Raw genomic sequence first — 57,671 nt, forward strand, 5'->3', positions numbered from 1 at the left:
GACCGCCACACCGTCGTCCGCGCTCGTGGCCGAGACGACCCACGCGTACGAGGTGGCGGGCTGGAGGCCGCTCCAGGTCACCGAGGCGGTGCCGTTGGCGGTCACCTGGTCGGTGCCGATCACGCCGCACGGCACGTACGCGGCGAGCGAGTCGGTCTTGAACGACGTCTGCCGGGTAGTGAGGTCGACGGGGAGGGTGAGGTTGTCCTCCGCGCCGTTGTACCTCGGCCGGGTCTGGCTGCCGTCGGCGCGGATGTCGTACTCGGTGGCGCCGAAGTTTTGCAGGAGCGGCGAGTACGTGTCGATGTGCACCTCGGAACGGTCCACATCGAACTGGAGCAGCCGCAGGAAGCTCGCGCCGAACTGGAGCCGGTCGGTGGACTTGTGGTCCACCTTGCCGTCGGCGTTCAGATCGATGTTGCCGCTCGCGTCGACAAGCTCGGGCCACAGCTCACCCGCGGACACCGTGTAGAACTGGTAGTCCGCCAGCAGCTCGACCACGTCGTGCGCGACGGTGACCCCGACGTTCGACTTCACGTTGGTGCCCACGCCGTGCTCGTGGCCGGCGAGTACCAGGAAGACGTTCGGGTTGTTCTCCACGACCAGCTTGTAGAGCGGCGAGCCGTCCGGCGCGGAGAAGGCGGCGCCACGGCCGTCGGGGCTCGTCGACGGGCGCAGGTAGTCGTGGGAGAGCAGGATCCCGTTGCGGTCCTTGTAGCGCTTGAAGACCGAGTCGGCCCAGTTGGCCTCTTGCGGCGTGACGCCGTAGGAGAGGCCGACCGCCACGAAGTCGAGCCCGCCGGCGGAGAAGAGGACGTAGTTGTTCTGGTTGTCCTTGCCGGGCGTGACCGTGCCGTCGGCGTTGGTCGCCTCGTCCCACGCGTGGTACTCGGCGCCCGCCGGCCAGGCGCCGGCCACCTGGTAGTACCGGTCCGCGCCGAAGACCTTGCTGAACCGCGAGTCCGGACCTGTCTCGGCGCCCAGCTGGTTGTCGTGGTTACCGGCGATGACCTGGTTGACCACGCCCTTGTCGTCGAGCACCTTCTGGTAGCCGGAGGCGCGCTCGAACTCCCGGTCCACCTGCTCGTTCAGGCCGGGCCGCTGGAGCGAGCCGTCCGGGTTCTTGGCGAGCGGGTCGTAGTAGTCGTTCTCGATGATGTCGCCGGTGTGCGCGGTGTACGCGATCTTCCGCCCAGCCGCGTTGTCGGCGATCCACTGTGTCTGCTCGCGGTACGCCGCCGCGAAGATGGCCTGCTCCTCCGCGACCTGGATGTCGGAGGGCTCCTGCCGCCCGTCGAAGTCGTCGTACGTGCCGCCGGCCGCACCCTCGCTCAGGTACTGCGTGTCGGTGAAGTGGGCGAGCGAGAAGTCGTACGAGGCGGGGTCCTCGAAGCGGTCCTTGTCGTTCTGGGCCGAGGAGTCGCGCGGGGACAGGTCGTCGGCGAACGGGTCCTCGCCGGTGACCAGCACGTGCACCGTCGCGCCGTCCCGGTACGCGTCGGTGAGCGGCGCGGTGAGGACGGTGCTCTGCCCGGCCTTGCCGCGCGAGCTGGTCAGCACGTCCCACTTCCGGCCGGCCGGGTCCCACACCCGCAGCGCCACGACCCGGGCCGGGTCGATGGTGCCTTCCCAGCGCAGCGTCGGCGCCTGCTGGCTCGCGGCGAGCGGCACGTCGTACCGCTGGAACACCACGTCACGGCTGGACGGGGTGTCGACCGTCCGGCCGTCGAGCGGACGCAGCGAGCCGACGTCCACGCCGCCCTCGTGCTGGACGTCCAATGTGGTCGGTACGGCCGACGCGACGCCCTGGTACCCGGAGATGGGCGCCACGACGTCGGCCTTGGTGAAGGTGGCGGTGAGCGGTACCCCGTCCTCGCCGGGGATCTTCGCGGAGAGTGTGGCCTTCGGCGCGTTCGTGCCGCTGACGGCCGTGTCCAGCGCGGTCGGCACGTCCGGGATGCTGGCGCTGGTGAAGCGCACCTCGCGGGTGGCCGTGTTGCCGAGCGTGTCGGTCGCGGTGACGGCGAGCGTGTGCGCGCCGGCCGGCAGGCCATGGCCGATCTGGTCGCCCTGCTTCACCGGCTTGCCGTCGAGCGTGATGGTCGGCGTACCGGCGACGCCCGTCGCGTCCTTGACCTTGACGTTGAGCGCGACCGTGGCGGTGAGCCGCTGTCCCTCGGCCGGCACGCTGCTCTCCACGACCGGCGCGGTGTTGTCCACAGTGAACGTACGCGTGGCGGTCTTGTCACCGCTCGTCGCCGTCACGCTGTGCTGGCCGTCGGTCAGCGCCGCGGTGTCCACGTCGGCCCGCAGCCCCTTGCCGGGCTGGCCGGCGTCGACCTCGAAGAGGATCTCCTTGCGCAGCGCGTTGTTGTACGTGCTGCCACACGTCCCGTCCCCGATGAACGTGGTGACCTGCGTCCCCGCCGGGTACGACGCCGAACCGATCGTCACGGTCGTCTGCGCGACCTCGCGGGTCAGCTGGACGGCCTGGGGGCCGCCGGCCGGGAAGAGCTGGAAGTCGCGCATCGTGAAGTCGTCGAAGTTGCCGCCGGGGCAGTCCGGCGCGATCGTCGTGGGGTTGATGCCCGCGACGAAGTCGAGCACGTTGACGCCCGGTACGAGCCACTCGTTCGGGAACGACAGCTCGGCGATCTCCTTCTCCCAGATGCCGAGGTTCAACGGGATGCCGTTGATGTGCACCTGGTTCTGGTAGCCGCCGTCGGTGCCGTTGCCGCCGATGAAGAGGCGCAGCCGAGCGTCCCCGCCGCTGCCCAGCGTGGCGACCGTACGGGTGGTCTGGGCGTCCGAGACCGTGAAGGCGAACTCGACGTCCTTGTTGGTGCCGCAGGTCCCGTCGCCGAGTGCGAGGGTGGCGTCGGCGGTCGCGGTCCGGGTGCCGCCGCTGAGGTAGTACACATTGGACAGCGCGGCCGTACCGGTGCTCACCGCGAGACCGACCGTCGAACGGGTGATCCGGAAGTCGTCGTGGTTGGCGCAGAGGCTCGCGCCGCTGCCGGAGTTGTAGTCGCCGGTGAGCACCTGGACGGTGTTCTCACCGGGGCGCAGGAAGCGGTTCGGCAGCTTGACGGAGACCGCCTCCGCTCCCCCGGCGCCGTAGTCGCCGCCGAGGCCCAGGCGGTTGCCGTTCACCATCAGGTAGTTGTGGTAGCGCGCCTCGGCCGAGTTGCCGGCCGCGATCGTGAAGGTGAGCGTGGAGGTGCCGGGCGCGAGCGTCTCCGCGTTCTGGGCGGGCGCGCCGTCGAGCGCGATCGCGTCGACGCCGGTGTCGCCCTCGCGCGGTGCCGCCGCGATGACCGGCTGAGTGCCGCGCACGAGCGCGCCCTCGGCCGGGGTCACCTTCGCCGAGCCGGCCGGTGGGTTGTTCACGCCGACGTTGACGCTCGTGGTGGCGCCGGAGGCGGTGATCGCCTTGATGGTGTGCGTACCGTTCGGCAGCGACCGCGTGTCGAGGTCGAGGCGCAGGCCCGAGGTGCTGCCCGGCTCGCCGGACAGGACGAACGTCAGCGCCTGGGTCAGCCGCGGCGTCGAGGTGCCGCAGGTACCGTCGCCGAAGCTGTAGCTGAACAGGTTCTGCTCACCGTCGATGACCACACCGAGCAGGCTCAGGCTGATGCTGCTGAGCGGGAAGTCGTCGAAGTTGGGGCAGCGCCCGCCCTCGCCGTTCGGCAGCTGCTCGTACCCGATCGCGGCCGTGTTGGTGCTGTCGACCCAGTTGGCTCCGGCGTGGACGGTGATGGTGTTGACGCCGGACCGCAGCCACTCACCCGGGAAGTCGAGCACCCCGGCGTTGCCACCCGGGATGTCCGGGAAGAAGACGCGGTCTGCCTCGGCCGTGTGGTCGTTCACGGTGATGTAGTTGTGGTAGCGCGCCTCGGTGCCGTTGCCGCCCATGTCGAAGGCGAAGTGCGCGGTACCGGCGGTCCGCACCCCGTCGACCGTATGGTCGTCGATGGCGATGTCCACAACGGAGTCGTTCTCGGCGGTGGGCTCGGCCTTGACGGTGAAGGTGCCGTCCAGCGCCTGGCCGTCCCGCAGGTTGAGCGTGGGCGCGCCGGCGACGACCGGCGGCGCCTCCTCGGCCCCGGCGCTGGTCGGGGCTATCACGGCCGCGGCCGCGACGGCGACCAGGGTCCACAGCGCACGCGTGCGCTTCATGACTCTCCTTAGGGGACGGTGGCGAGTTGGATCGCGGCGACGGCGGTCAGGCCGGCGCCGAAGAGCGTGATGCCGGCCGCTGCGACGACCGGCGCCACGCGGGTGGCGAGGCGGAGGGTGGCGTGCGTGCGCGCGCCACGGAGGACGGCGGTGCTGCCGCCGATCGCGAGCAGGCCGACGCCGAAGAGCACGACGGCCATCCCGACGCCGAACGTCAGGACCAGCAGCAGCGCGAAGCCGGCCCGCCCGATGAACAGTCCGGTGACGAGCACGAGGAACGCGGCCGGCGACGGCGTGAGCCCACCCGAGGCGCCGAGCAGCAGCAGGCCCGGCCGCCTGTCGTGGTCGTGATGGTGGTCATGGTCGTGGCCGTGATGGTGGTGATGCTGCCGGCGCCGCAGCAGCCACACTCCCGTACCCAGCACGAGGAACCCGGCGGCGAGCTGGAGCCACGTGGTCAGCTCCTCCATCCGGATCGCGTCCGAAAGGGACAGAAACGTCCACGCCAGACCGATCACCAGCACGGAGAGCGTGTGCATCACGGCGACCGAGCCGCCGAGCCAGGCCGCGTCCCGGATCCGGCCGCGCGAGCCCACGAGGTACGCGGCGGCCAGGCTCTTGCCGTGCCCCGGCGTGACCGCGTGGCCGGCCCCGGCGACGAACGCGAGCGCGAACGCCACCGGCGGCACCCCCGGCGACTGGATCGCGCTCTGGAGCTGGTCGGCGAGCGTGATCATGCGGCGACACGCCGCCTTCTGCCCACGACCACGGCCCCACCCGCTATGAGCACCAGGCCAACGACCACCGCGGTGATCTGGAGGGCGGCGCTGCGACCGGTGCCCGCCGCCGGCACCGCGTCACCCAGGGTCCACTCATGGGTGTACGCGTCGGATGTGTACACCGCCCGGGCACCACCCGGTCCGGTGGCGAGGGTCTGGTACGCCGGGTCGAGATCGGTGAGCGTACGCACGGCGACGGCGACCACCCCGACCGCGGCCGGGCAGGTGAAGTCGGCCGTGGCGCCGGTGCGGGCCAGGTCGGTGGGGGGCGCGACGGTACCGGCGCACTCCCGCCCGTCGCTGGTGACCGTGATCCGCTCGCGCAGGTACGCCGCGAACCGCGGGGACGGGCCGACCGCCGCGGCGTCCGAGTCCTGGTAGAACACCGCCCCGTCGAGCATCACCCGGTCCCGCGGCAGCACCCCGAGCGCGACGCCGAGCACGGTGAGGTCGTCGAGCCCGCCGACCTTCCACCGCACCCGTACGACCTCGGGACGCGCCTGGTCGAGCGAGATTGCCACGGTCTGCGGGTCGCCGAACGGATGCGCCCGCGCCGGCGCGGGCGCATCGAACACGGTGGCGACCAGGCATGCGCAAACCGCGAGGACACGCGCCAGTCCGCGGGGCTGCAAGGACAACACTCCAGGTCGAGAGGGGTTGGCCTGAGTCTCTGCCAGCCCTTTGAAACTAACGGGCTCAGCACAGTGATCAACAGAAGATGTCAACGTGAACACTTAGTTGATCATCATCGGTGCAGCGCCTTGACATCGACTGCTATAGCTGCTTTTCTGTGACACACATCGATCCCCGCGCCTCCGGGCGGCGCGCCGTTTCTCTCCGGAAGGGAAACCGCGAATGCCCGATCGCTCCCATCGCCGGCGCCTCACGCTGTCCGCCGGCGCCCTCGTGATCGCCGTCCTCGTCGGTCTTCTCGGCGGCGGTGCGTACGCCGGCGAGCAGGCCGACCCCAGCCTGCCGGCCAACGACGCCGCACGCGGCATGGTCTACAGCGGACTGCTCGCCGCCAAGGACGGGCCGTGCGCCGGGATGTTCCAGGTCAAGGGCGTCACGCCGGCCATGTGCACGCACGGCCCGGACCCCGCGCCGGCCGGCCTCTCGGTCAAGCGCTCCGTCCAGCCCATCGCCGCCGCGGCCGCCGGCGCCAGCGCGCTCGCGGTCTGCGAGGGCGACGGCACCTCGGGGCGGCGGGTCGAGGTGCTGTACATCCACGGCTCGACCAGCCGTTACAACCAGTACCTGGAGACCTTCCGCTCCCTCGCCGAGGGCGTCGACGTCATCTTCAACGAGAGCGCCCGGGAGACCGGCGGCGAGCGTCACGTGCGGTACGTGACCGAGAACGTCAACGGCGCCTGCCGCCCGGTCGTACGGGACGTGCAGATCGCTGACTCGGCGCTCAACGCGAACGACTGGGCCCCGCTGCTCAACGCGGTCCGGGCCGCCGGCTACACGCGTACCGACCGCAAGTACCTCCAGTTCGTCGACGCCAATGTCTACTGTGGAATCGGCGGGTTCGCCGGCGACACCCGCAAGACCGACGCCAACCGCTCCAACGCAGGTCCCGAGTACGCGCGGGCCGACAACGGCTGCTGGAGCGCCGGCGTGGCGGCACATGAACTCGGCCACACGCTCGGCGCCGTCAACAACAACGCACCCAACGCGTCCGGCGCGGCGCACTGCGTCGACGAGTGGGATGTCATGTGCTACAAGGACGGGCCGAACGTCGTCATCCAGACCAAGTGCCCGGACCGCGCGCACGACCAGCGGCTGGACTGCAACCACGACGACTACTACCACACCAACCCGGCGTCCGGCTCGTACCTGGCGACCAACTTCAACGTCGCCGACAACCTCTTCCTCATCAAGGGCACCGGCGGCGGACCCGGCCCGCAGCCCAGCCAGAACCGCGCGCTCACCGCGACGGCGTCCGCGTCGTACACATCGTCGTGGGAGAGCGTGGCCGCCATCAACGACGGCGCCGAGCCCGCCACGTCGAACGACACCGTCAACCCGCGCTGGGGCACCTGGCCCAACACCGGTGAGCAGTGGGCGCTGCTGACCTGGGCGTCGGCGCAGACGCTGACCTCCGCCGAGGTGTACTTCTTCGACGACAACGGCGGCGTCCGCGTCCCGGCGTCGTGGCGGCTCCAGTCGTGGAACGGCAGCGCGTACGTCGACGTGCCCGGCGCGAGCGGGTACCCGGTCGCGCTCAACGGGTACAACCGGGTGACGTTCGGCAGCGTGAGCACGACCCGGCTACGGGTGCTGCTCCAGAGCGGCGCCGGTTCGGTCGGGCTGCTGGAAGTCAAGGCGTTCGGACCCTGATGACCCTCGCACACGCCGGCGCCGTCCTCACTGTCCACTCGGACGGCGCCGGCTCGGTCTGGATCACCGCGCGGTGGATCGACGGGCACCCGGTGACGGGGCCGGCGAGCGCGATCCTGACCGCGACAGCGGCCGGCCACCGGGTGGGGCCGGCCCCGTTGCGGGCGATCGGTGACGGCGCCGGCACGCTGACGTACGCGGGCCAGCTGCCGCCCGGTAACTGGACGGTGACCGCCGAGCTGGCCATGCCGGCCGTCGCCCGCTGCGACGCCAGCTTCGAGGTGGGCACCGCGGCCGCACCCGCCACCGTGACCTGCGACTCCGCGCCCGAGCAGGTACCTCCCGCCGCGTCCGTCCCCTGGCCCACCGTGATCCTGGCCGGTGCCGTCGTCGCCGTACTCCTGGCGGTGTTCCTCGTCGCCCGCAGGCGGCTGTGGTGAGGTGGGCCCATGCGTCTACACGTGGGGTGTGCGATGTGGACGCTCAAGTCGTGGCAGGGGCGGCTCGTACCGCACCCACTCCCCCCGCACGAGCGGCTGCGGCACTACGCCAGCCTGTGCGACGCGGTCGAGGGAAACACCACGTTCTACGCCACGCCCACGCGGGAGACGGTGGCGTCGTGGGCGGAGCAGACCGACCCCGACTTCCGGTTCGTGGTCAAGCTGCCCAAGACCGTCACGCATGAGCGCCGCCTCGCCGACGCCGACGAGCCGCTGCGCGCCTTCCTGGACGCGGTCGAGCCGCTCGGGCCGCGGGCGCACGCGCTCTGGGTCCAGCTGCCCGGGTCGTTCGCGCCCGGCGACGTACCGGTGCTCGCCCGCTTCCTGCGCCGGCTGCCGGCCGCCCACCGGTACGCGGTCGAGGTCCGCCACCCCGCCTTCTTTGCCGACCCGCGCGCGGCGGCCCAGCTCGAAGAGGTGCTCACCGCGATCGACGCCGAGTGGGTCCCGTTCGACACCACGGCGTTCTTCAGGAGCCCGCCCACCAGCGACGCCGAGCGGGAGGCGTGGACGAAGAAGCCGCGCGTGCCGCTGCGCACCCGCGCGCTGACCGCCCGGCCGATCGTCCGGTACCTCGGCCGCGACGACACCGAACACACCGTGGCGGGCTGGCAGCGCTGGGTCGAGGTCGCCGCCGGGTGGCTGCGCGAAGGGCGCTCACCCACGATCTTCATCCACACGCCGGACAACGCGGACGCGCCGGCGCTCGCCCGCCGCTTCCACGACGAGGTACGCGCCCGGGTACCCGACCTCGCGCCACTCCCCCAGCCGATACCGGCCGAGCCGCTCACCCTGTTCTGACAGACTCATTCGCCCGGCTAAGTTGTCCCCCGTGTGGAACTCACTGCGCACCGACGCGCCCGCCGGACTCGTCGCCGGCGTCACCGCGTACCAAGCCGGCGACGGCGACCTCGTCCACGCCTACGTCGCCCGCCCGGAGGGCCCCGGCCCCTTCCCCGGCGTCGTGCTCGCCCATCACATGCCGGGCTGGGACGAGCTCTACCGGGAGTTCGCCCGCCGGTTCGCCGACCACGGGTACACGGCGATCTGCCCCGACCTCTACTGCCGCACCGGGCACGGCGAGCCCGACGACGTGGCCGCCGCGGCCCGCGCGGCCGGCGGCCTCGTTGACGACACGGTGGTGGCCGACCTCGTCGCGGCCCGCGACCTGCTGCGCGCCCTGCCGACCGCGAACGGCAAGGTCGGCGTCTTCGGCACCTGCTCCGGCGGCCGGCACGCCCTGCTCGCGGCGAGCAAGGCCGGCGGCTTCGACGCGGTCGCGGACCTGTGGGGTGGCGGCGTGGTGGCCTCGCCCGAGGACCTCGTCCCGCAGCGCCCGGTCTCCGTGCTCGACTACACCGCCGACCTCGACGCGCCGCTGCTCGGCCTCTTCGGCGACGAGGACCAGTTTCCGACGCCCGAGCTGGTCGACCGGCACGAGGAGGAGCTGAAGAAGCACGGCAAGGAGTACGAGTTCCACCGGTACGCCGACGCCGGCCACGGCTTCTTCTACTACCACCGGTCGGCGTACCGCGCCGACTCCGCGATGGACGGCTGGGCGAAGGTCTTCGACTTCTTCGGCCGTCACCTCTCCACGGGGAGCTAGCCATGTGCACGAACATCTCCGAGACGGTCCCGGCCGCCGGTGCCGCCAAGGGTGGCGCCGGCTGGTTCCCGGTGACCGCCGCGAACGTCGGCTTCGACCACGCGGTGGGCTCCCGCTTCGACCACGCCCTGCTGCTCGACTTCGTCGACCCGGCGCGCGGCCCGTCCGCCCGCATCGCGGTCGAGCTGGACCTCGAGACGGGACGCGCGCTGGTGGCCGCGCTCCAGTCGGTCATCGAGGCGGCCGAGCGCAGCGGCGCCCCGGTCTAGCCGGCCGTGTTCGGCGCTTCCGAGCCGCGCCTGGGCCGGCTGCCCGCGGCTGACCTGGGCGCTCTACGAAGCCGGGTGGACGCCGCCCGGTTGCGGATGGACGTGGAGCGCCTCGACGAGCCCCGCGGCCGCCTCCACGCGCCCGAGGCGATGGACCGCGCCGAGCGGTACGTGATCGACCAGCTGGAACGGGCCGGCTGGTCGGTGCGGCGGCGCCCGTACACCGAGGGGGTCGCCGGCGTGAACCTGCTGGCGACCGCCCCCGGCCCCGGTGGCCCGGCCCGCCTGATCGTCGGCGCCCACCTCGACACCGTGCCGGGCAGCCCGGGCGCGGACGACAACGCGTCCGGGGTGGCGGGGCTGCTGGAGCTGGCCAGGATCGTCCCGCCCGCCCCGGACCTCATGCTCGTGGTCTTCGACCAGGAGGAGGCCGGCATGCACGGCTCCCGCGCGCTGGCCCGGGAGCTGGCGGCCGCCGGGCGCGAGCCGGCCGGCGTGATCGTCTACGAGTGCATCGGGTACACGGCCAGGACCCCGGCGAGCCAGACCCTGCCGCCCGGCCTGAGCCTGCTCTACCGGGGCCAGGTCAAGCGCATGCGCGCCCGCGAGTTCCGCGGCGAGTGGACCCTGTTCATCTACCGCGCGTCCGCCCAGGAGCTGGCGGCCCGGCTCGGCGGCGCGCTGGCCCACCTCGCCGGGGCGCCCTCGGTCATGTTCGCCCGCGACCCGCTCGACCTCCCGCTGCTGGGGCCACTGCTCGACCGGGTGGCCCCGCTCGTGCGGGACTTCGCCCGCAGCGACCACAAACCCTTCTGGGACGTGGGCATACCGGCCATCCAGGTCACCGACACGGCGAACTTCCGCAACCCGCACTACCACCAGCCCACCGACACCCCGGAGACCCTCGACTACGAGCGGATCGCGGACATCGTCGCCGCCACGGCCGCGGTCGTCACCTCCCGCGAGTGAGACGAATCGAGCTACCGCGACGCCCGTCGTGGTCCAGACCGTCGCTCCCGCGGCCTCACCCTCCGCGGTCGGCAAGCTCACCCCCGGGCCGTGGCCGGCCGATCCCGACCCTTCGCGCAGCCCACGCCCAACCGCGCCCTCCCTGCGCGGTTGTGCGCCTACGGACCTTCCAGGGTCAAGGTCTCAGCCCGCAGCGGTGAGATCTAGGGGAGTTTGGGTTGCTATGACGCGCTAACTCCCCTAGATCTCGAAGTCTAGATGGGACAGCTAGGCGCCGCCTCCGCCCATCCTGGGCGCATCGATGCGCCCAGGATCTAGGACCTTCCAGGGTCAAGGTCCGGACAGATCGGCGGACGAGGCCTTGATCGATGGGTGGCCAGGTCGTCCGTGTCGAGAAATGGCCCCTGGAGGGGCGCCCTTTCGCCACGGACGCACGGAAGGCACCCCGCGACCAGCCGATCAAGGGAAACACCAGGTCCGAGCGATCTGTTGGTTATCGCCGAGCCGACGGCACGGGCCTGTTTTTTGTAGGGAGCGGAGCAAATGCGACCAAACACGCCGCTCTCTCGCCACTCGCCCGCCAACGATCCACGCTGCCTAGAACTATCGCGGTCTACTGAGACCTACACGCGCAAGCCAAGGGTCTGGGGCTGCGGTTGGGCGCGGCCGCGCGCCCAACTCGACAGGTCGCGAAAGGGAGGGGTCCCGGGGGTTGGGCTTGGACCGCGGAGCCGGCAGTGCGGGTCGGGGGTTTCGGCGAGCGCCAGCGAGCCGCCGACCTGCGCGGTGCCCGCGGGAGCATGCGGTCCGCAAGTGACGCGGACCGGGGAAAATATCGGCCCCAAGGATCTCTATACCCGGCGCAGAACCGACACGACCTTGCCCAGCACGACCGCGCGGTCGCCGTCGATCACGTCGTAGGCCGGGTTGCGGGGTTCGAGCAGGACGTGGCCGCCTCGCCGGCGGTACACCTTGACGGTCGCCTCGTCGTCGATCATCGCGGCCACGATCTCGCCGTTGTAGGCCTCGTTCTGCTGCCGCACCACGACGATGTCGCCGTCGCAGATGGCCGCGTCGATCATCGAGTCGCCCTGGACCCGCAGGCAGAAGAGGTTGCCCCGGCCGACCAGGTCACGGGGCAGGGTGAGCGTTTCCTCGGACGTCTCCTCGGCGAGGATCGGCGTCCCGGCGGCGATGGTGCCGACCAGCGGTACCCCGACGGTCGCCGGGTCGCTGTGCTCCGCGGCGCCGGCCATGCCGAGGAACAGGCGCACGTCGACCGGGCGGGTGGCCGTACGGCCCCGGCGCAGGAACCCGAGGTCCTCCAGCACGCGCAGGTGGCGGCTGACCGACGAGGTCGACGCGAGCCCGACCGCGTCGCCGATCTCCCGAGTCGAGGGTGGATAGCCGTACCGGATCACCCAGTCCCGGATTACGGTGAGAATGTCACGCTGCCGTGAGGTCAGCGTCGAAGTGTCGAGATCCTCGGCCAGTGCCACGCCCAGATCTTGACCCACCGCAGGCCAGGACGGCGCCAGGCACGCCGGACGGCCGTCTAGCACAGCGCGGCGGGCCGGATTTCGGCGAAGCTGGTAGGGTCTGCGCGGTCGTAGGGCCGCGAACATTTTACTGGGGGCGCCATGAAGTTGTCGATCTTGATGCCGGTCTACAACGAGGCACGGACGATCGAGGTTGCCGTCAAGCGGGTGCTCGGCGTGACCTACCCCGTGGACTTCGAGCTCGTCATCGTCAACGACGGCAGTAGCGACGGCACCGCGGAGGCGCTGGCCGCCATCGACGACGTCCGGGCGCGCGTGATCACGCACGAGCGCAACCGTGGAAAGGGCGCGGCGATCCGCACGGCCGCCGAATCCGCGTCCGGCGACTACATGATCATATGCGACGCCGACCTGGAGTACTCGCCGGAGGAGATCCCCGGCCTGCTCGCTCCGGTGATCGCCGGCGAGGCCGAGGTCGTCTACGGCACCCGGACGTTCGGCAGCCACTCCTCGTTCTCGTTCTGGTACGTGATGGGCAACAAGTTCGTGACCACGTTCGCGAACGTGCTCTTCAACTGCTACATCAGCGACCTGGAGACCTGCTTCAAGCTGATGCCGCTCGAGCTGTACCGCCGGCTGGACATCAAGTCCGCCGGGTTCGGTATGGAGGCCGAGGCGACGGGCAAGCTGCTGCGCATGGGCTACCGGCCGTACGAGATCCCGATCTCGTACCGCGCCCGTGGGCGGGAGCAGGGCAAGAAGATCACCGCTTGGGACGGCATCGAGGCGCTGTGGATCATCCTGCGCATGCGGGTGGGTCGCCGCCCCGCCGCGCTGACCAAGTAGCGCCCGGCCCTCGATGACCACTGCCTCCGCCACCCAGACCGCGGACCCGGAGCCACCAGCGGCGGAGCGCACCCGGTGGCCAGCCCGCGCGCGAGCCACCGCCCGCCGGTTCTACGTCGACGCCGCGGCCGGGACGCTGGCGGTCGTGCTGCTGTTCGCCCTGCACAACATCTACGTGATGATGAAGGCGAACTACTGGCTGGACGAGGCCTGGGTGGCCGCCTCCGTGCGGCTGCCGCTGTCCGACCTGCCCTTGGCCACCTCGTCCACCCCCCTCGGCTGGACGTTCCTGCTGCGCCTCGTGCCGGACGTCGACTACCTGCGGCTCCTCCCGCTCGCCTTCCTGGTGGCCGCGATCCTCATCGCGTATGCCCTGGGGCGCTCGCTTGGCTTTCCGTACCGCTGGGAGGGTGTCCTCGCCGGGCTGGCCGCGGCGACCGGCGTGATCCTGCTCCCGGCCTCGCAGATACGGCACGACCTCAAGCAGTACACGGCCGACGCCGCCGTGGCGCTGGCGCTGATCACGCTCGTGTCGCTCACCGAGCGCAACTGGTCCCGCCGGCATCTCGGTGCGATCGCCGCCCTCAGCACGGTCGGCATGCTGATCAGCCACCCCACCGCGATCATCGCGCTCTGCGCGAGCGCCGGACTCGTCGTCACCACGCTGGCCCGGCGGCAGTGGCGCCGGCTCGTGGAGTCGCTGGTCACCGGGGCGGTGTCCGGCGCGGCGGTGCTGCTGGTGTACCTCGGTGTCACCACCCGCGGCCGTAACGAGTCGCTACAGACCTACTGGGAGGGTTACTTCCCCAACCTCGACCAGTTCTGGGAAAACGTCAACCTGCGCCTGAACGAGCTTCAGCCGTCCCTCGGGATGCCCTGGTGGCTGCTGCTCAGCCTGGCCGGCGCCGGCGCCCTCGTGGTCGCGTTCACCGGCCGCCCGGCGACCGCCATCGCCGTCGTGCTGGTGCCGGTGGTCATGGCCGTGCTCGGCCTCAACAAGGCCTACCCGCTGCTCGACCTGCGCACGTCCCACTTCTTCCTGGTGCTCTGCGCGGCGCTGGCCGGGCTGGCCGTGGCCGGCGTCCCGATCGGCGTCGTACGGCTGGCCGCCTGGGCGGCGGGACGGTCGGGCCAGTGGACGACGGCGGTGGCCGCCGTCGTGGCGGTCACGATGTTCGTCATCTTCGTGAACAACAACCAGGACTGGCTGCGGCTCAACGACGCCGAGAGGGTGAATCCGGCCAACGGGACGGAACAGGGCGACATGCGCTACGGCGTCCAGGTCCTCGAGTCCCAATGGAAGCCCGGCGACGTCATCGTGGTCAACTCGCTCGGCAGCTTCGCCTTCGCGCTCTACTGGCCACGCGAGCCGGCCCCGCGGCGAAACACCCACCTCGCGGTCGGTTGGCTGCCGACGTACCCCGACGACGCCCGGGTCGTGGTCGTCGAGGACCGCACCTACGAGGCCATCGAGGCCAGCCTCGCCCGCGCCCGACAGCTCGCCGCCGCGCCCGGCGCCACCGGGCGGATCTGGCTGATGCGGACCCACGTCATACCCGCCGAGCAGAAGATGTGGCGGGTCGCCCTCACGCCGTGGGTGGTCGCCAACAAGCCGAAGACGGGCGGCGTGGTGGTGGTGATCCGGCCGCCGTCCTGAGGCCCGCCGTCCTGAGGCTGGCCGGACCGATCCCGGCCCGGCCAGCCATTCCCCAGGAACCGGTCTACCCCGCCGCGTCCGGGGTGGGGTCGAGGATGACCTGCGTCGTACCCGTCTGGGGCGGCGTGCCCGGATCGCTCGGCGCGTCCGTGTACTCCGCGATGAAGACCGCGAAGAGGTTGTCGCCGTCACCGTGCCCAGGGGTCGTGGTGCTGATCGTCCCCGAGCACCCGGTCGCGGTGCTGATCGGGTGGCCGTGCTCGTCGTGGCCGAGGATGTACCGCACCGTGACGCGCGAGCAGTCGATCGGCTCGTCGTCGAGGACGCTGACCTCGAACGCGACCTGCTGCCCGAACTCGAACGGCTGCCCCTCGACCGGGGTCACGAAGCTGACCACCGGCGCGATCGGGCCGACGAAGAACGGCAGCTCGGCCGAGGCGGAGCGACCCGTGCTGTCGGTGACCTTCAGCGTCGGGCGGTACGAGCCGTTCTCCTGGTACGTGTACGTCGGGTTCGGCGCGGTCGAGTCCACCTTGCCGTCCGCGTCGAAGTCCCAGGCGTACCTGAGCGCGTCGCCGTCGGGGTCGGTCGTGCCCGCGCTGGAGAACGTGACCGTCAGCGGGGCCAGCCCGGCCAGCGGCGAGGCACTGATCTTCGGGGTGGGTGTGCGGTTGCCGCGGACGAAGTCGATCCGCGCGAGCTGGGCGTCCGGGTTCTCCGAGAAGAAGCCGTCGCCGTACTCGAGTACGTAGAGCGCGCCGTCCGGGCCGAACTCCATGTCCATCGGGTTGTCGAAGACGAACGACGGCAGCACCGGCTCGATGCCGCTCACCTCGCCGCGGCGGTCCAGCGTGAACGCCTTGACGTAGTCGCGGGTCCACTCGTAGAACAGCGGCTTGCCGTCGTAGTACTCCGGCCACTTGACCTGCGAGCGGCCGCGCTTGTCGTAGTCGTACGCCGGCCCGGCCATCGGACCGATGCCGCCCTCGCCGAGCTGCGGGAAGTCGGCCGAGAGGTCGTAGGAGTACTTGACCTCCGGCTCGGCGACCGCGGGCAGGCGGGTGAGGCCGGTGTTGTGCGGCGACTCGTTGACCGGCCGGGCGCAGTCGAACGGCGCACCCGACTCGCCGGTGGCGAAGTCGTAGTCCACATAGGGCAGATCCGGCGCGGCGCAGTACGGCCACCCGTAGTTGGCCGGGCGGTCGATGAGCATCCAGCGGCCCTGGCCGGCCGGACCCCGGCCCGGGTCCGCGTCGCCCGCGTCGGGCGAGTAGTCCGCCATGTACACCCGGTTCGTCTTCGGGTCCACGTCGAAGCGGAACGGGTTGCGCAGTCCCATCGCGTAGATTTCCGGCCGGGTCTTCGCCGTACCCGGACGGAAGAGGTTGCCCGACGGGATGGTGTATCCGCCGCTCGGCTTGACCCGGATGCGCAGCAGCTTGCCGCGCAGGTCGTTGGTGTTGGCGGAGGTGCGCTGCGCGTCGAACGCCGGATGGCGGTTTGCCCGCTCGTCGATCGGCGCGTACCCGTCGGACTCGAACGGGTTGGTGTCGTCCCCTGTGGACAGGTAGAGGTTTCCCTTGCCGTCGAAGCCGATCTGGCCGCCGACGTGGCAGCAGATGCCGCGGTCCACGGGTACGTCGATGATCCGCTGCTCGGTGTCGAGCCGCAGTGTATTGCCGGACAGCTTGAAGCGGGACAGCCGGAGCGCGCCCTTGAACGGCGCCCAGTCGGCCTCCGTACCCTCGAACGGCGCGTCACCCTCGTTCACGTCCGGCGTGGCCGGGTCGTCGACCGGGGTGTTGAGCGGCGGCGAGTAGTACAGGTAGACCCACTTGTTGTGGGCGAAGTCCGGGTCGATGGCGATGCCCTGGAGGCCCTCCTCGTCGTGCTCGTACACCGGCACGTCCGCGGCCAGCACGTTCAGGCCGGTCTTCGGGTCGTGGATGCGGACCTCGCCGGTCCGCGCGGTGTGCAGCACCCGGTTGTCGGGCAGTACGGCGAGGCTGATCGGTTCGCCCGGGAAGTCGTTCAGGGTGACCTTCTGGAAGCCGCTGTCCGCCGGCGGCGCGCTGCTGCCGGCCACGGCCGGGGTGGCGGTGGCGCCGCTGACGACAAGCGCCATACCTGCCACGACTGCGAGCCTCTTCACGCCCATCACCTCAGAACCGCATGGACGCTAGGTAGTCGTAGCCGACGTCGGCGGTGCTGATGGCGTCAGCCGGGTTGCGGGGCGGGGTGCCGGCGTCGTCGCGCTCCACGATGAACTCGTCGATGCCCGCCTCCCGTCCGTACCGGAAGACGCGCGCGAAGTCGATGAGGCCCTTGCCGGCGTCCTCGAAGCCGCCGTCCGCGTTCATGTCCTTGACGTGGAACTGGCGGATGCGGCCGCGGTTGCGCTGGATGACGTCGACCGGGTCGTGCGCGCCGCGGGTCACCCAGAAGAGGTCCACCTCGAGGTGCACCAGGTCGGGGTCGGTCTCGTCGGCGAGCACCTCGAAGCCGGTGCGCGAGCCGCCGTCCTGGCGGAAGAACTCGAAGTGGTGGTTGTGGTAGCCGAACTTGAGGCCCGACCTCTTCGCCATCTGCCCGGCCTTGTTGAGGTCGCGGGCGAACGCCTTGTACACGGCGGAGCTGCGGATCGGGCCGTTGGCGTCGACGCCGAAGAACGGGTGCACGATGTACCGCTGCCCGATCGTGCGGGCGTCGTTCAGCGTGGCCTGCCAGGCCGCCGCGTCGAACGGCTGCGGGATGCCGGAGTGGCCGGACGTGGCGCGCAGGCCGGCCTTGTCGAGCGCCGCCTTGAACTGGGCCGCGGTGCGGCCGACGAAGCCGGCGTGCTCGACGCGGGTGTAGCCGATCCGGCGCAGCGCCGCGAGCGTGCCGTCGAGGTCGATCGCGAGCTGGTCGCGCAGCGTGTAGAGCTGGACGCTGATGTGGTCGAGCGGCACCCGGCGGGACCCACCGTGGTTACCGCCTGAGGCCTCGGCGGGCCCGGCCGCGGCCAGCACTCCCGCCGCGCCGACGGTAGCGGCCGTGGCCGCTTTCAGTACACCCCGACGGCTGAGCGCCGGGACGTCGGGCGCGGCTGCGGTGCTGGACTGTTCGTGGGAAATGCACATGGAGACGCCTCCTGGTGAGGGTGGACATGAGTCACCCCGACCGGACAGCGCCAGAAGCTCGTATCGCCGACTTCGGAGCACGACGCGAAACGGCCGGCCATTGGGGTGACCGGGCGTTCGTCGAGCGGTGCCACACGCCGACGACCGATGACTCGCGAGGGCCCGCGACACGCCGGAACCAGGCTGCCGAACCCTTGCCATCGGGTCCCTGCCACCGGCGGCGAAGCCGTCGCGCACGTCCAGATACAACATCAACTCATCTGAACGTTTGGATCATAGGCACGGCACGCCGCCCGTAGCAAGGCGAATCGGACGACTCGACTCCTGCTCACGTTTTGGTGATGATTTGCTGACGCAGCGTCCTTGATCGATCTCTTCGGTGATCTTTAGTGTCCAACCGGGCCACTGGCGAGAACCGCGCGGCGGCCCTTCACTAGGGGAGGCAACATCGATGTTGAGATCGACACGCCGACTACGACTTGCCAGATCGCTGCTGAGCGCGGGCGCGGCGCTTGTCGTCGTCGCGACGAGCCTGGCCGCGACCGGCTCGGGCGCGCAGGCGGCGCCCGGCGACAAGATCCGCCCGGACCTGACCCAGCGGTTCGAGGCCAAGGGTGAGTCCGACTTCTGGATCCGCTTCGCCCCCAAGGCCGACCTGAGCAAGGCCAGCGCCATCAAGGACTGGAACGAGCGGGGCACTGCCGTGGCCACCGCTCTACAGCAGACCGCCGAGGAGAGCCAGGCGAAGGTCCGGGCCGACCTCGACGCGGCGGGCGTGAAGTACGAAAGCTTCTGGGCGACAAACGCCATCAAGGTCAGCAGCGCCTCGCGGAGCATGGCGCAGGACATCGCCGGCCGCGGCGAGGTCGAGGGCCTCTACGCCCCGATGGCCTACGAGATGCCCAAGCTCACCCCCGGTACGAACGAGAAGACGGTGAACGCCCTCGAGTGGGGTATCGCGAACATCAACGCCGACGACGTGTGGTCGCGGTACGGCGTCAAGGGCGCCGGCATCACGATCGCGAACATCGACACCGGCGTGCAGTTCAACCACCCGGCGCTGGTCAACTCCTACCGCGGCAACAACGGCGACGGGACGTTCAACCACAACTACAACTGGTTCAACGCGGCCGGAACCTGTGCCACGCCGTGCGACAACAACGGCCACGGCACGCACACCATGGGTACGATGGCCGGCCGCGACGGTGCCAACGAGATCGGCGTGGCGCCCGAGGTGAAGTGGATCGCGGCGAACGGCTGCTGCCCGAGCGACGCCGCCCTGATCAACTCCGGCCAGTGGATGCTCCAGCCGCGGGACCTGAACGGCCAGAACCCGGACGCGAGCAAGCGGCCGAACATCATCAACAACTCCTGGGGCTCCGAGCTGCCCTCCAACGACCCGTTCATGGAGGACGTGACGCTGGCCTGGGAGGCGTCCGGCATCTTCGGCGCCTGGTCCAACGGCAACGAGGGCCCGGGCTGCCAGACCAGCGGCTCCCCGGTAGCCGCATCGCCAACTACTCCGTCGGCGCGTACGACATCAACAACAACATCGCCAGCTTCTCCAGCCGTGGCGCTGGGCAGGACGGCGAGATCAAGCCCAACATCTCGGCGCCCGGCGTGAACGTGCGGTCCAGCCTGCCCGGCAACGCGTACGGTACCGCCAACGGCACCTCGATGGCCGCGCCGCACCTGGCCGGCGCCATCGCGCTGCTCTGGTCGGCGGCGCCCAGCCTGGTCGGCCAGATCACGGCCACGCGCTCGCTGCTGAACGACACCGCGACGGACAAGCTCGACACCGCGTGCGGTGGCACGGCGGACGACAACAACGTGTACGGCGAGGGCCGGCTGGACGCGCTCGCGCTCCTCGACGCCGCCCCGATCGGTAACGTCGGCACGTTGGCCGGCACCGTGACGGACTCGGCCACCGGCGGCCCGCTCGCCGGCGCGACCGTCGCCCTGACCGGCGCCGCCGAGCGTCAGGTGACCACCGGCAGCGACGGCAAGTTCTCCTCGCAGGTGCCCAGCGGTGACTACCAGGTCGCCGTGACGCTCTTCGGGTACGGCACCAAGACCGTGCCGGCCACGGTGACCACCGGTAACACGACGACGCTCAACGTGGCGCTCGACCCGGTACCGAAGGTCACGCTCAGCGGCGCGGTGACCGACGGCTCCGGGCACGGCTGGCCGCTGTACGCCAAGGTGACGGTCGCGGGTCCCTCGGGCGCCGCCGACTACACCAACCCCGTCAACGGCCGCTACAGCCTCTCCCTGCCGGCGGGCGCCACGTACACGCTGACGTTCGTCCCGCAGTACCCGGGCTACGAGACCGTCACCAAGGAGGTCGTGGTCGGTTCGCGCAACGTCGTCCACAACGTCGCGGTACCGGTCGCGGTCACCTCCTGCGCCACCGCACCGGGGTACGAGTACGGCTCGGACGGCGAGTACGAGACCTTCGACAGCGGGACGACGCCGGCCGGCTGGACGGTCGTCGACCACATCGGCACCGGTCAGGTCTGGAAGTTCACGGACGACGGCAACCGGGGCAACCTGACCGGCGGTACCGGCGGCTTCGCCATGCTCGACAGCGACAACTACGGCAGCGGCAACCGGCAGGACAGCTCGCTGGTCAGCCCGGTCGTCGACCTGACCGGCGTCGCCGCTCCGGTGATCCGGTTCAACCAGGACTTCCGCTGGTTGGGCAGTGACCGGGCCGACGTCGACCTCAGCCTCGACGGCGGTGCCACCTGGACGAACGTGCTCCGGCAAGCGGCCAGCTTCCGCGGACCCCGGGTCACCGAGATCCCGATCCCGCAGGCCGCCGGCAAGGACCAGGTCCAGGTGCGGTTCCACTACTACGACGCCTCGTTCGAGTGGTGGTGGGAGGTCGACAACGTCCTGATCGGCAGCCAGGTCACCTGCGTGCCGACCAACGGCGGCCTCGTCGTCGGCCACGTCCGCGACGCGAACGACAACGGTTACGTCAACGGCGCCACCGTCGTCAGCGGCGCCAAGCCGACGGAGCGGGCCACCACCGCGGCGACCCCGGACGACACCGGGCTGGCCGACGGCTTCTTCTGGCTGTTCTCGTCGCTGACCGGCACGCGCCCGTTCACGGCCACGGCGGGCAACTACGTCGGCCAGAGCAAGGACGTCGACGTCGAGGCGGACTGGACCACCTCGACGAGCTTCCAGCTCGCGGCCGGCAAGCTCACGGTGCAGCCGGGCGCGCTGAGCGGCAAGGCGCGGATGCCCAGCGGCAAGGTCACCAAGACGTTCACCGTGACCAACAACGGCGGCGCGCCGGTGGAAGTCAACTTCGGTGAGCGGGACGGTGGCTTCGAGCTCCTGCGCGCCGACGGCTCGCGGATGACCCGGGACCAGATCCTGGCCTCGTCCGGCGCGCCTTTGCAGCAGATCAACGCGCCGACGTCGTTCGCGGCGAAGGCGACGATGGGCACCAACGCGGTGCCGGCGACCGCCCCGCAGGCGGCGCCGTGGACCGACATCACCGACTACCCGGCGAACGTGATGGACAACCGGGTGGTCAGCCTCGACGGCAAGGTCTACTCGATCGCCGGCGGAAACGGTTCGGCCTCCACGACGAAGAACTTCGTCTACGACCCGGTCGCGCAGACCTGGTCGGCGATCGCGGACCTGCCCGGAGCGCGCAACGCTCTGACGGTAGGCGTCGTCGGTGGGAAGATCATCGCCACCGGTGGCTGGGCGGCCGCGGGGCCGGACAGCACCACTTGGTCGTACGACCCGGCGGCGAACACCTGGACCGAGAAGGCCGACAACCCGGCGCCGCGCTCGGCGGCGGGCCAGGCGGTCGTGGACGGCAAGCTGTACGCGGTCGGTGGCTGCACCACCGCCGGCTGCACGCCGATGTCCAACGACGTGGTCCGGTACGACCCGGCCACCGACACGTGGGAGACGCTCCCCGATTACCCGAAGTCGGTCGCGTTCGCCTCGTGCGGCGGCATCGAGGGCGTCGTCTACTGCACCGGCGGCAACGACGGCGCGGCGGCGCAGAAGGCCAGCTACGCGTTCGACCCGGGTGCCAACACCTGGACCCCGATCGCGGACGCGCCGGCCGACAACTGGGCCAGCTCGTTCGCGGTGGCCAACGGCAAGCTGCTGGTCGTCGGCGGCTCGCAGGCCGGTGTGATCACCAACGCCGGCTTCGCGTACGACCCGGCCGCCAACACCTGGTCGAGCCTGCCGAACGCCAACACCGCCCGGTACCGTGGCGGCGCGGCGTGCGGCTTCTACAAGGTCGGTGGCTCCTCGGGCCAGTTCAACGCCACGCCCGACAGCGAGGCGCTGCCCGGCTTCGAGGAGTGCGCCGAGGGTGCCGCCGACGTCAGCTGGTTCTCGATCGACAAGACCGAGGCGACGCTGGCGCCGGGTGCGAGCGTCACGGTCACCGTCGTGATGACGGCGAACGTGGACCAGCCGGGCACCTACACCGGCTCGGTCGCGATCGGTGAGAACACCCCCTACACCGTGCCGCCGGTCCAGCTCACCTTCGAGGTGCAGCAGCCGACGACCTGGGGCAAGCTGATGGGTACCGTCACCGGCAAGGGCTGCGACGGCGTGACCGCGCCGATCGCGGGCGCGGTCGTACAGGTGGACTCGTGGGCGATGTCCTGGACGTTCGCCACCGACACCCAGGGCAAGTACGCCTACTGGCTCGACCGCCGCAACAACCCGCTCACGTTGATCGTCGCGAAGGACACCTGGAAGCCGCAGACGCGCCAGACGAGGATCAACACCAGCACGCCGACGGTGGAGGACTTCACGCTCTCCCCCATCAAGTGCTGACGCCGCCTACTGATTGATTCGGGCCCCGCCCGGCTTCGGCCGGGCGGGGCCTCTGTCTTTCGTATCGTCAGGCCGCGGTCAGCCCTCGTATGGTCAGGCCGCGACCAGCCTTCGTACTGTCAGGCCGCGGTCAGCCGGAAGCCGACGCCGCGTACAGAGTGGATCGTCGCGGCCGCCTCCAGCTCGGCGAGCTTGCGGCGCACCCGGCGCACGACGGAGTGGATGTCCGAGCCGCGGCCGAGGTGCTGGTTGCCCCAGACCTCCAGGTGCAGCCGCTCGTACGTGAAGACCTGCCCCGGCGCGTCGAGCAGCCGGTGCAGGAAGTCGTGCTCCAGGCGGGTCAGCTCGACCTCGCGGTCCAGCCACCGCAGGACCCGGCGGTCGGAGTCGACGCTCAGGTCCAGCGGGCGGCCCGCCTCCTCCTCGCTCACGGCCGGTCCTCCGGTCGCCGAGGAGGCTTGCGTGATGGTGCGTTGCACGGCCGCGTCCAGAAACTCCCGTGCCTGCTCAACAGTCGCGACGATGAGGAACGCCTCGGTCCCGCCGAGTTGCTGTGCGAGCTGCCGGCGCGCGGCCGCCGACGGGGCGATCCCGATGATCAGTGGCACGGCAAGGTCTTCGCTCATCCCCAACCCCTTCCCCCGCATGTCGATCATTGGCTCCGCACCCTAGCGGCGGCTTATCACAACCGAGTTAAATATTTAGATCACACCCCTTCGACTCGTATTGACACGTTTAACTCTGGTTTGCAGTAGTCCGATCCGCCGGTGGGATAGACGTAAGGATGCGGCTCTATGTGTAACGGTGGGGCTACAACCAGTGTCTTGAATGCGCCATGGCGCATGTCCGACAGCATGATGCCCTCTTGCGGACCGTCCGGCAGGATCGTGCCATGAGCGTGACGGCCCGGCTGCTGGTCCTGGTGCTGCTGTCGCTGACCGCGTGCTCGTCGTCCGCGGGCTCGTCCTCCCCGGAGCCCGGCTCGGCCGACGTCACGATCGAGCTCGCCGACCGCCCCTTCAGCCTGCACGTGCCCAGCGGCTACGACCCGGCGACCAAGGCCCCGCTCGTGGTGGTCCTGCACGGGTACACGTCCAGCGGTGCCGAGCAGGAGGAGTACTTCCAGCTCAAGGGCGAGTCCGACCGCCGCGGCTTCCTCTACGCGATGCCGGACGGCACCGTCAACCACGAGAAACACCACTTCTGGAACGCGACGCCGGCCTGCTGCGACTTCTTCGACTCCGGGGTGGACGACTCCGGATACCTGATCAAGCTCGTCGACGCGGTCGCCGCGAAGTACGCCGTCGACCCCGCCCGGGTCTACTTCGTCGGCCACTCCAACGGCGGCTTCATGGCCCTCCGGATGGCCTGCGAGCACGCCGACCGGGTCGCCGCGGTCGCTTCCCTGGCCGGCGCGGCCACCGCCGACCCGGCCAAGTGCACGCCGGCGAGGCCGGTCAGCGTGCTTCAGATCCACGGCACGTCCGACCGCACGATCCTCTACGCGGGCGGCCCGTCCACCCGCCCGTACCCGTCCGCGGAGGGCACGGTCAAGCTGTGGCGCGGCCTGGACGGCTGCGCCGACAAGGCGGACACCTCCGCGCAGCCCATCGACCTCGACGCGGGGCTCGCGGACGCGGAGACCACGGTGACGGCCTATCACGAAGGCTGCCGGGGCGGCACGCGGGCCGAGCTGTGGACCATCCAGGACGGTGGCCACATACCCGACCTCACCCCGACCTTCGCCACCGCCGTAACCGACTTCCTCCTGGCCCAGGTGGCCCCGACCCAATAGCCCTGGACGATCCCTTCCGCGGGCTCTGTCCACGATGGAGATTTGAGCTACCGCGACGTCCGCGGTGGTCCAGACCGCTGCTCCCGCGGCCTCACCCTCCGCGCTCCACAACCACCGACCCCACGCCGCCGGCGGCCGGCATGCGGGTCGGCCGCCGGCAGACGAGCAAAAGGTAAGCGCGCCAACCGCATTTACTCTGCTTCCCTATGGGAACCACCCCGCCTCCGACATCGGACGGGCCGCGTCGCTCGGGGTTGCGGTCACCCCTTCTTCGCCTCCGGCGGGAGCGCGCCGGCCTCGGGGATGGGGGAAGTGCCGCTTGGGGTGCGTTTCCGTTGCGCTGGTTGCAACACAGGCGCGCAAGGTCGGTCGTTTGCCTTGATCGACGCTACGGCCGGACGCCGTCCGGCAGATCGTGGTATTTCACTGCCCCTCCAGGGGCAGCCAGGTACCACGATCGCTGGCCTGCTCCGACCCAACGCGCCGATCAAGGGAAACGCGGAAGGTCCGTAGATCTAGTCGACTTTGTGCCGCCCTGACGGCAGGAAGTCGACTAGATCCAGAGGCGACTCGGCTTGTCGCGTGCGGCGGGCGGGCCGGGACCTCGCCGCTGGCCTTGCCGGGCGGGGGTTGGGTCGTGGACCGCGGAGGGTGAGGCCGCGGGAGCAGCGGTCTGGACCACCGCGGACGTCGCGGTAGCTCAGATCCTTGTCCTGGATTGGATGTCCTAGGCTGCCGCGACACCTCCCGTCCGGCCGCCGTGGGGGCTGATCGGCGGGCAGCGGCGCAGCAGCGCGCGGGTGTAGGCGGCGGCGACGGCCGAGGCGTATGGGCGCCACAGCCGGCCGAGGCGCCGGTCGCCGTAGTCGCTGATGCCGCGGACCACGAGCCAGTCCCGCCCGCCGGCGAACGCGGACGAGCCGATGCCCGAGCCCTCCATCTCGATCGCGCGCAGGTCGTACTCGCGGGCCAGCTCGTCGCGGCGCTCGGTGTTGCGCATGGAGCGGTTGGCCGAGCCGATCCGTCCTTCGTGGACCTTCGGAGCGCCGTCGCGATGCCCGGACGCGGTCGGGTCTGGATGCCACACCTCCCGGGCGTCCGGGCCGTCGTGCGCGTACAGCCGGTCGGTCACCGCCTCCGGCCGGGCGAAGCCGGGCAGCGCCGCGAGCACCCGGGTCAGCTCGTCCTCCCACGGGCGCCGCCCCTGAAGCTCCCCCGCGAGCAACCCCTTCGCCCGGTGCGCGAGCAGCGCGGACGGCTGCGGAAACCCCTGCCGCAACGTGACCGCGCCGGGCCGGTCGACAACGTGGTCGTAGTCGACGATCCCCCAGGTCGCCACCACGACGTCGCCGAGCCGCACGTGCCGGTGCGGCTCGCCCGGCGCCGGCACGCCCGCCGCGATGCCGACCATCAGCACCTGGTCGACGGACTCGAAGCTGCGCAGCATGTTGGCCACGGCCGTCGCCGCCCAGTTGGTACCGGTCTCGGTGAGCAGCGTGAGCACCACCGGATGCGGCCGCTCGGCGTGCGCGCTGGGGACCGTCCCTTGTACATACTCGGCCGGATCGCCGGCCACCGAACACTCTTCCTCGTCGTCGATCAGCGAGGCCATCGCGGCGAACTCCTCGGGCAGCGCGGTGACCAGCCCGATCACCGGCTGCCGGGGCACCCGCGTGGTGACGGCGTGCCGCCCTCGGTCGAGCAGGTGCTGTGCCCGCCGGTGCGCGTTCGTCATGTACCGGACGTCGTCGGCGAGGCGCGACTCGACCCAGGCGGCGCAGGCGCGGTCGTCGGCGAAGAGCCCGCCGAGCGGCGCGCCGCCCCACGGGTCGATCGTCCGCAGTACCGCGTCCATGTTGGACCTGGCGATCTCGACGGTGAGCCGCATGTCGGCGAGCCGGGTCAGCAGGACGGCCATCTCGGCCGCGGTGCCCTGTCCAGTGAGCGCGGCCCGCAGCGAAGGCTCCGCCGCTTCCCGGACCCGCAGCTGGTACCGGACCTTGGCCGCGTCGAGCAGGTACCGGGGCAGCGGTGCCATCTCCGCCTCGCCACGCCACCACGCGAGCGCGCTCATCTGCGCCTCGCGGTCGGGCGTGGCCAATGCGAGGATCCGGCGCTCCCGCCGGGCCTGGCCGCCGAACGGGGGCAGCTCCCACAGCACGCATCCTTCGACGAGCACCCCGTCGTTCCACAGTGTCCCGTCCTGCTCGGTGAGGCCCGCGGCGAGCTCCGCCGCGACCTCGACGGGTGGCCGCGCCGGTGGCCCGCCGCGCCGGGTCGCCGGCTGGGTACCGATGTAGAGCCGCACGATGCCGATCAGCTCGTCGGTGCCGCCGGCGGCGACCGCGGCCCACCGCTCCTCCCACTCGGCCCAGGTACGCGGCGGCGCTTTCGGGTCGGCCAGCCACCCGATCGACAGGTTGAGCACGTCGTGCTCGCGGCGGAGCACGACCTGTAGCCGCTCGTCCGCGCTCTGCTGGGCGGCGACCACCGGACCGGCGGCGAGCCGGGTGCACTCGTCCGGGAGGTCGGGCGAGCCGCCGCCGATCGCCTCGGTCGCCCCGAGCCGCCGGGTCGCCGTCCACAGGCGACGGATCTGCTGGTACGCCGGATCCCGCCCCGGCCCTTCCAGCGGGGCGAACGCGTGCACGACGAGCTCCTGGCGGACCGCCGCGTCGGTTGCCCTGGGCGGCGGCGACTCGACGAGACGACCCGCGGTGGTCAAGCCGCGGCGCCGGCTCGACGGTGCGAGGGAGAGGCGGTGCACCAGCATGTTGGCGCGCAGCCTCGGCGAGTTGGGCGTGGCGCCGGCACCCTTGGCCCGCGCGCTGTGGGTGAGCCGGATCGGGTTCAGCGCCTGTAGCGCGGCGGTCGCATCCGCGTACACGCTGGTCAGCCACCGCGGCATGACCCGCCTATTCGTGGGCCTTTCACGGAGCGGGCGGAACCGCGCGGTGCGCTTGACATTCCTGGAAGTGGACGGGATTCCCGGAACGGTGGCTTGCCGGGACAGTGCCGGAACCGGTCGGATTTTCGGCTGATTCTCGAACCCGTTCTGGGCGTGATATTCGCAGGTCGTGCGGGTCTGCGCTAACGGATCCATGCGTACCGGGGTCGCGTTATCGCTCAGTAACATCGGGAGTTCCCTGCATCACGTGCTCCTTCGCTGGAGTCGCCCTCTGATTTCGAGGATGGCGCATGTCCTGAGCGGGAGATCAGTTTCTGCCGGCGGTGTTCAAAGGTTTACAGCAGGTTCCTGGCTCTGCCTCGGTATGGAATGCTGTCATTGCCGGAAATTGACGTTAGTTGGCGGGTGGCCGCCAAGCCGAGACGCGATAAGTAGACCAGGGAGCGTGGCGAGTGGCGCAAGACCTCGTCGCCGAGCTGCAGCTGCTGCACCGCGACGCCGGCCGCCCGTCGTATCGCCGGATCAGCGCGGAGATCCGCCGGCAGAACCACATGCCAGACACCGTCAGCCACGAGACGGTCAGCGCGATCCTGCGCGGCGAAGGGCTGGCCCGGTGGTCCAAAGTGGAGTGCGTGGTGCGGTACCTGGCCGCCATGTCCGTCCACCGCCCGAACCAGGACGAGGAGGTGCGGCGGTTTCACGCGCTCTGGCTGGCCGCCTCCGACCAGCTCGCACCGGGTGCGGCCGCGCCGGCCGAGCCGCCCGCGGTGCCACCGCCCTCGGAGCCGCCGCTGGCCGAGTCGCCGGACGTCGCGCCATCTCCCGCCGGCATCACACCCACCGGCCCGGCGCCGCACCGGAATACCGGCTTCACCGGCCGCGAGAAGCTGCTGGACATGTTCAGGGCCGGTTTGACGGCCGAGCCGTGGCAGCCGCTGATCCTGTACGGCCTGGGCGGCGTGGGGAAGACACAGCTCGCGGTCGAGTATGCCCACCGCTTCGCGGACGAGTACGACCTCGTGTGGTGGATCGCGGCGGAGGACCGTTCGCAGGCGACCGCGTCGCTGGCGGCGCTCGGCGAGCGGCAGGACTGGCCGAGCAGCCTCGACATGGCCCAGACCGTGACCATCGTGCTGAGCCGGCTTGAGCTTGGCGGGGTGCGGTGGCTGATCGTCCTCGACAACGCCGGGCCTCCGGCGGAGCTCGCGTCCCTCGTTCCCGCGTCCGGCGGCCACGTGGTCGTGACCACCCGCGACGCCGCCTGGCTCGGTGCCGGCCGCCCGATCGAGGTGGACGTCTTCGCCCGCCGCGAGAGCATCGAGCTGCTGCGGGCGCGGGGCCACGACATCGACTTCGACGAGGCGGACCAGCTCGCCGAGCGCCTCGGCGACCTCCCCCTGGCGCTCGAACAGGTGGCCGACATGCAGTCCGCCACCCGCACGCCGGTGCGCGAGTACCTGCGCCAGCTCGACGAGCGGGCGGTAGGGCTGCTGGCCGCGGTCCCGCCCGGCGACTACGAGGCCACGGTGGCCACCGCCTTCGCGGTCGCCGCCGACCGGGTCCGGGCCGAGTCGCGGGCCGCCGGGCAGCTGCTGGAGCTGCTGTCCTGCCTGGGCTCCGAGCCGATCACGCTGTCCCTGCTGCGCCGCGGCGGCGGCCGTGTCGCGCCCCCGCTCGGCCGGCTGCTCAACCAGACCGACCTGCTGGACGAGGCGGTGCGGCTGCTGCGCCGGTACGGGCTGGTCAAGGTCCTCGACGGTGGTCAGGCGTTGCAGGTGCACCGGCTCGTGCAGGCGATCGTCCGGGACACGCTGCCGGCGTACGCGCTGGACCTCGCGTACGGCAACGCCTGGCGGCTGCTCACCTCGGCCAACCCGGGCAATCCGTCCGAGCCGCTGACCTGGGACATGCACGCCCAGATCGGCCCGCACCTGCGGCCCGCCCGGGTCATCGAGGTGTCCAATGCGGACAGTCGTCAGGTCATAGTGGACCAGGCCAAGTACCTCAACGAGATCGGGGACTTCGAGGGCAGCCGCCAGCTCAGCCAGGAGGCCTGGACGGCGTGGACGCAGCAGGAAAACCCGGATGGGGTACGGGTGTTCGCGTGCCTGGGTCGGCTTGTCGCGGCCCTTCAGGCGTTGGGGCGGTACACCGAAGCCCGCGAGCTTGTCGACGACGCGTGGAACAGGCTCCAGACCCATCCCGAGTACGGTCCGGATCACCCGACGAGCTTGGAGATCGCCAACACCCTGGCCGTGCTGCACCGGGTCTTCGGGCGGTACGGCGAGGCGCTGCGGCTGGACCGGGACCGCGTGGAGCGGTACCGGCGGATCCGGGGCGAGGAGCACCGCGACACCGTCCTGGCCCGAAACAACCTGGGCGCCAGCCTGCGCGCGGCCGGCGACTACCGGGCGGCGTACGACATCGACGCCGACCTCGCCGAGTCCGGCCGCCAGGAGCTCGGTACCGACGACCAGCGCACCCTGCTGTCGATCTCCAACCTGGCCCGGGACCTGTACGGGCTCGGCGACTACGCGAAGGCGCTGGAGCTACAGCAGTCCACCTGGCAGGCGTACCGGGTCCGGCTCGGCGACCGCCACCCGTTGGTGCTCGCCGCCTGGCGCACGATCGTGCTCGGGCTGCGCAAGAGCGGCCGGGTACAGGCCGCCCTGGAGGAGGCCCGCCGGCTTTACCTGGTGTCCCAAGGACACGTGGGGCCTGACCACGAGCTCAGCCTCGCCGCGATGATGACGTACGCCAACACGCTCTGCGCCGCGGGCGAGGCGACCCGGGCCTGGAATGTGGCCACCGACGCGATGGACCGCTACCGCCGGCAGTTCGGCGAGCGCAACCCGCTCACCCTCGCCGCCGCCACCAACCAGGCCATCATCCTGCGCGCGATGGGCGAGAAGCGCCGCGCCCGCCAGGTGGGTGAAAGCGCCTACTACACGCTCCGCAGGGTGCTCGGCCAGGATCACCCGTACACGATCGCCGCCGGGATCGGGGTGGGAAACGACCGCGCGCTCGCGCACGAGAAGGAGAGCGCGCGGCGTATGCTCACGCAGGCGCTGGAGGACGCCCGGCGCGTCCGCGGGCAGCGCCACCCGGACACGCTGACCTGCGCGATCAACCTCGGCCTGCTGCTGCCCCCGGACGACCCCGCCGCCGGCCGGCTGGCCACGAGCCTCGACGACCTGCGCAGCGTCCTCGGCCCCGAGCACCCGCTCGTCCTGGCCGCCGCCAGCGGCCGCGCGGGAGAGTGCGACATCGAGCCCCCGCCGGTATGAGATCCAGCCCATTCGGGGAGGATTACGGTATGAATAAGCGGTTTGAGCCGCTGCCCTCCGCGGAGGTGTGACCCGTGCCCGCAGGTCGGACATCCGGACCTCCCGCGCTCCGGAGCCACGCCGCCTGGCCGGACGAGACGCTGGATCTGGTGGCGCTGCGCGGCGCCGGCTGGCGCCCGACACCGTTCCGCGACGTCGTCCTCAAGGTGCACCAGCGCTGCAATCTAGCCTGCGACTACTGCTATGTGTACACAATGGCCGACCAGAGCTGGCGGGAGCGCCCGACGGTCATCGAGCCGGCGACCTGGCGCGCGGCCGCCGGCCGGATGGTCGAGCACGCGGCGGCCCACGATCTGCCCTCGATGCGGCTCGTCCTGCACGGCGGTGAGCCGTTGCTCGCCGGCCTCGACCGGTTGACCGCGCTGGTACGCGACTTCCGGGCCACGTTCGACCGCGTCTGCCGCCTCGACGTGCAGCTCCAGACGAATGCCGTGCTGCTCGACGCGCGCATGCTCGGCCGGCTGCGCGAGCTGGGCGTCCGCATCGGGGTCAGCCTCGACGGCACGCCTGAGTCCAACGACCTGCACCGCCGGTACGCCGACGGGCGTGGCAGCTTCGCCGCGGTCGACCGGGCGCTGCGGCTGCTGGGCACGCCGGAGCACCGGCCGGCGTTCGCCGGGCTGCTCTGCACGGTCGACCCCACCGTCGATCCCCTCGCCTGCTACGAGGCGCTGCTCCGGTACGAGCCGCCGATGGTCGACTTCCTGCTGCCGCACGCGAACTGGTCGGCACCGCCGGTCCGGGCGGCCGGCGCGGGCGCCACGCCGCACGGCGACTGGCTCGTGGCGGTCTTCGACCACTGGTACGGCGCGGCCCGGCAGGAGACGCGGGTGCGGCTCTTCGAGGACGTGATCGCGCTCGCCCTCGGCGGGGCCGGCCGCTCGGAGCAGGTCGGGCTCACCCCGGTCGCGGTCCTCGTGGTCGAGACGGACGGCGCGATCGAGCTTGTCGACTCGCTCAAGTCCACGTATCCCGGCGCGTGCGCCACGGGCCTGACAGTATTCGCCGACCCGCTGGACGCCGCGCTCGAACATCCCGGTGTCGTGGCGCGGCAGATCGGCAGCGATGCCCTCTGCGACACGTGCCGGAGCTGCCCCGTACACACTGTCTGCGGCGGCGGGCACTACGCCCACCGGTTCCGCGACGGGGACGGGTTCCGCAACCCGACCGTCTACTGTGCCGACATGCTCCGGCTCATCCACCACGTCACCCGGCGCGTCGCGAGCGACCTGATGACCCGCCTGAGGACCGATCCATGATCACCTACCACCACGTGCCGGACAGCATCTTCGCCGCCCTCGCTTCGGGCCTTGGCGGACCGGCCGCCGTCGAGCGGCTCGGGAGCGTCCAGCACAGCAAGCAGTTGCTGCTGCTCCGGTACCTGGCCGAGCGGTGGGGCGGCGACGAGTCCGGTGACTCGGCCGTGGACGTGCTCGTACAGGCCGAGCGGCGCGATCCCCAAGCGGTCGCCGATCTGATCGCGGACCCGATGGTCGGCGAGTGGGCGGTGCAGACGACCCGGCGGATCAGCGGCGGCACCGGGTCCACCGCGCACGACTCCGCCGACCTCGCGCAGCTCGGGGCGCTGGCCGCGGCCGCGGCACTCCGGACCGGCCTGGAGACCGAGGTACGGACGCGGACGCTGTCCGGCACGGTCACGCTGCCGACGTTCGGCTCCGCGGTGCTGGGCTCCGACGGCCCGGCGGTCGTCACGATCGCCCACAGTGGAGCGACCGTGACCGGCGGCGCGGCGCGGGTGGCGGTCTCCGCCGAGGATCCGCGCTGGCTGCCGCTGCGCCGGCTGGTGGCTCACCACCGCGACCTGGACGGCTCGCTGATCATCGAGGACGGCAACCCCTACCGCGACTCGTACCACGCCCCCGCCGCCGCCCGTCTGTCCACTGAGGAGATCCAGGAGTGGCAGGACCGGTTCGCCGAGGCGTGGTGGCTGCTCACCACGTTCGTTCCGGAGCGCGCCGCCGAGCTGGCGGCCGGCCTGCGCTCGGCGGTCCCGCTCGTCACGGAAGACGAGGGCGAGGCCCGCAGCGCGACGGCCCGCGACGCGTTCGGCATGCTCGGGCTCACCCGCCCGCGCTCGGCCAGTGACCTGGCGGTCACGCTGGTTCACGAGTTCCAGCACTCCAAACTGAGCGTGTTGCTCGACCTGGTGCCGCTGTACGAGCCGGACGGGGACGAGCGGCACTTCGCGCCGTGGCGCGCGGACGCCCGGCCGACCGGCGGCCTGTTCCAGGGCGTCTACGCGTTTCTGGGTGTCGCGGACACGTGGCGCGGCCTGCGGTCCGCACCCGGGCTGGAGGGGTTGGCGACCGAGGAGTTCGCGTTCGTACGCGAGCAGGTGGCGGCCGGTCTGTCCGCATTAGAGGGATCGACAGAACTCACGGCGCGCGGCCGTGAGTTCGCCGCCGGATTGCGGCAGACAATAGATCGATTGTGCGCGGTGTGGGTGCCGCGGCCGGCCGCGGAGAAAGCGATCACGAAGCTGAACGAGCGGCGGCGCGTGTGGCACCTACAACCAAAGCATTGGGGGGCTTAGAATTCGTTCTGAGGATGCGGCTGAAGGGCAGATCCCAAATGGACGACGAAAACCACACCCCCGCCGAGCGGGCCGCAAACCCGCTCCCCGACCTCACCTGGTTGCCACTCCAATATGTCCTCGGTTCGGACGACAGTGCGCTGACCAAATCAATACAGCGGCTGCTCGATGACATGGCCTGTCCGGCGGAGCGCTACGCCGCCCACAGCAGCACCCTCTGACTGTCCCGCGTGCCGCGCAAAGGAAAGGAACCTCCGGGCCGTATCGTCTACCCCTGTCCAGGGTGTGACACGGCCTAGGGTCAGGAGAAACAAGCGTGTACGAAGCACCGGAGGTACAGCCGGACGCCCAGTCGTCGGCGATCCCGGACCTGCGATCAGTGCCGCTGGAGGCTGTTCTCGCCACCGACGACTCCGTCCTGAGCAACGCCGTGCGACGGCTGCTGGGAGACCTGAGCCGACCTAGTGAGCGGTACGCCGCGCACGGAAACGCTCTGGACACGTAGCCTCCGCTACGTCGGCGGTGGCTCGATGTCGGCCTCCGCTCGACGTCCGTCACGCGCGCCGGCGGTTTCGGGATGGTCGTCGCCGAGCGACTCGGCGAGTGCCGCCACGCCTTGGTCGAGCAGTGCTTGGCCTTCGTCGTGTCGGTGGACCGCGATCAGGTCGATGCCCGCGTTCACCACGCAGGCCGCCGTGTACGGGTGACGGTCGCCGCGTGCCTGCCGGGAGAGCTCCAGGGTCTGCGCGGACAGGCTCCGCGCCGCCTCGGTCTCGCCGGCCAGCGCGAGATCGTTGGCGAAGTTGGTCGCGGCGCAGAGGGTGAACCCGTGGTCGGGTCCGAGCGCGTCCCGCATTCGGGCGAAGGTGCGCTCGTCCAGCCTCCGGGCCTGCTCCAGGTCGCCCAGCGAACGCAGCACGATCGCGAGGTTGTTCGCCGCCGCCAGCGTCAGCGGATGGGTGTCCCCAAACGCGACCCGGTACAGGTCCAGCGCCTTCGTCGCACGGCGCTGCGCTTCGGGCAGGTCACCGGTGACGCGAATGGTGTTGGCGTGGGTCATCGCGGCGGCGAGCGCGTGCTCGTGCTGTGGCCCGTACCGGCGCTCGCTGTCGCGGTCGTGCTCGGCGGCCGCCGCGAGCGCCTCGTTGTACCGGCCGACCTTCCGCAGCGCGATGGCGAGTGTGCGACCGGCAAGCAGCACGTACGGGTGTTGCGCGCCAAGCTGTTGGCGGTACGGCGGCAGCTTGGCGCGCAGCAGCCCCAGCGCCTCTTCGTAGCGGCCGAGGCCGTACAGGTCGCGTGCCAGGTTTGCCTGGGCGAAGAGCAGCCGGTTGTCGTTTTCGCTCACGACCTGCTGCCAGGCGTGCACCGCCTCGGCGTCGATCGCGTACGCGCCCGCGAAGTCGCTGAGCATCCGCAGGTTTACCGCGAGATTGCTCCGGGCGTTGATGGTCTGCTCGTCCTCGTCCCCGAAGACCCGCCGGTACCGTGCGACAGTGTCCTCGTCCAGCGCCAGCGCCTCGCGGAAGAGACCGGCGACGCGCAGGTGCGGCGCGAGCGCGGCGGCCGCGTACAACGTGAACTCGTGATCCGGGCCGAACTCCGGGCTGACCCGAAACCGCCCGAGCACCTGCTCCGACGTGGTCCGGGCCCGTTCGTTGAAGCCGAGGTGGCGGAGCGCGACGGCGAGGTAGTTGGCCGCACGGAGCGTCAGCTCACCATTCGGCCCGAGTCCTGCGACACCTTCGAACTTCGACCACGCGTCCACCGCGTCGTCGCCGAGCCGCCGGGAGCCCTCCAGGTCGCCGATCAGGTCCAGGTACCGGATCTGGTCGAGCACGACGCGGCGGGCGTCCGGCACGTCGGAGTCGATCAGGCCGGCCGGGTGGATGTGCGGGCCGAGCTCGGCGTGGATGCCCCAGTTGTCCTCGTCGTGGGGATAGCCCGGGTTTGCCGACGCCAGCAGGTGATGCACGTTGGTCCGGCCGCGGCGGGCCGCCTCCTCCCGCAGCTCGTCCCGCAGCACGCCCTGGAAGAGCCGGTGCACCTGGATCCGCTGGTCCGGATCCACTTTGGCCAGACCGTAGCGGCGCAGGTCGCGCACGGCCCGGTCCCAGGCTATCTGCTCGCGAAGCGCCCGCCCCAGCGCCGTCGAGACGTCCCCTTGCCGCCCCGCCGGAGCAGGCCACCCGAGATCGGCTCGGGGCCGAGGAACGCGAACATCTCCAGCAGCTCGGCGACGGCCGGCGCGTGCTCCCGCAGCCGCCAGATCGCGAGCCGTACCAGAGCGACGAGCGTGGTCCGCGACGAGTCGGCCGGCGTGGCCAGCTCACGCACGTGCCAGTCGAGCTCGGCGAGGTACTCTCCCACCGTCATCTCGGTCGCGACCTGGCACGACACCGCCTGGTCGAGGGCGAGCGGCAGGTCGCCGAGGCGGGCCGCCAGCCGGTCGGCGTCCTCCGCCGACACGGCCTCGCTGCGCTTCTGGACCAGCTCGACGCTTTCCGACCGGTCGAAGATGTCCACCTGGATCGGGTCAAAGACCTCGGACCACGTCTGGTTGCGCGAGGTGAGGATGACGTGGCCGCCGCGCGTCGGCATCAGCCGGTTGATTTCCTCGGGCTCGTTGGCGTTGTCGTAGATCAGCAGCCAGCGCAGCGGGCTTGTCGCCAGCTCCGCCAGCACGTGGCTGGCCGCCTGCTGGAGATCCTCGGTCTCCGGCGTGTCGAGGTGCCGGCCGAGCTGGTGCAGCGACTGGAGGACGAGCGACCGCTGCTCGGCGGGGATCCACCAGACGATGTCGTAGCGGTCCGCGTACCTGTACGCGAACTCCACCGCGAGCTGTGTCTTGCCCACGCCGCCGAGCCCGTGCAGCGCGCGCGGCAGCACCGTCGCCTTCGACCGGTCTTCCAGCGCGCGTTGCAGGGTCAGCAGCAGGTTTTCCCGGCCGGTGAACACCGGGTTGCGCAGCGGCACGCCACCCCAGATCCGGACCTGCCCGCCGAACACTGATCGTCGCTCGCCAGTCACGCCCCGAAGTATCTACGACACGCGATGGTTGGCTCTAGTACACGAACGTGGAGGTGACACCGGGAAATGACTAGAAGCGTCAACTCTTGTCAAGTACCCGATAGGGCGACGCCTGCCGTCCGATGTAGACCGCCGAGGAAGCGGGCGGCGTTCGTACTCAGTAGCTTGCTCCGCTGCTCCTCGGTCAGGAAGTCGGCCTTGCGGACGACCTGTCCGGCTGGGCGCTCGCCCAACGGGTACGGATAGTCGCTGCCGACGAGTACCCGGTCCTCCCCCATCACCGACACCAGCAGGCGCAACGCGGGCTCCTCGAACACCACGCTGTCTACGTAGAACCGTCCGATGTAGTGGCTCGGCGGGCGGGTGGAGCGGCCGCGTACCAGGTCACCCCGGCGGTGCCAGGCGTTGTCGGCGCGGCCCAGCCAGTACGGGAAGTTTCCGCCGCCGTGTGCGAAGCAGATCCGCAGCGTGTCGGGTACCGCGTCGAAGACGCCGCCGAGGATCATCGCGAGCAGGGAGAGGTGGGTCTCCGCGGGCATGCCGGTCAGCCAACGGGCCATCCAGCGGTCCAGCCTCGGGCCGCCCGGCATGTCCCACGGGTGCACGAAGACGGGCGCGCCCACCTCGGCGCAGTGCCGCAGGAACTGGACGACGCCGGGGTCGTCGAGGTCGCGGTCGCCGACGTGGTTTCCGATCTCCACCCCGGCGTGCCCGGCGGCCAGGCAGCGGTCCAGCTCCTCACACGCGGCGTCCGGGTCCTGGAGGGGGACCTGGCAGAACGGGACCAGCCGGTCGCCGCCCGCGGCCGCGCACTCCAGCACCAGGTCGTTGAAGACGCGGGCCACCTTCACGGCCTGCGCGGCCGGCCGGTCGTACGAGAAGAAGATCGGGGTCGGCGAGACCACCTGCACGTCGATGCCGTCGGCGTCCATGTCGGACAGTCGGGTGGGCGCGTCCCAGCAGGCCGACTGGATCGGGCGCCACTCGTGGTCGCCGACCATCAGCATCGCCGCGCGCTCGGAGTCGACGCGCAGCCAGGGCCAGCCGGTACCACCGCACTCGGCGGCCAGGTCCGGCCAGCCCTTCGGCACGACGTGCGTGTGGACGTCGTAGACGGGAAGGTTCATCCCTTGCCCGGGTGGAGCGTGCCGCACTTGTCACATGTACGGGCGGCCTCGTCCGCGTAGAACGCCTGGAAGATCGGCGGCAGTTCGACGACGATGTCGCGCACCTGGAGCTCGACCTCGTGGACCAGGTTGCCGCACTCGGGGCAGTACCACTGGAACTTCTCCAGCGTGCCCTCCTCGCGCACCCGCTCCACGACAAGCCCGATCGACCCCTCCTCCGGGCGCTGCGGCGAGTGCGGCATGTTGCCCGGCAACACCCACATGTCGCCCTCGCGGATGTGGATGGTGTCGGGGCCCTCGGGCGTCATCACGTTCAGGTGCATGTTGCCCTTGATCTGGTAGAAGAACTCCTCGTACGGGTCGACGTGGAAGTCGGTGCGCTGGTTGGGGCCGCCGACCACCATCACGACGAAGTCCGACCCGGTCGGAAACATCTGCTTGTTACCCACCGGCGGCTTGAGCAGGTGTTGATTCTCGGCGAGCCAGCTCGGGAAGCTCACCGGGCGCGGGACCTCGGACATGGCAACTCCCTCACGGTAGAAGAGCGACGGCTTGCATCTCGATCAGCAGGTGCGGGTGCGGCAGCTGGTGTACGGCGACGGTGGTGCGGGCCGGGCCGGTCTCGTCGAAGAACTCCGCGTACACCTCGTTGTAGCCGCCGAAGTCGTTCATGTTGACCAGGTACGTGGTGACCTGCGTGACGTCCGAGAGGTCGGCGCCGATGGTGCGGAGGATCTCCCGCACGTTCTCGATCACGGCGCGGGTCTGCACGCGGATGTCCAATGTGGTCGTACCCAGCTCGTCCACCGCCGCGCCGGCGATCGTGTTGTCCGGGCGGCGGCTGGAGGTGCCGGAGACGAACGCGAAGCCGCCCGCGACCTTCACGTGCGGGAAGCGGCCGCGGGGGCGGGCCATGCCGTCGATGATCATGACGCCCGCACCGCCACCGTGCCGAGGCCCTCGACCACGGCCCGCACGTACGCGCCCTTCACCAGCGGGACCGCCGCCGTGGCGGCGCCCGCGAGGAGCACCCACCCGGCCTCGGTACGGGACCCGGCGAGACGCCGCGCGGCGACGAGGGCTCGGCGCGGGTCGCCGAGGATCGCCGCGGTCGAGCCGATCTGCACGACCCGGCCGTCGACCTCCAGCAGTACCCCCAGGTTGTCCAGGCCGCCGGGCAAGGGCCGCCAGGGCCCGATCGCGAACGCGGCCGCGGACGAGTTGTCGGCGATGACGTCGGCCAGCGAGAACGTGAAGTCGGCGTACCGCGAGTCGATCACCTCCAGCGCCGGGGCGACCGCCGTGGCGTTGCCCGCAGCGTCGAGGAGGAACGCCACCTCCGGCTCGATCCTCGGGTGGATGAGCCGCGAAGTGTCCACAGTGGTGCTGTCGGCGACCGCCATGCCGTTGGTCAGGCGGCCCCAGATCACCTCGTCGACGCCGACCTGCGCCATCTTCGCGCGGCTGGTGAGGCCCAGCTTGATGCCGACGAGCCGCTCGCCGCGGGCCAAGCGGCGGGCGACGAGGGCTTCCTGCACCGCGTACGCCCCGTCGGGGTCGACGCCCGCCGCGGAGACGATCTGCGGGATGGCGACCGCGTCGCGCGCCGCCGTGTCGAGGCGTTCGGCCAGGTCGTCGGTCATCGCGCGCCCTCCTTCACCAGGTCGAGTGCGACGTCCACGATCATGTCCTCCTGGCCGCCAACCATGCCGCGGCGGCCAAGCTCGACAAGGATCGTGCGCACGTCGACGCCGTAGCGGTCGGCCGCCGCCTCCGCGTGCCGCAGGAAGCTGGAGTACACGCCGGCGTACCCGAGCGACAGCGTCTCCCGGTCCACCCGCACCGGCCGGTCCTGCAACGGGCGGACCAGGTCGTCGGCGGCGTCCATCAGCGCGAACACGTCGCAGCCGTGCGCCCACCCCATCAGGTCGGCGGTGGCGGCGAAGACCTCCAGCGGCGCGTTGCCGGCGCCGGCACCGTGCCCGGCGAGCGCGGCGTCGACCCGGGTGGCGCCGTGCTCGACGGCGACCACCGAGTTGGCGACGCCGAGCGAGAGGTTGTGGTGGGCGTGGATGCCGATCTGGGTGGCCGGGTCGAGCACCTGGCGGTACGCGTCCACGCGGTCGGCCACGTCCCGCATCAGCAGCCGGCCGCCGGAGTCGGTCACGTACACGCAGTGGGCGCCGTACGACTCCATCAGCTTCGCCTGCCCCGCCAGGGCGGCCGGGTCGTTCATGTGCGACATCATCAGGAACCCGGCGACGTCCATGCCGTTCTCCCTGGCCCAGCCGATGTGCTGGGCGGCGATGTCCGCCTCGGTGCAGTGCGTGGCGATCCGCACGCTGGTCACCCCGAGGTCCCGGGCGGCGCGCAGGTCGTCGATCGTACCGATGCCGGGCAGCAGCAGCGTGGTGAGCGTGGCCCGCTGGACGACCTCGGCGGCCGCGGCGATCCACTCGGCGTCGGTGTGCGCCCCGCGCCCGTAGTTGACGCTCGACCCGGCGAGCCCGTCGCCGTGCGCCACCTCGATGGCCGCGACACCGGCGGCGTCCAGCGCCGCCGCGATCTGGCGTACCTGGTCGACGGTGAAGCTGTGCCGCACGGCGTGCATGCCGTCCCGCAGCGTGACGTCCTGGATGTACAGGCTCATGCCGCAACCTCCGCGCGCAGGGCCACCATGCGCTCCGCGGTACGCAGGGCCGCCGACGTCATGATGTCCAGATTTCCGGCGTACGCGGGCAGGTAGTGACCCGCGCCGGACACCTCCAGGAAGACCGTCACCAGTAGACCGTCCACCGTGGATGCGAACTGCACGTCCTGCTTGAGGCGGTAGCCGGGCACGTACTCCTGGACGCCGGCCACCATCTCCCGCACCGATACGGCGATCCGCTCCCGGTCGGCGCCGCTGTCGGGGCAGAGGCAGTAGACGGTGTCGCGCATCAGCATCGGCGGGTCGGCCGGGTTGAGCACGATGATGGCCTTGCCTCGGCCGGCGCCACCGACCACTTCGAGGGCCCGCGCGGTGGTGACGGTGAACTCGTCGATGTTCGCCCGGGTGCCCGGTCCGGCCGAGCGGGAGGCGATGGCGGCGACGATCTCCGCGTACGCGACCGGCGTGACGGCGGCGACCGCGGCGACGATCGGCACCGTGGCCTGCCCGCCGCAGGTGACCATGTTGACGTTCGGCTCGCGCAGGTGCTGGTCGAGGTTGACCGGCGGTACCACGTACGGTCCGACGGCGGCCGGCGTGAGGTCGACGACGAGCCGGCCGTGCTCGCGCAGCACCGCGGCGTGGCGGTGGTGGGCGCCGGCCGACGTCGCGTCGAGGACGATCCCGACGTCGGCGAACTCGGGCATCGCGACAAGCCCGTCGATGCCGGCCGAGGTGGTGGCGACGCCGAGCCGCGCCGCGCGGGCGAGCCCGTCGGACGCCGGGTCGATGCCGGCCATGGCCACCATCCGCAGGGACGTGGAGAGCCGCAGCACTTTGATCATCAGGTCGGTACCGATGTTGCCCGACCCGATCACGGCGACGCCGGTCATCGGGAGTCCCCCTTGTCGAAGCAGACGCGCACCGAGCCGAGGCCGGAGATCCGGGCCTCGTACGCCGCGCCGGGTGTCACCGGCACCATCGGCCCGAGCGCGCCGGAAAGCACCACGTCACCGGCGCGCAGCGGCTGCCCGGCCTTAGCGAGCGTCGCGGCGAGCCAGGCCACCGCGTGCAGCGGGTTGCCGAGGCAGGCCGCGCCCGCGCCGACCGACACCGGCTCCCCGGCGTGCTCCAGGACCGCGCCGCAAAGCCGGAGGTCCACGTCGGACAGCCGGACCGGGCGGGTACCGAGCACGAAGAGGCCACTGGAGGCGTTGTCCGCGACGGTGTCCACGATGGAGATGTCCCAGCCGGCGACCCGGGAGTCGACCACCTCGATGGCGGGCAGCAGGTGGTCGGTGGCCCGGATGACGTCCACAGTGGTGACCTGGGACTCCGGCAGGTCCGCGCCGAGCACGAACGCCACCTCCGCCTCGACCCTCGGCTGTAGCAGCCGGTCGAGCGCGATCTCGGCGCCGTCGGGTACCGCCGCGTCGGCCATCAGCACGCCGAAGTCGGGCTGGAAGACGCCGAACGCCTCCTGTACGGCGCGCGCGGTCAGGCCGATCTTCGCGCCCACCTGGCGGCGGCCGGCGGCGAGCCAGGCGTCGACCTGCTCGCGCTGCACGGCGTACGCGGCGTCGACGTCACCCACGGGAATGTGCGTCCCCCGCAGCGGCGGGCACGGCACCCCGGTCTGGTAAGCCTCGGTGAGGACTGCCGCCGCGGTCATGAGAGGTCCACGCAGACGTTGGTGAGCTCGGAGTAGAAGGCGAGCGAGTGGACGCCGCCCTCGCGCCCCACCCCGGACGCCTTCACGCCGCCGAACGGGGTACGCAGGTCGCGCAGGAACCACGTGTTGACCCACACGATCCCGGCGTCGAGCCCGGCGCCGGCGCGGTGAGCCCGCCCGACGTCCCGCGTCCACACCGTCGCCGCCAGACCGTAGTCGCTGTCGTTTGCCAGCGCGAACGCCTCCTCCTCGTCGTCGAACGGGGCCACATGGCACACCGGTCCGAATATCTCCTCGCGGTTCGTACGGTCGGCGTTGGAGAGTCCGGTGAGGACGGTCGGCTGGATGTACGCGCCGCCGTCCCGCGCGTCGCCGAGCGCCGGCACACCACCGCCGGACACGACCGTGGCGCCCTCGGTGCGGGCCAGGTCGTAGTAGCCGAGCACCTTCTCCCGGTGCTGGCGGGAGATGAGCGGCATCGTGCCGGTGTCCTCATCGGACGGCCAGCCGAACGGCAGGGCGGCGGCGCGCTTGCCGAGCCGCGCCACGAACTCGTCGAACACCGGCCGCTGCACGTACAGGCGCTCGGTACACAGGCACACCTGGCCGCCGTTGGTGAAGCTGGAGCGGACCGAGCCGTCCACCGCGGCGTCGAGGTCCGCGTCGGCGAAGACGAGCCCGGCGTTCTTGCCGCCCAGCTCGAACGAGACCGCCTTCACCCCGTCGGCCGCGGCCCGCATGATGGCGCTGCCGGTGGCCGACTCGCCGGTGAAGGTGATCGCGTCCACCCCCGGGTGGCGGGTCAGGAACTCGCCGGCGGAGTCCGGCCCGAAGCCGTGTACCAGGTTGAAGACGCCATCGGGCACGCCGGCCGCCGCCATCACCTCGGCCAGCAGCGTCGCGGAGGCCGGGGTTTCCTCGGAGGGCTTGACCACGACCGCGTTGCCGCAGGCGAGCGCCGGGGCCACCTTCCAGGTGAGCAGCAGCAGCGGCAGGTTCCACGGCACGATGATGGCGACGACGCCGGCTGGCTTGCGGACGGCGTAGTTGAGCGCGCGGCCCCCGCCGGGCGTGACGGTCGTGAACGACTCGGTGGGCGCGGCGGAGACGATGTCCGCGAACGCCCGGAAGTTCGCCGCACCGCGCGGTACGTCGAGCGTCCGGGCCTGGCTCGCCGGCTTGCCGGTGTCGGCGACCTCGGCGGTCACCAGGTCGTCGAAGCGCCGGTCGAGCTCGTCGGCGATCCTGCGCAGTACCGCCGCCCGCTCCCGCTCGCCCAGCCGACTCCACGGCCCGCGCAGCGCGGCCCGCGCGGCCGAGACGGCGGCGTCCACAGTAGACTCGTCGGCCTCGGCCACCGCGAAGACCTGCTCGCCGGTGACCGGCGAGTGCTTGGCGAACGTACGGGCGGCCGGCTCGAAGCGACCGCCGACGAAGTTACGCAGCAGCCCCGGCTCGCCGGCCGGGCGGCCGGTGGTGGCCAGCCGCGGGTCCCACAGCGTCACGGCGCCCACCTCCGCAGGCCCGCGGCGGCGAGCCCGGCTCCGGCCAGCAGCGCCGCGACGCCGACGGCCCGGTGCTGCAACTGGACGCGGCGGCGCACCTCGGCGTACGGGGTGTTGGAGAACGAGACAAGCTCGTACCGGGAGACGTACCGGCCGGGCAATGCGCGTTCCAGCGCGTGCTCGACCCGCTTGCCGAGGCGGAACACGGGCGAGGCGACCTTGTCGCGCATCTCCACGAAGTTGGCGAGGGCCATCTCCGCGATCGCCTCCGTGTCGTCCCGGCGCCGCTCGTGGAAGAGCGGCAGCGCCCGCGACCAGTCCTCGGCCGTATCGGCGAGGCAGCGGTCCAGCTCGACCACGTCCTCCATCGCGCAGTTGGCGCCCTGGCCGTAGAACGGGACGATCGCGTGCGCGGCGTCGCCGATCAGCCCGACCCGGCCGTGCGCGTGCCACGGGTCGCAGCGCACGGTGCCGAGCAGCCCCACCGGGTTGTGGTGGTAGTCGTCGACGAGGTTGGGCGCGAGCGGCAGCAGGTCCGGGTAGTGGGTGGCGAAGTGCCGCTCGATCGCCGCCGGGCTGCTCAGCGACGCGAAGCTGCGGGTACCGCCGTTGGGCCAGAAGAGCGTGCAGGTGAACGAGCGGTCCGGGTTGGGCAGCGCGATCATCATCGAGGTGCCGCGCGGCCAGATGTGCAGCGCACCCGGGTCGAGCGCGAAGTCCCCGTCAGCCGGCGGGATGCTCAGCTCCTTGTACCCGTAGTCGAGGAAGTCGAGCGACTCGGTGAGCGCGTCGTGGGCGAGCAGCTGCCCGCGTACCGCCGAGCCGGACCCGTCGGCGCCGAGCACGACGCCCGCGGTGACCTGGACTCTGCCCTCTTCGGTCTCGAAGGTCATCTCGCCGGTCGCCGGCTCCAGCCCGACGAGCTTGTGGCCGAAGACGACCCGTACGCCGGGTGCCTTTTCCGCGGCATCGAGCAGGGCGTTGTTGAGGGCGCCGCGGCTGATCGAGTTGATCGCCCGCTGACCGTCCACACTGTACGGCTGGAAGTCCAGCTCACCCTCTGTCGGGTGGATCATGCGGCCCCGCATCGGGAGCGCGTCGGCCATCACCTGCTCGGCGAGGCCGATCTGGCGCAGGGCGTTGAGGCCGCGCTCGGACAGGGCCAGGTTGATCGACCGGCCCCGCTCGGGCCGGCTGGTGCGCGGGTCGGGCCGCCGCTCGTACACGGTGACCTCGTATCCGCGCCGGGCCAGGAAACACGCCAGCAGGCAGCCGCACAGGCCGGCACCGACGACGGCCACATTGGACCCGCTCATGTCACACCTCCTTGACCGTCGCGGCCAGCGCCCGGGCCGCGCGCCAGCAGTCGTGGTACGTGGAATAGAGCGGCACCGGCGCGAACCGCACGATGTCCGGCTCCCGCGCGTCCGCGATGACACCGTGCTCGTGGCGAAGCCGCCGGCTGATGTCTCCGGCCGCGCCGTCGCCGATCCGGACCGACAGCTGGCAGCCGTGGCGCTCCGGCTCGCGCGGCGTGACGACTTCGAGGGGCCGGCCCGGCGTCACCTCGTCGAGCAGCTCGCGCAGGTACCCGGTCAGGCGCAGGCTGCGCGCCCGCAACGCGTCCATGCCGACCCGGTCGAAGATCTCCAGCGACGTGCGCACCGGACCCATCGCGAAGATGGGTGGGTTGGACACCTGCCAGGCGTCCACTGTGGCCGGTGGCCGGGCGACCGGCGCCATCTCGAAGCGGGTGGCCGGGTCGGTGCTCCACCAGCCCTCGAAGCGCGGCAGCGCACCGTCGGCCAGGTGCCGCTCGTGCACGAACGCGCCCGCCAGCGCGCCCGGCCCGCCGTTGAGGTACTTGTACGAGCACCAGGCGGCGAAGTCGACACCCCAGTCGTGCAGGCGCAGCGGCACGTTGCCGGCGGCGTGCGCGAGGTCCCACCCGACCACCGCTCCGGCGGCCTGCCCGGCCCGGGTGACGGTGGGGATGTCCATCAGCTCGCCGGTGAGGTAGTTGACGCCGCCGAGCAGCACGAGCGCCACCCGCTCGCCGTGCTCCCGCAGGTACGCCAGCATGTCCTCAGTGCGCGTGAGGCGTACCACCGTGGTGTCGGGGTCGAGGCCGTGGAAGCGGGCCTGGCTGCGCACCGCGTAGCTGTCGGAGGGGAATGCCGTGTCCTCGATGAGGATCTGGTCGCGGGCGCCGGCCGGGCGGTAGAACGACACCATCAGCAGGTGGAGGTTGACAGTCAGCGAGTTCATCACGACCGCTTCGCTGGGCAGCGCGCCGACGAGCCGGGCGGCCCGCTCGGTCAGCAGCTCGTGGTAGGGCAGCCACGGCCGGCCGGCCTCCAGGTGCCCCTCCACGCCGAGCCGGGCCCAGTCGCCGAGGTCGGCCAGCAGCTCGGGCACGGTCGCCTTGGGTTGCAGGCCCAGGGAGTTGCCGGCGAAGTAGGCGGTACCCGGTGGGATGTGGAAGAGGTCCCGGTGGCCGGGGTCCGCCTCGTCCCGGCGGCGGGCGTCGTACTCGTCGAAGGTCACCTCAAGCACCGCCTCACATGTGGGTCCGGGCGGACCACAGCTCGGGGAAGACCGGCTTGCCCATGCTGCGGCGCAACCAGTTGGCCCCGGAGGAGCCGGCGGTGCCGGGCTTGTCGCCCAGGGTCCGCAGCACCGCCTTGAGGTGCAGGTACCGCCAGTCGCTGAACTGCTCGCCGACCTCGGTGAGCGCCTCGCCGAGCAGCCACAGGTCGTTGCCGGGCGTCGGGTTCTGGTAGACGCGCACCCAGGCGTCCTCGACGGCCGGGTGCGGGGCGTGGTCGAGGGTGCGGTCGCGGTCGCGCGCCTCGGCCGGGATGTCGTTGCCGCGCCGGGCCAGCAGCGCGATGACCTCGTCCCACAGGCTCGGCTCGCGGATGTCGCGGGTCAGCTCGGCGTAGACGGCCTTCTGCCGGCGGAACGGGCGGATCAGCGGCTCACTCTTGAGGCCGAGCGCGAACTCCATGTGCCGGTACATGGCCGACTGGAAGCCGGACGCCTCGCCGAGCTGGCCACGGAACCTGTTGAAGTCGGTTGGGGACATCCAGCGCAGCGTCCGCCACGAGGCGTTGAGCCCTTCCAGGTGCAGGCCCGCCCGGCGCAGCGGCTCCAGCGCTCCCCACACGTCGTCCTCGCGCACGAGCCGTTGCGCCTCGCGCAGCTCGTACCGGATCAGCCCGAAGTACAGCTCCATGATCTGGCTGACCACCAGGAACGACATCTCGCCCGGGTCGTCGCTGATGGTGCGCTGAAGCGTGTGCAGGGTGCGGGCGTGCACGTACTCGTCGTACGGCGCGCTTTCCGCGAACTGGATCTCGTCGTCCTCCTGGACGGCCACCACGGGTGCCGCTGCCACGGAGATCACCTCCACCAACAGGATCGTCGGTGGACGGTCCGTGGTGAATGGCCGTTCAACGGGTGCGCGGCGGCAGGACCCGCAGAGCGAGCGGTTGAACGGCGCGGCGACTTAACGTTCGTAAAGTGGGCCGGTCAGCCGTCGAGGATGCCGTCGCCGAAGGCGGCGACGAGTGCCTTCCGGACCAGGTCGGCCAGGTCGGCCCGGCCCTCGTCCTCGGCCCAGCGCACCAACGCCGTGTGCATGGCGGCCAGGCAGGCGCTGGCCGCCGCCTGGGCGTGGAACGCCGCGTCGGGCTCGGCGGCCTCCTCCCCCAGGGCGCCGACGATCGCCTGCTGGAGGGCGTACTGGTTGTCCAGGTGCTTCGCCCGTAGGGCCGGCGTCGAGATCATGAGCCGGAGGCGGGCGAGCAGGAACCGCCCTTCCGGCGTCAGGTCGCCCGTGGTGCCGCTCCGGGTCAACGCCGTGGCCGAGTCGACGAGCGCGTTGCCGACGCGGCGGACCAGTGGCCGCGCGGCGGGCGACGCGGTGATCCGCTCGGCGAGCAGTCGGCCGTACTGGTCGACCAGCACCAGGTCCTCCTTCGTGGGGAAGTGCCGGTACACGGTCATCGGTGACACCCCGGCGGCCTCGGCGACGTCGATCACGGTCGTGGCGTCGTAGCCGCGCTCGACGAACAGCCGTACCGCGTGTGCCTGGATCGCGCGCTGCGTCTCCGCTCGTCGCTGCGCGCGCAGTGTTGAGTGCTGGTCGGGCATGTGGTAGACACTACCTCAGTGGTAGTCACTACCATGTCGGTAGTAGCTAACAGCAGGATCGACGACACAGCGGGGATGGCTGACATGGGTGATCTGACCGGCAGGACGGCACTGGTGACCGGGGCGTCGCGCGGCATCGGGCAGGCGATCGCGACCCGATTGGCGGCACAGGGGGCCGAGGTCATCGTGCATTTCGGCACGGACAAGGAGGGTGCGGTGGCGACGGTCGACGCGATCGAGCGTTCCGGCGGTACCGCGCTGGCCGTCGGGGCGGTCCTCGGCGTGGACGGCGACGTGGAGACGCTCTTCGCGGGGGTGGAGGCCGGCCTGGCCGGGCGGCCCCTGGACATCCTCGTCAACAACGCGGCGGCCGGGCCCGCCGGCCCGATCGGGGCCACGACGCGGACGCAGTTCGACCACCTCTTCGCGGTGAACGTGCGAGCGCCGTACTTCATCGTCGAGCGAGCACTGCCGCTGCTGCGCGACGGTGGCCGGATCATCACGATCTCGTCCGCGGCGACCCGGATGGCCAATGCCACCCAGACGTCGTTCGCGATGACGAAGGGCGCGGTCGAGACGATGACAATGACCTTGGCGAACCAGCTCGGCGTCCGCGGCATCACGGTGAACGCGGTCGCGCCCGGCGCCACCCGGACCGCGACGAACGGGGCGCTCTTCGAGGCGCCGGGCCTGGCCGAGTTCATCACCGGAGCGACGGCGCTCGACCGGCTCGGCGGGCCGGACGACGTCGCCGAGGTGGTCGCGTTCCTCGCCACGGACGCGGCGCGCTGGATCACCGGTCAGGTCATCGACGCGAGCGGCGGCCTGTTCCTCGGACCGCGCGCCTGACCAGCCCGCCAGCCTAGCCCGCTGTCAAACCAAGGAGATTGAGCTACCGCGACGTCCGTTGTGGTCCGGACCGCTGCTCCCGCGGCCTCACCCTCCGCTGTTCACAACCCCCGGCACGGCAAGGTCTGGTCGGACGAGCGGCATGGGGTGAGTACGCTGGGCGCATTTGCTCTGCTTCCCTCCAGGAGGCGGCCTGCGGCCCGGGGCGGGGTCCGGGCCGACGTAAGCCGAGTGGTGGGGTGAGCCAGGGGCGCGTGGCCCGCCGTTCAGGCAGATCTTGGTATCCAACAGCCCCGATAGGGGCAGTTCTGTACCACGATCTGCTGCTCCCGACAATCTAAACCGTCAGCGGGTTGGCGACGTCGAGACGTCCGTGGTCGATGAGCCAGCGTACCGACTCCAGCACCGCGTCTTCCGGCTCGTACCGCGGGGCGTATCCGAGCAGCGCGCGTGCCTTGTCGATGCTGACGTAGTGGTTGCGGACCAGATGCTCCCAGCTGGTCCGGGCGGCGTCGCCGTCATTGTCGCGACGGAAGTCGTCCCACGTCACCGGGCGCAGCACCGCGATCTGGCCGAACCACGACGCGGCGATCCGGGCGTAGCCGCGCACGTTCAAGGCGGAGGGCGCGACCACGCTGAAGGCCTCACCAGCGGCGGCGTCGCGGTGAACGACGGCCGCCTCGAATGCCTGGGCCACGTCGTCCGCGTGGACGTGGTGCATGAACTCCGCGCCGATCCCCGGAACGTCGATCGGCTCTCCGGCCGACAGCTTGTGCCACACCGCGGGGTCGAAGTTGCCGAGAGGGCCGACCGGGTGCCAGCCGGGACCGACGATGTGACCCGGATGCAGTGACGTGGTGACCAGCCCGCCGGACCTGGTCTCCTCCTCCAGCAGGTGGACGATGGCGGCCTTCGCGATGCCGTACTCCCCGACCGGCGGCGCCCCGTTGTCCTCGGTGACCGGCACCTTCAGGCTCGGGCCGAACCGCCAGATCGAGCCGCAGTGCAGCAGGTGCCCGGTCTGCCCGCGCAGCCGCTCGACGAGCGCGGTCGCGGAGTCGGGGGTGAAGCAGATGAGGTCGATGACCGCGTCGGGTCGAAGGCCGGCGATCCGGTCCGGGAAGGTGCCCTCGCGGTCCTCGACGGCTCGGTCCGCGGTCACCTGACGCACGTGGCGCCAGGTCGGGTCGTCGACATAGCTGGATCGCTGTCCACGGCTGACGTTGACCACGTCGTGGCCGGCCCGGACCAGACGGGGGATCAGGAATGTGCCGATGTGCCCGCTTCCACCGATGACAACGATCTTCATGGCGTCAGGCTAGCCGCCGCGGTGCTGGTCCAGCGGGTCACGTGCTCGCCGGCGCCCCGGCCGCGGGGAACGGGACCGCGCACGCGAAACGCCACATGCCGGCAGCATTGCCACGACAATGGGTCACTGGGCGGTTTCACCGGAGATGGGAGGCGCCGTGCGGATCCGGGACAGCGTCGCGCTGGTCACTGGCGCCTCGTCCGGCATCGGATGGGCCACCGCGGTCCGGCTGTCCGGCGCTGGTGCGCGGCTGGTCGTGCACGGGCGCGACCAGGCCCGGCTCGCGGAGCTCGCCGACCTCGTCAACGGCGTGCCGCTCACCGGGGAGCTGGCCGCTCCCGGCCAGGTCGACCGGCTCGCCGAGGCCGCACTCGACGTCGCCGGCCGGGTCGACATCGTGGTGCACAACGCTGGTAGCGGCTGGGCCGGCTCCTTCGACCGGATGCCGCAACCGGACATCGGACGCCTCATCGCGGTCAACCTCGCCGCGCCCATCGGCCTGACCAGGGCGGTCCTGCCGCAGATGCGGGCGCGGGGGACGGACACCTGATGTTCGTCACCTCTATCGCGGGACGCGTGGGCGTGGCCGGCGAGGCCGTGTACGCCGCGACAAAGGCCGGCCTCGACGCGTTCGCCGAGAGCCTGCGGCTGGAGCTGCGGGGCAGCGGCGTCGGTGTGGGTGCGCTCGCGCCCGGGGTGGTACAGACCCGCTTCTTCGAGCGCCGGGGCCAGCCGTACGCGCGCAGCCGCCCCCGCCCGATCCCGGCGGAACGGGTCGCGGACGTCCTGGTCCGGGCGATCAAGTCGGGACGGGACGACAGGTACGTACCGGGTTGGCTGCGCCTGCCCGTCGCGGTACGCGCGGTGGCGCCCGGCCTCTACCGCCGTCTGGCCGGAAGGTACGGCGGGAGCTGATTGCCGGAGCGCGGGGGCCCGATCGTGAAACGATCGAGACCGTCCCGTCGTCTAGCCACGGGGGTGCGCCTTGCTGCTCGCCGTCAGCCTCGGGCTGCTGGCGGCCTTTCTCAACGCGGCGGCGGCCTCACTCCAGCAACACGGGACCCAGCTAGCCCACCAGTCGCTGCCACCGCACCGGGGCGGATCGCCGCTGGCGATCGTGCCCACCCTAGCCCGCCGCTTAGTCCACACCCGTATCTGGCTGGCCGGGTGGGTGACGGATTTGTCCGGCTTCGTGGCGCAGGCCGGGGCTCTGACCGCCGGCTCGGTGGCGCTGGTCCAGCCGCTGCTGGTCACCGAGTTGCTCTTCGCGCTACCACTGGCGACCGCGTGGAGCCGGCGGATGCCCGGCCGGCGCGCCTGGGTGTCCGCGGCGGCGATCAGCGGCGGGGTGGCGATCTTCTTGGCCGTGCCGGACGCCGCGCCGGTTGACGGGGCCGCTAACCGGGAACGCATCATAGTGGCCGGCGTTCTCGCGATCATCGTCGTCGGCGTGCTGCTACTGGTGGCGCTCGGGCGGCGGCCGCTGGTGCAGGCGACGCTTGTCGCGGTCGCGGCCGGACTCTGCTTCGCCATGTCCGCCGTGCTGCTGAAGCTGACCTCGGAAGACCTGCTGGAGCGCGGCATCGCCGCGACAGCCACGGACTGGGTGGGATACGGCCTGGCCGCCGCGACATTGAGCGGCCTGCTCCTGGTGCAGTGGGCGTTCACGACCGGGTCGCTGGCCGCCGCGGTCGCGACAATGACCATCACAAATCCGATAGCGAGCTACCTCGTCGGGGTGTGGGCCTTCCACGCCGAACCGCCGACAACCGCTGGCGCGCTGGCCGGCGTGGCCGGTGCCGGAGCCCTGATCAGTGCGGGTGTGGTCGGCCTTTCGCACTCCTCTATCGTGCGACCTACGCAGGATGCGCCGGCGGGGGCGACGCGAGATCACGACTAGATCACCCAGGACGAACGATGAAGCAAACCGAGCCACACGTCCATATCGAGATCGGCGAACTGCGGCCCGCGCTCCAGCGGGCCGGCCGGCTGTTCCTCGAGACGGTGCTCATCCCGACCGCTCTGCTGTACGTGCTGCTGCACACCGTGAGCCTCGCCGCTGGGCTGGGCGCGGTGCTCGGCTGGTGCGCGCTGACGCTCGCGATCCGCTGGGTACGCGGCCGGCACCTGCCCGGCACGCTCCTGCTGTGCGTCGGGATGCTGTGCGGCCGGGCGAGCTTGGCGCTGATCCTGTCCAGCGCCCTCGTGTACGTCCTCCAGCCAGTGGTGGGCTCGGTGCTGATGGCCCTGCTCTTCCTGGGCAGCGCCGCCTTCCGCCGCCCGATCACGATGCGGCTGGCCAGGGACTTCGTGACGTTGCCCGCCCACCTGTTCGAGCGCCCCGGCGTACGCCGCATGTTCACGCAGGTGGCGGTGCTGTGGGGCGGCTCTCGGCTGGTGGACGCGGCGCTGACCCTGACGCTGCTGCGCTTCGGGCTGGACGCCGGACTGCTGTCCCGCGGCGTGTTCAGCGGACTGCTGACCGGGTTGACGATTCTCGCCTGTACCGGGTGGGGCTGGCGTTGCCTCCGCCGCCTGCCGGGCATCTCGGTTCACCTGCGCGCACCGGTACCCGCTGCCTGAAGAGAGCGCGGGTCCGATACCGGCGAGTCGCCCGACAAATCGTGCTAAAAGTCTGAGGTGACCACCGGGGGCAAGCCCGAGCGGCCGCCCTGGGTCCGGGAAATCGCGATCGGGTTGGCGGTCTTCGCCGTCTACGCAGTCGTGACCAGCCGGGACTGGCCGGGCCGGCGGGAAACGGCGATGGCGCGCAGCCGGCAGATCTTCGACCTGGAACGCGCGCTGCACATCGACATCGAGCCGGCCCTTAACCGGTGGCTGGTGCCGCACGACACCCTTCGCGTCATCGCCAACTACGAGTACGCCACCACGTACATCGTCAGCGCGCTGGCCCTGATCTTCTGGCTCTACTGGCGGCGGCCGCCGGTGTACCGCTGGGCCCGGAACTCGTTCGTCCTCGTCAACCTGCTCAGCATCGCCTGCTTCGCGGTCTACCCGGTGGCGCCGCCGCGGCTCGTCCACGGCCTCGGCTTCGTCGACACGGTCCTGCTCGGCCAGACCTGGGGCTCGTGGGGCTCGCCGCTCGTCTCCCACGCCAACGAGCTGGCCGCCATGCCGTCGCTGCACTTCGCCTGGGCGGTGTGGGTCAGCGTGATGCTGGCCGCGTACGCGGGCGGCCGCCTGGTCCAGCTGGCGAGTGCGGTACACGTGGGGGTCACCGCGCTCGTCATCATGGCCACGGCCAACCACTACCTGCTCGACGCGGTCGCCGGTGCGCTCGTGGCGCTGCTGTGCGTCGCGGTCACCAAACCCTCACCGGGCCGGGGTGAGCGGGTGGCGGCCGCCGACGCCTTCTTCCTGCACGTGGAGTCGGCCGCCGCGCCCCAGCAGGTCGGCGGTCTGGCGCTGCTGGACAGCGCGGACCGGCCGGACCTGCGCGACGCCGTGGAGGGCGTCGTGCGGGCGCACCTGCACGAGATGCCCCGGTTCCGGCAGCGGCTGTCGGCACCGTCGCGCTGGCGGCGGCCCCGCTGGGTGGACCACCCGGACCTGGACTGGGCCTGGCACGTGCCGGAGCGCCAGGTGAGTGCGGCCGACGGTGACGCGGCACTGCACGCGCTGGTCGCCGAGGTCGCCGCTACTCCCCTGCCCCGGGACCGCCCGATGTGGCGGTTCGTCGTCGTAACCGGGCTCAGCGGCGGCCGGGCCGCCGTCATCGTGCTGGTACACCACGCGGTGGCCGACGGCATCGGTACCGTCGCGCACGCGCTGAAGGTCTTCGAGCCGGCGCTCCCGGTGCAGGCGCCCGGTCCGGCGGCCCGCCTCGGCCGGGTGCGCGCCGCGCTCGGTACCGCGGTCGGCCTGGCCCAGCTCGCGACCGACGGCCGGCCGGCCAACCGCTACCCGACAAGTGCCACCGCGCTGCGGCGCTTCGGCACCCTCGAAGTGCCGCTGGACACCGTCCGTTCGCTGGCCCGGCGGCACGGCACGCGGGTGTCGGACGTACTGCTGACCGCGGTCGCCGGGGGCCTGCGCCGGATGCTGCCCGACCCCGACCAGGCCGCGAGCCGGTTGCGGGTCGCCGTGACGCTGACGGTGCGCGACCCGACCTCGACCGCCGAGGGCAACAGCACGGCGGCGGTGATGACGGACCTGCCGCTCGGGCCGCTGCCGGAGGCGGAGCGGCTGGCGGGCGTCGCCGCGAGCTGCCGCCGGCTGCGCACCGGCACAAGGGCGATCGCATCACGGTTCGTGATGGTGCGGCTGGCCGGCCTGCTGCCCGCGCCGGTACACGCCTGGTTCGCCCGGACGGTCTACGGTGCCCGGTTCTTCCAGGCGATCGTGTCGAACATGCCGGGCCCGCCGATCCAGCTCAGCCTGGCCGGCGTGCCGATCATCGGCGCACACCCGATCCTCCCGCTCGCGCCCGGTACGCCGCTCACCGTCGGCGCGCTCGGCTGGAACGGGTCGCTCTGCATCGGGATCAGCGCCGACCCGGCGCTTCTCGACGACGCCGACGAGCTGGCCGCCTCGATCGGCGGGGTACTGGACGAGCTGCGCAGCTGCGCCCCGGACGGCTCGGTCACCCCCGCGGGCGGCCCGGCCGCGGACCGCAGCGGCGCCGCCGGCCGCTAGGCCACGCCGGCCGGCTCCATGCCGTCGGCTCCCCACGCGAGGGCGAGCGTCATGCCGGCCCGGGCGGCCGGATCGTCCAGCGTCGAGCCGAGCAGGTCATGCAGCCGGGCCATGCGGTACCGCACCGTCTGCGGGTGTATGCGCAGCTCGGCGGCGACCGCCCGGCGGTCGCCGAGGTGGCGCAGCCAGGCCGCGAGCGTCTCGATCAGCCGCTGCCGTACGGCCGGTGTCAGGTCCGCCAGCGGGGCCAGGCACTGACTGCGCAGGGCCTGAAGCAGCCGGGTGTCCCGATGCACGATGATCGCGTCGAGGTGCTCCGCCACGAACACCGGGTCGTCGGTCAGCATCCCCCGCGCGAGAGCCGCAGCGCGATCTCGGCGATCTCCACGCTGGCCGGGAGCTGCTCCGGCGGTACCGGATGCCCGATCACCGCGCCCGTGCCGCGCATCTCCGCGACCAGCCGCTGGCGGCGGCCGGGACGGGCCGGGTCCGGCAGCACGGCACCCGTCAGCTGCCGGCGCCGGATGAGCAGGCACGAGGCGTCCAACCGGGCCAGCGTCGCCTGCCCGACCGGGTTGTCCGGGTCGACGAGGACCACCGCGACCTCGCGCGGCAGCGGCCAGCCGGCCCGGGTCGCGGCGGCCCGCACGGCGGCGCTGTCCGAACGGTCCGACAGCAGCAGCTCGACGAGGTCGTCACGGAGCCGTTCGCGGGCGGCGACGGCCTCCGACTGCTCCGCGACGTAGCCCCGCGCGGACGCGGACGACAGCTGGTCGACGTAGGCGAAGACCGCCTCCGCCAGCGCCGCGAGGGCATCGGGGGCGACGCCTGTCTCCAGGGCGGTACCGGACACCTCGTGCCATGCCACCCGGGCCCCGAGCTGGTACGCGGACAGCAGCGCGGACAGGTCCCGCCCCTCCCGCCACTGCGCGCGGCCGATCTCCTCGAAGAGGGTCACCGGTGTGGTCGGCGCGGGGATCAGGTCGCTGTGCGGCTCGGACAGGTACTCCTCCGCGAACTCGACGAGCCAGCGGATGAACCCCTCCGCCGCGACCTCGACCTCGGCCTGCTCCTCGGCGAGAAACTGGGCATAGTCGGGCCAGTCCGCGGTGAGCAACCGACGGACCTCGTCGAGCAGGTGCGGCAACCGCCCGATCAGTGCGGGAACGAGTGCCTCCAGCGAGGCGTCCCGTCCCGGATCGCGTGATCGCATCGGTTTCCGGTGTACCTCATCTTCGGTTCGCGGGTACACGATTGCCGCGTTTTTGTACGCGGGTGACAAGCCGGCGGCGACCGACTTACTCGTTTCTTCGCAGACTCATCGCCCACTCAAGGTGCAGCATCGAATGATGGCGCATCCGGGGTCCGGATCGGCAGGGGCGTCGCGAGCGGGGGGCGCGCGAGGCACGCCCGGGGATACGTATCTGCGCCGCCGGGAACAGTCCGAGAACTTCCCGGTCGCGCTGAAGGTACTGCCCCGGGAGCTGCGCACGCACCTGCGCGCGGTCTACGACGTCGCCCGGGTCATCGACGACCTGGGCGACCGGGACGGCGGCGACCGCACGGCGGGTCTGCTGGCCTTCCGGGCCGACCTGGCGACGGTGTGGCAGGGCGGCGCGCCGCAGGCGAACGTACTGCGCCGGCTCGTGCCGACCGTCCAGGCCCGCAGCCTGTCCCCGAAGCCGTTCGACGACCTCGTCAAGGCCAACCTCCAGGACCAGCGGGTCGACCGCTACGCCACGTACGCGGAACTGCGGGCGTACTGCGCGCTCTCCGCCGACCCGGTCGGCCGGATCGTGCTGGCCATCTTCGGCGCCAGTACGCCGCGCGCCGTCCAGCTCTCCGACCGGGCCTGCACGGCGCTTCAGCTCATCGAGCACTGGCAGGACGTCGCCGAGGACCGCCGGGCCGGCCGCGTCTACCTGCCGCAGGAGGACCTGGCCGCGTTCGACGTGCCGGAGACCGACCTGGACCTGCCCACGACCTCAGGCCGGCTGCGGCGCCTGATGGCGTACGAGACGGAGCGCGCGGAGAAGCTCCTGGACTCCGGCGACCATCTGCTCGGGATGCTGCGCGGCTGGGCCCGGCTGGCGGTGGCGGGGTACGTGGCCGGTGGCCGGGCCGCGATCGACCGGCTACGCGAGAGCAATTGGGCGATTATGTCGGGAAGCCCGGGGATATCACGCTTAGCTGTAGTTCGACACCTTTCCAGGGGGCTCATGAGAAGGGCGGTGTCGTGAGCGGAACTCTCGACGAGGCGTACGCGCGGTGCGCGTCCATCACCAAGGAACGGGCGCGCAACTTCTACTACGGGATCAGGCTTCTGCCCGGACCCAAGCGCGCGGCGCTGTGCGCGGTCTACGCGCTGGCGAGGCGGATCGACGACATCGGCGACGGTGACCTGCGCCAGGCGGACAAGGCGGCGGGGCTCACCGCGCTGCGGGTGGCACTGCGGGACATCGACGGCAGCACCGATCCGGTACTGCTCGCGGTCGCCGACGCGGCCCGGCGGTACCCGATCCCGCTCGACGCGTTCGACGACCTTGTCGACGGCGTGGAGATGGACGTCACCGGCCACAGCTACGACAGCTTCGACGACCTCGTCGGGTACTGCCGCTGCGTGGCCGGCTCGGTCGGCCGGCTCTGCCTGGGTGTCTTCGGCAGCCGGCCGGACCCGAAAGCGTCCGGTTACGCCGACGCGCTGGGCATCGCCCTCCAGCAGACGAACATCCTGCGCGACCTCCGCGAAGACCTCGCCGACGGCCGGGTGTACCTGCCGCAGCGGGACCTCGACAGGTTCGGCGTGGAGTTGGCCCTGGACGAGCAGGGCGCGCTCGTCGACAAGGACGGTGAGCTGGCCGCCCTGATCGACTTCAGCGCCGCCCGCGCCCGTGGCTGGTACCGCGACGGCCTGCGCCTCGTGCCGCTGCTGGACCGGCGCAGCGCCGCCTGCTGTACCGCGATGTCCGGCATCTACCAGCGGCTGCTGGACCGGATCGCCGAGCGGCCGGACACCGTCTACGACCAGCGGCTGTCGCTGTCCCGCTGGCAGAAGGCCGGCGTCGCGACCCACGCTCTGCTCGGCCGGGCCTCATGAGCGAGCGGAGCGAGCGAATCATTAGGCACAGTGCGGTCGGAGCCTCGTGCCCGCCCGCAGCGAAGCGAGGACGGGCATGAGCGTCGGCGTGGTCGGTGGCGGGCTGGCCGGGCTCACCGCCGCGCTGCGCTGTGCGGACGCCGGCCGTGAGGTGACGCTGTTCGAGGCCACCCCGCGGCTCGGTGGCCTCACCTACTCGTTCCGCCGGGGTGACCTGCACGTCGACAACGGGCAGCACGTCTTCCTGCGCTGCTGCACCGCGTACCAGGGGCTGCTGCACCGGCTCGGCGTCGCCGACCGGGTCACGCTCCAGCCTCGGCTCGACATCCCCGTGCACTCCCCCGCGTCGAAGCGGCCGGCCCGGTTGCGCCGCTCGGGACTGCCCGCGCCGCTGCACCTGTCCGGGGCGCTGGCCCGG

The 57,671-nt window shown here is 71.5% G+C and carries 46 protein-coding genes and 3 pseudogenes (2 of these 49 only partly in view); 24 read left to right on the forward strand and 25 right to left on the reverse strand.

What is annotated here, in order from left to right:
- The 3 genes in view from Pflav_RS12960 to Pflav_RS12970 are tightly spaced (at most 8 nt apart) and all read right to left on the reverse strand, a layout consistent with a single transcriptional unit that may run on beyond the window.
- Positions 1–4,179, reverse strand: the 5' portion of a protein-coding gene (locus tag Pflav_RS12960; protein WP_173036398.1) for a carbohydrate-binding protein. It extends 750 nt beyond the left edge of the window; only the first 4,179 of its 4,929 coding nucleotides appear in the window; it begins with the start codon at positions 4,177–4,179; the stop codon falls past the left edge of the window.
- An 8-nt stretch (positions 4,180–4,187) separates the two neighbouring features.
- Positions 4,188–4,916 (reverse strand): HoxN/HupN/NixA family nickel/cobalt transporter, encoded by a 729-nt coding sequence (locus tag Pflav_RS12965; protein ID WP_173036399.1) that lies wholly within the window; start codon positions 4,914–4,916, stop codon positions 4,188–4,190.
- A complete protein-coding gene (locus tag Pflav_RS12970; protein ID WP_173036400.1) occupies positions 4,913–5,533 on the reverse strand; it encodes a hypothetical protein in 621 nt (206 codons plus the stop codon). The genes Pflav_RS12965 and Pflav_RS12970 overlap by 4 nt, the downstream gene beginning before the upstream one ends.
- Positions 5,534–5,813: 280 nt before the next feature.
- On the opposite strand from Pflav_RS12970, the gene Pflav_RS45360 reads away from it, so the two are divergent.
- From Pflav_RS45360 to Pflav_RS13000, 6 genes are read left to right on the forward strand one after another with little or no spacing between them, the layout of a single operon-like run.
- Entirely contained in the window at positions 5,814–7,301 is a 1,488-nt protein-coding gene (locus Pflav_RS45360) for a hypothetical protein (protein WP_232071329.1), read from the forward strand.
- Positions 7,301–7,741 carry a hypothetical protein gene (locus Pflav_RS12980; RefSeq protein ID WP_173036401.1) on the forward strand — a complete coding sequence of 147 codons (441 nt, stop codon included), beginning with the start codon at positions 7,301–7,303 and terminating at the stop codon, positions 7,739–7,741. The genes Pflav_RS45360 and Pflav_RS12980 overlap by 1 nt, the downstream gene beginning before the upstream one ends.
- A gap of 33 nt (positions 7,742–7,774) precedes the next feature.
- Complete coding sequence (locus tag Pflav_RS12985; protein WP_197938956.1) at positions 7,775–8,602, forward strand: DUF72 domain-containing protein; 828 nt, start codon at positions 7,775–7,777, stop codon at positions 8,600–8,602.
- A 31-nt stretch (positions 8,603–8,633) separates the two neighbouring features.
- Entirely contained in the window at positions 8,634–9,407 is a 774-nt protein-coding gene (locus Pflav_RS12990) for a dienelactone hydrolase family protein (RefSeq protein WP_173036403.1), read from the forward strand.
- Between the two features lie 2 nt (positions 9,408–9,409).
- The gene (locus Pflav_RS12995; protein WP_173036404.1) at positions 9,410–9,676 is read left to right on the forward strand and encodes a DUF6295 family protein; all 267 of its coding nucleotides are present in this window, start codon (positions 9,410–9,412) and stop codon (positions 9,674–9,676) included.
- 6 nt (positions 9,677–9,682) lie between these two features.
- On the forward strand, positions 9,683–10,645 hold the full coding sequence (locus tag Pflav_RS13000; protein ID WP_197938405.1) for a M28 family peptidase: 963 nt from the start codon (positions 9,683–9,685) through the stop codon (positions 10,643–10,645).
- An 851-nt stretch (positions 10,646–11,496) separates the two neighbouring features.
- Here the strand turns inward: Pflav_RS13000 and lexA are convergent.
- Complete coding sequence (gene lexA, locus Pflav_RS13005) at positions 11,497–12,270, reverse strand: transcriptional repressor LexA (RefSeq protein ID WP_173036405.1); 774 nt, start codon at positions 12,268–12,270, stop codon at positions 11,497–11,499.
- A gap of 15 nt (positions 12,271–12,285) precedes the next feature.
- On the opposite strand from lexA, the gene Pflav_RS13010 reads away from it, so the two are divergent.
- Both Pflav_RS13010 and Pflav_RS13015 read left to right on the forward strand, forming a co-directional pair.
- Entirely contained in the window at positions 12,286–12,990 is a 705-nt protein-coding gene (locus Pflav_RS13010; RefSeq protein WP_173036406.1) for a glycosyltransferase family 2 protein, read from the forward strand.
- A gap of 13 nt (positions 12,991–13,003) precedes the next feature.
- Positions 13,004–14,647, forward strand: coding sequence for a hypothetical protein (locus Pflav_RS13015; RefSeq protein ID WP_173036407.1), 1,644 nt, complete (start codon positions 13,004–13,006; stop codon positions 14,645–14,647).
- A 64-nt stretch (positions 14,648–14,711) separates the two neighbouring features.
- On the opposite strand, the gene Pflav_RS13020 is transcribed toward Pflav_RS13015, so the two are convergent.
- Positions 14,712–16,799 carry a PQQ-dependent sugar dehydrogenase gene (locus Pflav_RS13020; protein ID WP_232071333.1) on the reverse strand — a complete coding sequence of 696 codons (2,088 nt, stop codon included), beginning with the start codon at positions 16,797–16,799 and terminating at the stop codon, positions 14,712–14,714.
- Between the two features lie 10 nt (positions 16,800–16,809).
- The gene (locus Pflav_RS13025; protein WP_173036409.1) at positions 16,810–17,769 is read right to left on the reverse strand and encodes a sugar phosphate isomerase/epimerase family protein; all 960 of its coding nucleotides are present in this window, start codon (positions 17,767–17,769) and stop codon (positions 16,810–16,812) included.
- 898 nt (positions 17,770–18,667) lie between these two features.
- On the opposite strand from Pflav_RS13025, the pseudogene Pflav_RS47935 reads away from it, so the two are divergent.
- Positions 18,668–20,613, forward strand: a pseudogene (locus Pflav_RS47935) (S8 family serine peptidase); the annotation flags it as partial.
- 687 nt (positions 20,614–21,300) lie between these two features.
- The gene (locus Pflav_RS47940; RefSeq protein WP_415624378.1) at positions 21,301–22,596 is read left to right on the forward strand and encodes a Kelch repeat-containing protein; all 1,296 of its coding nucleotides are present in this window, start codon (positions 21,301–21,303) and stop codon (positions 22,594–22,596) included.
- A 119-nt stretch (positions 22,597–22,715) separates the two neighbouring features.
- On the opposite strand, the gene Pflav_RS13035 is transcribed toward Pflav_RS47940, so the two are convergent.
- The gene (locus Pflav_RS13035; protein ID WP_173036410.1) at positions 22,716–23,222 is read right to left on the reverse strand and encodes a winged helix-turn-helix domain-containing protein; all 507 of its coding nucleotides are present in this window, start codon (positions 23,220–23,222) and stop codon (positions 22,716–22,718) included.
- A gap of 266 nt (positions 23,223–23,488) precedes the next feature.
- Here Pflav_RS13035 and Pflav_RS13040 point away from each other — a divergent pair, with 266 nt between their 5' ends.
- Positions 23,489–24,391 (forward strand): CE1 family esterase, encoded by a 903-nt coding sequence (locus tag Pflav_RS13040; RefSeq protein ID WP_173036411.1) that lies wholly within the window; start codon positions 23,489–23,491, stop codon positions 24,389–24,391.
- 727 nt (positions 24,392–25,118) lie between these two features.
- Here the strand turns inward: Pflav_RS13040 and Pflav_RS13045 are convergent.
- Positions 25,119–27,299, reverse strand: coding sequence for a CATRA conflict system CASPASE/TPR repeat-associated protein (locus Pflav_RS13045; protein WP_173036412.1), 2,181 nt, complete (start codon positions 27,297–27,299; stop codon positions 25,119–25,121).
- Between the two features lie 452 nt (positions 27,300–27,751).
- Between Pflav_RS13045 and fxsT (Pflav_RS13050) the strand changes: the two genes are divergently transcribed.
- The 5 genes from fxsT (Pflav_RS13050) to fxsA all read left to right on the forward strand — a co-directional run bounded on the left by fxsT (Pflav_RS13050) (position 27,752) and on the right by fxsA (position 33,705).
- Positions 27,752–30,586 carry an FxSxx-COOH system tetratricopeptide repeat protein gene (gene fxsT / locus Pflav_RS13050; protein WP_173036413.1) on the forward strand — a complete coding sequence of 945 codons (2,835 nt, stop codon included), beginning with the start codon at positions 27,752–27,754 and terminating at the stop codon, positions 30,584–30,586.
- A gap of 74 nt (positions 30,587–30,660) precedes the next feature.
- A complete protein-coding gene (locus Pflav_RS13055) occupies positions 30,661–31,905 on the forward strand; it encodes an FxsB family cyclophane-forming radical SAM/SPASM peptide maturase (protein WP_173036414.1) in 1,245 nt (414 codons plus the stop codon).
- Positions 31,902–33,200, forward strand: coding sequence for an HEXXH motif domain-containing protein (locus Pflav_RS13060; protein WP_173036415.1), 1,299 nt, complete (start codon positions 31,902–31,904; stop codon positions 33,198–33,200). Before Pflav_RS13055 ends, Pflav_RS13060 begins: the two co-directional genes overlap by 4 nt.
- Positions 33,201–33,238: 38 nt before the next feature.
- Positions 33,239–33,421 (forward strand): hypothetical protein, encoded by a 183-nt coding sequence (locus tag Pflav_RS13065; RefSeq protein ID WP_173036416.1) that lies wholly within the window; start codon positions 33,239–33,241, stop codon positions 33,419–33,421.
- 95 nt (positions 33,422–33,516) lie between these two features.
- Positions 33,517–33,705, forward strand: coding sequence for an FxSxx-COOH cyclophane-containing RiPP peptide (fxsA, locus tag Pflav_RS13070; protein WP_173036417.1), 189 nt, complete (start codon positions 33,517–33,519; stop codon positions 33,703–33,705).
- Positions 33,706–33,711: 6 nt separating this feature from the next.
- Here fxsA and fxsT (Pflav_RS13075) read toward each other — a convergent pair whose 3' ends face one another.
- The 14 genes and pseudogenes from fxsT (Pflav_RS13075) to Pflav_RS13140 form a co-directional block, all read right to left on the reverse strand.
- Positions 33,712–35,304: an FxSxx-COOH system tetratricopeptide repeat protein gene (gene fxsT / locus Pflav_RS13075; protein WP_173036418.1), complete on the reverse strand. Its 1,593-nt coding sequence runs from the start codon at positions 35,302–35,304 to the stop codon at positions 33,712–33,714.
- Positions 35,305–35,318: 14 nt separating this feature from the next.
- Positions 35,319–36,230: an FxSxx-COOH system tetratricopeptide repeat protein gene (gene fxsT / locus Pflav_RS47370; RefSeq protein WP_173036419.1), complete on the reverse strand. Its 912-nt coding sequence runs from the start codon at positions 36,228–36,230 to the stop codon at positions 35,319–35,321.
- Positions 36,231–36,319: 89 nt separating this feature from the next.
- Positions 36,320–37,357, reverse strand: coding sequence for an amidohydrolase family protein (locus tag Pflav_RS13085; protein ID WP_173036420.1), 1,038 nt, complete (start codon positions 37,355–37,357; stop codon positions 36,320–36,322).
- The gene (locus tag Pflav_RS13090; protein WP_173036421.1) at positions 37,354–37,878 is read right to left on the reverse strand and encodes a 3-hydroxyanthranilate 3,4-dioxygenase; all 525 of its coding nucleotides are present in this window, start codon (positions 37,876–37,878) and stop codon (positions 37,354–37,356) included. Before Pflav_RS13090 ends, Pflav_RS13085 begins: the two co-directional genes overlap by 4 nt.
- 10 nt (positions 37,879–37,888) lie before the next feature.
- A complete protein-coding gene (locus Pflav_RS13095; protein ID WP_173036422.1) occupies positions 37,889–38,287 on the reverse strand; it encodes a RidA family protein in 399 nt (132 codons plus the stop codon).
- Positions 38,284–39,000 (reverse strand): 2-keto-4-pentenoate hydratase, encoded by a 717-nt coding sequence (locus Pflav_RS13100; RefSeq protein WP_173036423.1) that lies wholly within the window; start codon positions 38,998–39,000, stop codon positions 38,284–38,286. The genes Pflav_RS13095 and Pflav_RS13100 overlap by 4 nt, the downstream gene beginning before the upstream one ends.
- Positions 38,997–40,007 carry a 4-hydroxy-2-oxovalerate aldolase gene (dmpG, locus tag Pflav_RS13105; protein WP_173036424.1) on the reverse strand — a complete coding sequence of 337 codons (1,011 nt, stop codon included), beginning with the start codon at positions 40,005–40,007 and terminating at the stop codon, positions 38,997–38,999. Before dmpG ends, Pflav_RS13100 begins: the two co-directional genes overlap by 4 nt.
- A complete protein-coding gene (locus tag Pflav_RS13110; protein ID WP_173036425.1) occupies positions 40,004–40,900 on the reverse strand; it encodes an acetaldehyde dehydrogenase (acetylating) in 897 nt (298 codons plus the stop codon). Before Pflav_RS13110 ends, dmpG begins: the two co-directional genes overlap by 4 nt.
- Entirely contained in the window at positions 40,897–41,679 is a 783-nt protein-coding gene (locus Pflav_RS13115; protein ID WP_173036426.1) for a 2-keto-4-pentenoate hydratase, read from the reverse strand. Before Pflav_RS13115 ends, Pflav_RS13110 begins: the two co-directional genes overlap by 4 nt.
- The gene (locus tag Pflav_RS13120; RefSeq protein ID WP_173036427.1) at positions 41,676–43,184 is read right to left on the reverse strand and encodes a 2-hydroxymuconic semialdehyde dehydrogenase; all 1,509 of its coding nucleotides are present in this window, start codon (positions 43,182–43,184) and stop codon (positions 41,676–41,678) included. Before Pflav_RS13120 ends, Pflav_RS13115 begins: the two co-directional genes overlap by 4 nt.
- Positions 43,181–44,500, reverse strand: a complete 1,320-nt coding sequence (locus Pflav_RS13125) for an FAD-dependent oxidoreductase (RefSeq protein WP_173036428.1) — start codon at positions 44,498–44,500, stop codon at positions 43,181–43,183. The genes Pflav_RS13120 and Pflav_RS13125 overlap by 4 nt, the downstream gene beginning before the upstream one ends.
- A gap of 1 nt (position 44,501) precedes the next feature.
- On the reverse strand, positions 44,502–45,731 hold the full coding sequence (gene kynU / locus Pflav_RS13130) for a kynureninase (RefSeq protein WP_173042406.1): 1,230 nt from the start codon (positions 45,729–45,731) through the stop codon (positions 44,502–44,504).
- A 13-nt stretch (positions 45,732–45,744) separates the two neighbouring features.
- Positions 45,745–46,633, reverse strand: a pseudogene (locus Pflav_RS13135) (tryptophan 2,3-dioxygenase).
- An 85-nt stretch (positions 46,634–46,718) separates the two neighbouring features.
- On the reverse strand, positions 46,719–47,342 hold the full coding sequence (locus tag Pflav_RS13140; RefSeq protein ID WP_173036429.1) for a TetR/AcrR family transcriptional regulator: 624 nt from the start codon (positions 47,340–47,342) through the stop codon (positions 46,719–46,721).
- 84 nt (positions 47,343–47,426) lie between these two features.
- Here Pflav_RS13140 and Pflav_RS13145 point away from each other — a divergent pair, with 84 nt between their 5' ends.
- Positions 47,427–48,191 (forward strand): SDR family oxidoreductase, encoded by a 765-nt coding sequence (locus tag Pflav_RS13145; protein WP_173036430.1) that lies wholly within the window; start codon positions 47,427–47,429, stop codon positions 48,189–48,191.
- 337 nt (positions 48,192–48,528) lie between these two features.
- Here the strand turns inward: Pflav_RS13145 and Pflav_RS13150 are convergent, their stop codons facing one another.
- The gene (locus Pflav_RS13150) at positions 48,529–49,500 is read right to left on the reverse strand and encodes an NAD-dependent epimerase/dehydratase family protein (RefSeq protein WP_173036431.1); all 972 of its coding nucleotides are present in this window, start codon (positions 49,498–49,500) and stop codon (positions 48,529–48,531) included.
- A 145-nt stretch (positions 49,501–49,645) separates the two neighbouring features.
- Here Pflav_RS13150 and Pflav_RS45370 point away from each other — a divergent pair.
- The 4 genes and pseudogenes from Pflav_RS45370 (at position 49,646) to Pflav_RS13170 (ending at position 54,156) form a co-directional block, all read left to right on the forward strand.
- Positions 49,646–50,415: pseudogene (locus Pflav_RS45370) on the forward strand (SDR family NAD(P)-dependent oxidoreductase).
- A gap of 70 nt (positions 50,416–50,485) precedes the next feature.
- Positions 50,486–51,400, forward strand: a complete 915-nt coding sequence (locus Pflav_RS13160; RefSeq protein WP_173036432.1) for a DMT family transporter — start codon at positions 50,486–50,488, stop codon at positions 51,398–51,400.
- Between the two features lie 17 nt (positions 51,401–51,417).
- Entirely contained in the window at positions 51,418–52,083 is a 666-nt protein-coding gene (locus Pflav_RS13165) for a VC0807 family protein (RefSeq protein ID WP_173036433.1), read from the forward strand.
- Positions 52,084–52,140: 57 nt separating this feature from the next.
- Entirely contained in the window at positions 52,141–54,156 is a 2,016-nt protein-coding gene (locus tag Pflav_RS13170) for a bifunctional phosphatase PAP2/O-acyltransferase family protein (protein WP_173036434.1), read from the forward strand.
- Here the strand turns inward: Pflav_RS13170 and Pflav_RS43545 are convergent.
- Both Pflav_RS43545 and Pflav_RS13175 read right to left on the reverse strand, forming a co-directional pair.
- Complete coding sequence (locus Pflav_RS43545) at positions 54,153–54,503, reverse strand: helix-turn-helix domain-containing protein (RefSeq protein WP_197938412.1); 351 nt, start codon at positions 54,501–54,503, stop codon at positions 54,153–54,155. The genes Pflav_RS13170 and Pflav_RS43545 overlap by 4 nt on opposite strands.
- A complete protein-coding gene (locus Pflav_RS13175) occupies positions 54,497–55,369 on the reverse strand; it encodes a hypothetical protein (RefSeq protein ID WP_197938414.1) in 873 nt (290 codons plus the stop codon). The genes Pflav_RS43545 and Pflav_RS13175 overlap by 7 nt, the downstream gene beginning before the upstream one ends.
- 136 nt (positions 55,370–55,505) lie before the next feature.
- On the opposite strand from Pflav_RS13175, the gene hpnC reads away from it, so the two are divergent.
- The 3 genes from hpnC to hpnE form a co-directional block, all read left to right on the forward strand.
- Complete coding sequence (gene hpnC / locus Pflav_RS13180) at positions 55,506–56,396, forward strand: squalene synthase HpnC (protein WP_173036435.1); 891 nt, start codon at positions 55,506–55,508, stop codon at positions 56,394–56,396.
- Positions 56,393–57,253, forward strand: coding sequence for a presqualene diphosphate synthase HpnD (hpnD, locus tag Pflav_RS13185; protein ID WP_173036436.1), 861 nt, complete (start codon positions 56,393–56,395; stop codon positions 57,251–57,253). The genes hpnC and hpnD overlap by 4 nt, the downstream gene beginning before the upstream one ends.
- A 76-nt stretch (positions 57,254–57,329) precedes the next feature.
- On the forward strand, positions 57,330–57,671 hold the 5' portion of the coding sequence (hpnE, locus tag Pflav_RS13190) for a hydroxysqualene dehydroxylase HpnE (protein WP_173036437.1). Its footprint extends 1,008 nt past the window's final position; the window shows 342 of its 1,350 coding nt (coding positions 1–342); the start codon lies at positions 57,330–57,332; its stop codon lies off the right edge, out of view.

Source organism: Phytohabitans flavus (assembly GCF_011764545.1).
In the GTDB taxonomy this organism is placed as follows: domain Bacteria; phylum Actinomycetota; class Actinomycetes; order Mycobacteriales; family Micromonosporaceae; genus Phytohabitans; species Phytohabitans flavus.

Bases quoted from the DNA above. Each gene is read 5' to 3' on its own strand.
- Pflav_RS12965 (WP_173036399.1), bottom strand. From the start codon at position 4,916: ATGATCACGCTCGCCGACCAGCTCCAGAGCGCGATCCAGTCGCCGGGG.
- Pflav_RS45360 (WP_232071329.1), top strand. From the start codon at position 5,814: ATGCCCGATCGCTCCCATCGCCGGCGCCTCACGCTGTCCGCCGGCGCC.
- Pflav_RS12980 (WP_173036401.1), top strand. From the start codon at position 7,301: ATGACCCTCGCACACGCCGGCGCCGTCCTCACTGTCCACTCGGACGGC.
- Pflav_RS12985 (WP_197938956.1), top strand. From the start codon at position 7,775: ATGTGGACGCTCAAGTCGTGGCAGGGGCGGCTCGTACCGCACCCACTC.
- Pflav_RS12995 (WP_173036404.1), top strand. From the start codon at position 9,410: ATGTGCACGAACATCTCCGAGACGGTCCCGGCCGCCGGTGCCGCCAAG.
- lexA (WP_173036405.1), bottom strand. From the start codon at position 12,270: ATGTTCGCGGCCCTACGACCGCGCAGACCCTACCAGCTTCGCCGAAAT.
- Pflav_RS13010 (WP_173036406.1), top strand. From the start codon at position 12,286: ATGAAGTTGTCGATCTTGATGCCGGTCTACAACGAGGCACGGACGATC.
- Pflav_RS13015 (WP_173036407.1), top strand. From the start codon at position 13,004: ATGACCACTGCCTCCGCCACCCAGACCGCGGACCCGGAGCCACCAGCG.
- Pflav_RS13025 (WP_173036409.1), bottom strand. From the start codon at position 17,769: ATGTGCATTTCCCACGAACAGTCCAGCACCGCAGCCGCGCCCGACGTC.
- Pflav_RS47940 (WP_415624378.1), top strand. From the start codon at position 21,301: ATGGACAACCGGGTGGTCAGCCTCGACGGCAAGGTCTACTCGATCGCC.
- Pflav_RS13035 (WP_173036410.1), bottom strand. From the start codon at position 23,222: ATGAGCGAAGACCTTGCCGTGCCACTGATCATCGGGATCGCCCCGTCG.
- Pflav_RS13040 (WP_173036411.1), top strand. From the start codon at position 23,489: ATGAGCGTGACGGCCCGGCTGCTGGTCCTGGTGCTGCTGTCGCTGACC.
- Pflav_RS13045 (WP_173036412.1), bottom strand. From the start codon at position 27,299: ATGCCGCGGTGGCTGACCAGCGTGTACGCGGATGCGACCGCCGCGCTA.
- Pflav_RS13060 (WP_173036415.1), top strand. From the start codon at position 31,902: ATGATCACCTACCACCACGTGCCGGACAGCATCTTCGCCGCCCTCGCT.
- Pflav_RS13065 (WP_173036416.1), top strand. From the start codon at position 33,239: ATGGACGACGAAAACCACACCCCCGCCGAGCGGGCCGCAAACCCGCTC.
- Pflav_RS13085 (WP_173036420.1), bottom strand. From the start codon at position 37,357: ATGAACCTTCCCGTCTACGACGTCCACACGCACGTCGTGCCGAAGGGC.
- Pflav_RS13090 (WP_173036421.1), bottom strand. From the start codon at position 37,878: ATGTCCGAGGTCCCGCGCCCGGTGAGCTTCCCGAGCTGGCTCGCCGAG.
- Pflav_RS13095 (WP_173036422.1), bottom strand. From the start codon at position 38,287: ATGATCATCGACGGCATGGCCCGCCCCCGCGGCCGCTTCCCGCACGTG.
- Pflav_RS13100 (WP_173036423.1), bottom strand. From the start codon at position 39,000: ATGACCGACGACCTGGCCGAACGCCTCGACACGGCGGCGCGCGACGCG.
- dmpG (WP_173036424.1), bottom strand. From the start codon at position 40,007: ATGAGCCTGTACATCCAGGACGTCACGCTGCGGGACGGCATGCACGCC.
- Pflav_RS13110 (WP_173036425.1), bottom strand. From the start codon at position 40,900: ATGACCGGCGTCGCCGTGATCGGGTCGGGCAACATCGGTACCGACCTG.
- Pflav_RS13115 (WP_173036426.1), bottom strand. From the start codon at position 41,679: ATGACCGCGGCGGCAGTCCTCACCGAGGCTTACCAGACCGGGGTGCCG.
- Pflav_RS13125 (WP_173036428.1), bottom strand. From the start codon at position 44,500: ATGAGCGGGTCCAATGTGGCCGTCGTCGGTGCCGGCCTGTGCGGCTGC.
- Pflav_RS13140 (WP_173036429.1), bottom strand. From the start codon at position 47,342: ATGCCCGACCAGCACTCAACACTGCGCGCGCAGCGACGAGCGGAGACG.
- Pflav_RS13145 (WP_173036430.1), top strand. From the start codon at position 47,427: ATGGGTGATCTGACCGGCAGGACGGCACTGGTGACCGGGGCGTCGCGC.
- Pflav_RS13150 (WP_173036431.1), bottom strand. From the start codon at position 49,500: ATGAAGATCGTTGTCATCGGTGGAAGCGGGCACATCGGCACATTCCTG.
- Pflav_RS13165 (WP_173036433.1), top strand. From the start codon at position 51,418: ATGAAGCAAACCGAGCCACACGTCCATATCGAGATCGGCGAACTGCGG.
- Pflav_RS43545 (WP_197938412.1), bottom strand. From the start codon at position 54,503: ATGCTGACCGACGACCCGGTGTTCGTGGCGGAGCACCTCGACGCGATC.
- Pflav_RS13175 (WP_197938414.1), bottom strand. From the start codon at position 55,369: ATGCGATCACGCGATCCGGGACGGGACGCCTCGCTGGAGGCACTCGTT.
- hpnC (WP_173036435.1), top strand. From the start codon at position 55,506: ATGGCGCATCCGGGGTCCGGATCGGCAGGGGCGTCGCGAGCGGGGGGC.